Source organism: Amycolatopsis sp. NPDC104863 (assembly GCF_055582965.1).
Genome location: NZ_JBVJOW010000001.1, coordinates 1,342,250 through 1,398,217 on the forward strand (window position 1 = coordinate 1,342,250; position 55,968 = coordinate 1,398,217).

The window sequence follows — 55,968 nt, forward strand, 5'->3', positions numbered from 1 at the left end:
GGCGCGACCAACGTTAACCTGTACCTGGGCACGACCAAGGTCGGCACGGCGAACGTCGGGGCGCTGGCCGCCGGCGCGTCGACGACGGTGTCGGCGAACATCGGCACCCAGAACGCCGGCAGCTACCAGCTGACGGCGAAGGTCGACGAGGCCAACACCGTCATCGAGCAGAACGAGGACAACAACTCCTTCACCGGTTCGACGGCACTCGTCGTCAGCCCGGTGCAGAGCTCCGACCTCGTCGCCGCGACCGGCTGGTCGCCGAACAACCCGTCCGCGGGCAACACCGTCACGTTCACCACGACCCTGCGCAACCAGGGCACCGTGGCGAGCGCGGGCGGCGCCCACGCGATCACGGTGACGATCACCGACCAGAACGGCACGGTGGTCAAGACGCTCAGCGGCAGCTACACCGGCGCCATCGCCGCCGGAGCCACCGCGTCGCCGGTGACCGTCGGGACGTGGACCGCGGGCAACGGCAAGTACACCGTGACGACGGTCGTCGCGAACGACGCCAACGAGCTGCCGGTCAAGCAGGCCAACAACACCAGCACGCAGGCGCTGTTCGTCGGCCGGGGCGCGAACATGCCCTACGACATGTACGAGGCCGAGGACGGCGTCGTCGCGGGCGGCGCGTCCGTGGTCGGCCCGAACCGGACGATCGGCGACCTCGCGGGCGAGGCGTCGGGCCGCAAGGCCGTGACGCTGAACTCGACCGGCTCCTCGGTGGAGTTCACCACGCGGGCGTCGACGAACACCCTGGTCACCCGGTTCTCCATCCCGGACTCCGCGGGTGGCGGCGGCATCAACTCGACGCTGAACGTCTACGTCGACGGCACGTTCCTCAAGGCCATCGACCTGACCTCGCACTACGCGTGGCTCTACGGCGCCGAAACCGGCCCGGGCAACTCGCCGGGCACCGGGCCGCGGCACATCTACGACGAGGCGTCGATGCTGCTGGGCACGACCGTGCCCGCCGGGCACAAGATCAAGCTGCAGAAGGACGCGGCCAACAGCACGAACTACGCGATCGACTTCGTGAACTTCGAGCAGGCCACCGCGGTCGCGAACCCCGACCCGGCGCACTTCGCGGTGCCCACCGGGTTCACGCAGCAGGACGTGCAGGCGGCGCTGGACAAGGCCCGGCAGGACACGACGCTCACCGGCGTCTACCTGCCGGCCGGGAACTACTCGCTGCAGAGCAAGCTGAACGTCTACGGCAAGGCCGTCACGGTCACCGGCGCCGGGCCGTGGTTCACGAAGTTCTCCGCGCCGTCCGGCCAGGAGAACAGCGACATCGGCATCGACATCCAGTCGACCGCGAACGGGTCGACGGTCAGCGGGTTCGCCGTGTTCGGGAACTACACCTCCCGGATCGACGGCCCCGGCAAGGTGTTCAACCTGAGCAGCGTCTCGAACCTGACGATCGACAACATCTGGGTCGAGCACCAGGTGGTCATGGTCTGGGGCACGAACGTGGACAACACCACGATCAAGAACTCCCGGATCCGCGACACCTTCGCCGACGGTGTCAACCTCACGAACGGGAGCACCGGCAACCACGTCACCAACAACGAGGCCCGGTCCACCGGGGACGACAGCTTCGCGCTGTTCGCCGCCACGGACATCAACCAGGGCAACCAGTACGACAACGTGTTCGAGAACCTGACCGCGCTCACCCCGTGGCGCGCGGCCGGGCTGGCGGTCTACGGCGGGTACAACAACACCTTCCGCAACCTCTACATCGCGGACACGCTGACGTACTCGGCGATCACGATCAGCTCGCTCGACTTCGGCTACCCGTTCCTCGGGTTCGGGCCGCAGCCGACGACGGTCCAGAACGCCTCGCTCGTCCGGGACGGTGGCCACTTCTGGGGCCAGCAGACGTTCCCGGCGATCTGGATGTTCTCCGCGTCCAAGGAGTTCCGCGGGATCCGGGTGTCCGATGTGGACATCCAGAGCCCGACCTACGCCGGCATCATGTTCCAGACGAACTACGTCGGCGGGCAGCCGCAGAACAGCGTCCAGGACACGGTGCTGACGAACGTGTCGATCACCGGGGCACACCGCAGCGGTGACGCCTTCGACGCGAAGTCGGGGATCGGCATCTGGGCCAACGAGCTGCCGGAACCGGGTCAGGGCCCGGCCGTCGGGTCGGCGACCTTCACCGGGCTCACGCTGAGCGACAACGCCGAGGACATCCGCAACCGCACGACCACGTTCACCATCAACCGCAACTGACCGAAAGACCGTCGAGGCCACCTCGCGGGCGTCCGTCGCCCGTAAGGTGGCCTCGACGGCGTTCGACGGGTGGAGGTGGGTCTGGTGCGGATCCTGGTCACCGGTGGCACCGGGCAGCTCGGCCGGGTGGTCACCGAGCGGCTGCGCGCGGCGGGTGAAGAGGTCCGCGTCCTCAGCCGGCGGCCCGGGCCGGACGTCGTGCCCGGCGACCTGCGGACCGGCCGCGGCGTCGACAGCGCACTGGCCGGCGTCGACACCGTCGTCCACTGCGCCACCGACTTCCGGCACGAGACGGCGCTCGCGCGGACGCTGGTGGAGGCCGCGCGCTGGACCGGCGGGCCGCACCTGGTCTACGTCTCGATCGTCGGCGTCGACCGCGTCCCGCTGAGTTACTACCGGAGCAAGCTCGAGACCGAGGAGCTGATCGCCGCGTCCGGCCTGCCGTACACGATCCAGCGGGCTACCCAGTTCCACGCGCTGGTCCGGACGCTGTTCGCGGGCGCGTCCCGGCTGCCGGTGCTGCCCGTGCCGCGGGTGCGGTTCCAGCCGGTGGACGTCCGCGACGTCGCGCCGCGCCTGGCGGACCTGGCCACCGCCGATCCGGCGGGCCGCGTCGACGACTTCGGCGGCCCCGAGATCCTCGCGGCGGCCGAGCTGGCCCAGGCGGTCGCCGAGGCGAGCGGACGGCGCCGGAAGATCGTCTCGGTGAAGGTGCCGGGGGAGACGTTCCGGGCGTACGCCGACGGCGGGCACCTCGCGCCGCACCACCTGGACGGCTCGATCACCTTCGCGCAGTACCTCGCCGAGCAGGCCGACGCCGGGGTGCTGGGGTACCGGAAGCGCTAGCTCGGCACCCAGTTGCCGTGGAAGCCGACCGGCACCCGGTCCGGCAGGGGGATCGCGGCGACCGTCTCCAGCGTCTCGGCGTCGAGCAGCGTGAGCTCACTGCGCTCGGTCGCCGCGTCGTGGACGAAGCCGGCCAGGACACCGTCGTCCTCGGCGGCGTCTTCGGAGCGTGGCACGAAGACGAACTCGGCCGGCGAACGCCCGGCGCCGAAGGACCGCACCTGGGTCGAGCCGGTCCAGAAGTCGTGTTTGTACAGTGCTTCCGCCGGGTTCGCGCCGGTCGTCACCGCCGGCGCGTAGCCGTAGCGGTGCGGGCGGCCGACCACCCGCTCGTCGACGCGCGGGAACTCCTGGCCCCGGTCGTCGAGGCGTTCTTCGACGACCTTGCCGGTGGTGAGGTCGACCGTCCACCGGTCCAGCGTCGGCACACCTTCGTCGGGGCCGCGCAGCTGCCGGTCGAACATCTTCGGGTGCCGGACGACGTCGAGCACCACGCTGTCGCCGTCGTCGTAGGCGTTGAGCGGGTGGAAGACGTAACAGGGTTCGACGTCGAACCACCGGACGTCGCCGTTGCCGCCCTCCCGGGGCATCACGCCGATCCGCGCCGGGTACGCCGGGTTCCAGTGGTAGGGGAGGCCGCCGTTGGCGGTGATCTTCGAGGCCAGCCGGGCGGTGATCGGGTCGGGGATCCGCACCCGGCCGATCACCGCGGAGAGCACGAGCCGGGTGGTGGCGCGCAGGATCGGTGACGGGATCGAGGCGGTGGCCATCCCGGCGTCGAAGGTCACGGGCAGGTCGTAGAAGACGACGTGCCGTTCGGTCAGGGAGAAGTCGTGCATCATCGGTGCGCCGGTGACCTCGACGGGCACCTCGCGCCGGACCCGCCCGGCGGTGTCGACCACGGTGTAGGTGACCTTGTTCCCGCCGGTCAGCGAGTAGGAGACGGCGTGCAGCTCGCCGGTGCGCGGGTCGCGCTTCGGGTGGGCGGTGTAACCCCCGCTCAGGGTGCCGTCGAAGTCGCAGCGGCCGACGGTGTCGAGTTCGTCGGTCAGCTCCCAGAGGGTGGCGCCGGCCTCCATCAGGGCGAGGGTCTTGCCGGCGTGGCCGATGACGTTGGTGTTCGCGCTGAGGCCGTGCGGGGTGGTGCGCGGCCGGCCGCCGTCGAGGATCGCGTCGATCGAGGGGTTGCGGACCCAGCGGTTGCGGTACCACTCGGCCTTGCCGTCGCGCAGGCGGACGCCGTGGACCATGCCGTCGCCCATGAACCAGTGGTAGGCGGCGGGGTCCACTTCGGACAGCGGGTTGGGCCCGTTGCGCAGGTAGCGGCCGTCGAGGAAGTCCGGGATCGTCCCGGTCACCTCGAGGCCGGTGAGCGTGTGCTCCTGGCTGATCGGGGCGAAGTTCCCGTCGAGGAAGGGGTTGGTCGGCACCGGTGGTGGCCTTTCGTCGCGACTGCGAGCCCGGTCGTGCACACAACGCTACAACCTCGCCGAGGCCGTCGTATATCTCGTGTTATCGGATTAATTACGAAGAATCTTGACCTCGGGTTCGGATAGGTCATATGTTTGGCGGGCTGCACGCCGGTCCCCGCCTTCAACGCCGAACGGATCCGACATGTCTGACCTTCCCCTCCCGCCGTCCCGCCGGTCGTTCCTCAAGCTCGGGGGCGCGGTGGGCGCCGGGATCGCCCTCGGGGGCGTTCGTCCCTTTGTTGCCAGCGCAGACGTCGTGCGCCCGGCCGTCGAGGACCTGGTTCCCGATAGCCGCGCGACCACGCTGTGGTACCCCACGCCCGCGGCCGAAGACAAGATCATCGAGCAGGGCCTGCCGATCGGCAATGGTCGGATCGGTGCCCTCGTCGGCGGTGACCCGGCCGCCGACTTCCTCTACCTCGCCGACGCCTCGCTCTGGACCGGCGGCGCCAACAACGTTCTCGAAGACGACGGCCAGTTCCCCTACGAGCGCGAGAAGTTCGGCACGCTGGGCCTGCTGGCCAAGGTGCGGATCGCCGTGCCCGCGCACACCGGCGTCACGGACTACCGCCGCACGCTCGACCTGAGCAACGGCCTGCTCACGGTGTCCTACACCCATCAGGGCACGCGCTACCGCCGCGAGATCTACACCAGCCACCCCGACGACGTGGTGGTCGTCCGGCTGAGCGGTGGTCCGATGACCGGCACGGTCGCGCTGGAGCCGACCCGCGGGGAGACCCTGACCGGCGCGGCCTTCGCGGCCACCTTCGCGAACGGGCTGAAGTACGCCGCCGTGGCCGGGGCGTCCGGCCGCGGGGGAAAGGTGACGCCGCAGGGGAACACCGTCGTGTTCACCGGCTGCCGTGAGGTGCTCATCGTCGTCACCGGCGGGACCAGCTACGTGCCGGACGCGGCCCGGAAGTTCCTCGACGCGAACGCCGACCCGCTGCGCGTCGCGAGGGGGAAGGTGGCCCAGGCGCTGGCCGCGGGCGGTGACGGCCTGCGCGCCACGCACGTCGCCGACTACCGGCGGCTGTACGACCGGATGTCGGTCGACCTGGGGCAGTCGCCGCCGGCCAAGCGCGCGCTCGACTCGTGGTCGCGGCTGGTGGCCCGGCACGACGACCCGGCCACGCCGGACCCGGAGCTGGAGGCGAGCTACCTGCAGTTCGGGCGGTACCTGACGATCACCGGCTCGCGCGACGGCCTGCCGATGGGCCTGCAGGGCCTGTGGCAGAACAACAACACGCCCGACTGGATGAGCGACTACCACACTGACATCAACCTCCAGATGAACTACTGGCTGGCGGACCGGGCGGCGCTGCCCGGGAGCTTCACTGCCCTCGCCGACTACTGCCTCGCGCAGCTTCCCGTGTGGACGGACAGCACGAAACGCCTGTTCAACGACCCGAGGAACCGCTTCCGCAACACCAGCGGGAAGATCGGCGGCTGGGCGATCGCGTTCTCGACCAACATCTACGGCGGCTCCGGCTGGTGGTGGCACCCCGGCGGCAACGCCTGGCTGTGCAACTCGCTCTGGGACCACTACGCGTTCACCCAGGACAAGCGGTACCTCGCCCGGATCTACCCGCTGCTCAAGGGCGCGTGCGAGTTCTGGGAGTCGCGGCTGGTGACGATGGCCGTGGACGGCGTCGAGGTGCTCGTCGACGACCACGACTGGTCACCCGAGCACGGCCCGCAGGACACCCGCGGCAACACCTACTCCCAGGAGATCGTCTGGGACCTGTTCGAGCACTACCGCGACGCGGTCGCGGTGCTGGGCCGGGACCGCGCGTACGGCGACCGGATCGCCGGGCTGCAGAAGAAGCTGTACCTGCCGAAGGTGAGCCCGTCGAGCGGCTGGCTCGAGGAGTGGATGTCGCCGGACAACCTCGGCGAGACCACGCACCGGCACCTGTCGCCGCTGATCGGCTTCTTCCCCGGCGACCGGATCGCGGCCGACACCTCGCCGCCCGAGCTGCTGGGCGGCGTGCGCGAGCTGCTGATCGCCCGCGGGATGGACAGCTTCGGCTGGGCGTGCGCGTGGCGGTCGGCCTGCTGGGCGCGGCTGAAGGACGCCGACCGCGCGTACCAGCTGCTGCTCACGGTCATGCGGCCGTCGGTGGCCAACGGGAACGGCACCGCGCCGAACTTCTTCGACATGTACAGCCAGGGCAGCTACACGATCTTCCAGATCGACGCGAACCTCGGCGCGCCCGCGGCGATGGTGGAGATGCTGGTCTACTCGCGCCCGGGCGTGCTGGAGCTGCTGCCGGCGCTGCCCTCGGCGTGGGCGCGCTCGGGCCGGGTGACCGGGATCGGCGCGCGCGGCGGGTTCGAAGTCGACCTTTCCTGGCGTGACGGCAAGGTCACCCGCGCGGTGGTCCGGAGCGTCGGCGGGACCCGGACCGAGGTGCGCGCCGGCGCCTGGAAGCGGACGATCTCGCTGCGGCCGGGCGGGTCGATCACGATCACGCCAAGTTGAGGTCCTGTCTCCGGAAGTGATGTAGTGTTCAACTACCCCTTCCGAAGTCTGGAGTCCTCGTGAACATCGCCCTGTGGGTCGCCGCGGGTTTCCAAGCCGCGCTGTACGTCTTCGCCGGCGGCATGAAGTTCTTGACGCCGCGGGAGAAGCTGCTGGAGAACCCCAACATGGGGTGGACGGCGGACTTCTCCGGGCCGGTGGTGAAGGCCATCGGCGGCATCGAGGTTCTCGCGGCGATCGGCCTGGTCCTGCCGTGGGCGCTCGACATCGCGCCGGTGCTGACGCCGCTGGCGGCGACCTGGCTGGCGATCGTCCAGATCGGTGCGATCATCGTCCACGGGCGCCGCAAGGAGACCAAGGCGCTGCCGATGAACGTCGTGCTGCTGGTGCTGGCGGTGTTCGTCGCCGTGGGCCGGTTCGCCGGCTGAGCTTCCCCTCGGAGGATCGATGACACTTCCGGCCTTCACCGACCACGGCGGGTCCGGCCCGGTGGTCGTGCTGCTGCACAGCTTCCTGATGGACGGCCGGATGTTCGCCCCGCAGCTGGCGGCGTTCGACGGCTTCCGCTGCGTCACCGTCGACGAGCGCGGCCACGGCGGCACCCCCGCGACCGGGCCGTTCGACTACTGGGACGTCGCCCGGGACGTCCTGGCGGTGCTCGACGAGCTGGACGTCCCGCGCGCGGCCGTCGTCGGGACGAGCCAGGGCGGGTTCGTCGCGCTGCGGATGGCGCTGCTGGCGCCTTCGCGGGTGTCGTCGATCGCGGTGCTCGGCACGTCGGCCGCGGCGGAGGATCCCGCGGTCGCGACCGGGTACCGGGCGGTGCTCGACGCGTGGGTCAGCGGGAGCGCGCCGCCGCCGGTGCTCGACGGCGTCGCCCAGATCTGCTTCGGCCCCTTCCCGGCGGAGGAGTGGAAGAAGCGCTGGGCGACGGTGGCGCCGGACCAGCTCACGCTGACCATGAACGCCCTCGTCGACCGTGACAGCGTGCTCGCGCGGGTCGGCGAGATCTCCTGCCCGGCCCTGGTCCTGCACGGCTCGGCCGACCTCGCCTACCCGGTCGAGCGGGCCGAGGAGCTTGCGGGCGCGCTGCCCGCGGCCGAGCCCCTGGTCGTCGTCGAGGACGGCGCCCACTTCCTGAGCTTCACGCACGCCGATGCGGTGAACCCGCCGCTCACGCGGTTCCTCACCGCGCACGCGTAATACCCTGGGGGTCTCAGGGAGGTCGGAGTGGACGTCGATCTGCGCAAGCTTCGGTACTTCGTCGCGGTCGCCGAAGAGCTGCACTTCGGGCGGGCCGCCGCGCGGCTGCACATCGCGCAGCCGGTGCTGTCGCGGCAGATCCGGGCGCTGGAAGGCGAGCTGCACGCTCAGCTGTTCCGGCGGGACAAGCGGTCCACCGCGCTGACCGACGCCGGCCGTCAGCTGCTGGACGACGCGCGTCCGCTGCTGGCCTCGGCCGAAGCCCTGCGGCGCCGGGTGGCGACGGCCGCGCGCGGCACGGCGTTCACCGTGGCGTTCATGCCGGGCATCACCGTCACCGACGCCGTCCGGGAGCTGACGGCCCGGCATCCCGACCTCTCGGTTTCGCTGCTGCGCACGACCTGGGAGGACCAGACCGAAGTGCTGCACGACGGCCGCGCCGACGTCAGCGTGGTCCGGCTGCCGGTGGACCGGCGCGGGTTGAGCGTCCGGCCGCTGTTCGAGGAGCCGCGCGTGGCGGTGCTGCGGACCGACCACCGGCTGGCCGGGAAGGAGTCGGTGCTCGTGGGCGACCTCGCCGGCGATCACCTGCTCAACCACCCGGACGCGGTCCCGGAGTGGCGGGACGTCGCGGTCGAGCTGCGCGAGGGGACGGGCGTGGCGGCGCCGTCGTTCCGGAGTGTGGAGGAGAAGCTCGAGCACGTGGCGGCGGGGCAGGGGATCGCCGTCATCCCGCTGTCCACTTCGGAGTACTACACCCGGCCCGACGTCGCGCACGTGCCGGTCGAGGACCTGCCGCCGAACGAGGTGTGCCTGGCGTGGCTCGCGAGCCGGCGCTCGCGGATCGTGGCCGAGTTCGCGGAGATCATCGGTTGCGCGGGCGAGGGCCGGCGATCAGAGTGACGGCATGACTCGCTGGGCGACGTTCGACTGCTTCGGCACGCTGGTGGACTGGCGCCACGGCATCTCGACCGGGCTCGAGCTGCTGTTCCCCGGCCGGGGCGCGGAGCTGCTCGAGGTCTACAACGGGATCGAGCCGCGGGTGCAGGCCGAGACGCCGGTGCGGCGCTACCGCGAGGTGCTGGCGGAGTCCCTGCGGCGGACCGCCGCCGAGGCCGGGCTCGACCTGGTGCCCGACGACGCGTCGGTGCTCGCGACCGGACTGCCGTACTGGCCGGTCTTCCCGGACACCCGCCCGGCGCTGGCCGCGCTGCGGGCGGCGGGTTGGCGGCTCGCCCTGCTGACCAACTGCGACCGCGACCTCATCGGCGAAACCCAGCGACGGCTCGCCGTCCCGGTCGACGCGATCGTGACCGCCGAAGACGTCGGCGGGTACAAGCCGGGGCACGCCCACTTCGAGCGGTTCGCCTCGTCGTTCGACGCGTCGCGGCAGAACTGGGTGCACGTCGCGCAGAGCCACTTCCACGACATGGTCCCGGCGGCGGCGCTCGGCATCCGGCGGGTGTGGGTCAACCGCCACGCCGACCCGCACGACCCGGCCGTCGCCGACGCGGTGCTGCCCGGTCTGGACAACCTGGTGGCGACAGTGGAGCGAGTCCACGCGGCTTGACGCCCCGGGTCAGCCACCCGTCACCGGGGTTTGGTGCCGCAGCCCGATCCGGTGCCCGGTGAACAACCCCGCCCACAGCGTCGCCCATGGCCGGGATGCCGGGCGCGGCCGGCGCGCCGCCGGGGCCGGCCCGGCGCGGTACTCCATCTCCACCAGCACCCAGTCGTGGATCCAGTCGCCTCGCATGGCACTCCTTCTTGCTTCCGCTGAGGAGTCCCACGGTCGTCCTGAGGGCACCGGGCCGGCATCGGGCGAACACGCACTCCGCGCGCCGCCATCCCTTACCCGCGCAGCTCCCTCAGTGCGTCGAGGTGCCGGGGTTCCCAGCCGAGCTCGCGGCGCGCGCGGGCCGGCGCCAGCTGCTGGTCCAGCGCGAACGCCTCCGCGATCGGGCCCATCCGCTCGACGGCCTCGGCGAGCGTGAGCCGCAGGACGTCGCCGGTAAGGGCTTCGACGACGTCGGCGAGCGGGACGTTCTGGCCACTCACCCCCGCGTAGACCGACTTCGCCGGCGCCTGCAGCGCCAGCACGTACAGCTCGGCGACGTCCTCGGCGTGGACCATGGCCCAGTGGTTCGAGCCGTCGCCGATGAGCGGCACCGAGCCGGTCTCGCGGCCGGGCGCGGCGAAGAACGTCTCGATGAGCCCGCCGCCCAGGCCGTAGACGATGCCGGGCATCACCAGCACCGGGTTGCCGCCGTGGGTCAGGACGCGCTCCTCGTTGGCCGCGCGCCACGCCGTGATGGCCGGCGGGTTCTGCGGTGCGTCCTCGGCCACGACACCTTTGGTGTCGCCGTAGACCCAGACGCCGCCGGTGTGCACGTACGGGCCGCGGTCGCCGATGCCCTCCTGCAGGGCGTCCGCGGCGGCGCGGTCGACCGCTGCGGTGTTGTCGCCGTAGTGCTGGCCGAGGTGGATGACACCGTCGGCCGCGGCGGCCGACTCGCGCAGGACGGCCGTGTCGGTGAGCCCGCCCGGCACCGGCCGGGCACCCAGCTCGACGAGTGTGCGCGCGGAGGCGTCGCTGCGGGCGAGCGCGCTCACCTCGTGCCCGTCCCGCACGAGCGCCCGGACGGTGGGGCGGCCGACGTAGCCGGAGCCGCCGGTGAGGAAGACCTTCATCGTGGACCTTTCGTGGTCGTGGTGGTTCCCTTCCGACTCTCGGCCGCCGGAAGGCCCGCGTCCAAGACCCTTTCCGCTCGCTGTGATACCCCCAGAGCATTACGCTGGGCCGGGTGACCGCGACGACCTACCTGTTCGTGCCCGGCGACCGCCCCGACCGTTTTGCCAAGGCCGCGGCCAGCGGCGCCGACGTCGTGCTCTTGGACCTCGAGGACGCCGTCGCCCCGGCCGACAAGGACGCAGCGCGCACCGCGGTCGACGCCTGGCTGGCCGACGGTGGCGCGGCGATGGTCCGGATCAACGCGCCGGGCACGCCCTGGTTCGAGGCCGACGCCGCTCTGGTGGCCGCGCGCGGGGTGCCGGTGATGGTCCCGAAGGCCGAGGTGGCCGGGGTGCTGGCCGGGTTCCGCGAGGTGATCGCTCTTGTCGAGACCGCGCGAGGTGTCGAAAGCGCCGGTGAGCTCGCCGCTGTCCCGTCGGTGACTCGGCTGGCGTTCGGCAGTGTCGACCTGGCCGCGGAGCTCGGTGTCGCGCCGGAGGATCCCGAGCCGTTCGCTTACTCGCGCTCGCGGCTGGTCGTCGTCTCGGCGGCGGCCGGGCTGGCGCCCCCGCTGGACGGCGTCACGACCGACCTGCACAACGACGAACGCCTCGCGGCCGACGTCCGGTACGCGCGCCGGATGGGTTTCGGCGGGAAGCTGTGCGTACACCCGCGCCAGGTGGAGATGGTGCGAGCGGGGTTCGCACCGACCGAAGCCGAGCGCGAATGGGCCCGCCGTGTTGTGACGGCTGGTGACTCGGTGTCCACTGTGGACGGCAAGATGGTGGACAAGCCGGTGCTGGCCCGGGCTCGCCGCCTTCTGGGGGAGTGACGCGTGCAGGTGGCGCTGCGGCAACTTCGGTCCGGCGACGACACCCCGCGCCAAGCGCGGCCCCGCGAGCACAAGATCGCCCTACGCCACTCGGCCCGCTGACGCCTCAGACCGCGCGGGCAATCGCGATGTTCCCGGCCAACCGTTCCCCGGCCTCGTAGATCATGTACTCGCGCCCCTGGTAGGTGCCGAAGCTCGGCGCCGCCGAACGGCCGTTGTCCGGGGCGCCCGTCAAGGGAGTGTGGAACGTCCCGAGGTGGGTGCGCTTCGAGAAGTCGTTGCCGACCTCGGTGATCATCAGCTTGCCGCCGTGGGCGAGGTCGGTGTTGTAGACGACGTACGTGCTGTTGTTGCGGTACAGCAGGTGCGGGCCGCCGATGTCGTTCGCGCCGACGTCGGTGTGGCGCACGAGCGGGGTCTGCGAGAACGTCCAGTTCAGCGCGTCGGGTGACCAGCCCCAGCCGATGTCGCGGTGGTTGGTGGTGTTGTTGAGCATGAACACCATGACGTAGCGGGCGTTCTTCGCCGGCAGGTCCTGGCGGAACACCCGCGCGTAGGACGTCTCGGTGGTGCCCGCGGGCTGCAGCCTCGTCGACAGGACCTCCTTCTCGTAGCTGAAGTGGATGCCGTCGGCCGAACTGGCGAGCCGGGTGACGGTGTTCTCGCCGTGGAAGTACAGGTAGATCCGCTTGACGTCGTCGTTCCACAGCGCGTGCGGCGACGACACGTGGCTGACCGAGTACTCACCCGGCCAGGAGTTCTTGATGATCGGGTTGCCCGCGTACTCGGTGAACTCCTGGTCGAGGGAGTCCGCGTAGGCCAGGCAGATCCCGCCCGGGGCGTCGTGCGGCGCGTAGTAGAGGTAGTACGCGCCGAGCGCGTTCGGGATGCGGCCGGCGGTGCCGCGGATGCAGGGGAAGATCAGCTCACCGGTCGGGTTGTAGCGCAGCTTGCTCTTCACGAGCGCGAGCCGCTGGTACCGGTAGTCCGGGAAGCCGGCGGGGGCCGCGGCGGCCGTCACGGGCAGGAGCGCGCTCGCGCCGAGGGCGGCGGTGCCGGCCAGCAGGCCGCGGCGGGTGAGGGTCATGGCGGCTCCTTCGTCGGTGAAGTGTGCGGCGACGGTGCCACGGTCCCGGCGGCGAGGTCAATGGAGTAATACGTATTAGTACGGTCGGGACAGGTTTGCTGGAGTTTCGGGCAAAACGGTTGACGACCCCGGGGAGGCCTTGCACGCTGAATCGGATCAGCTGACCCCGGCGACCCCGAGCGAGGTACCCGATGGGCAGGCCCCGGCAGGCCGACATCGCGCGCGTCGCCGGCGTTTCGCAGGCGACGGTCTCGGTGGTGCTGGGCGGGAACCGCACCGGGGTCCGGCTGTCGGAGCGGACGCGGCTGCGGGTGCTGGAAGCCGCCGAACGGCTGGGGTACGTGCCCGACCCGGTGGCGAAACGGCTGGCGTCGTCGCGCAACAACCTCCTCGGCGTCTACACCTTCACCCCGGCGTTCCCGGTGGACGTCGCCGACTCCTACTACCCGATCCTGGCCGGCGTCGAGGCCGAGGCGGCCGCGCTCGGCAAGGACCTGATCATGTTCACCGGCTCGAGCGCGGTGCCCGACCGGATCCGCCGCACCCGCCTGGCGGACGGCTGCCTGTTCCTCGGCCGGCACGTGCCCGTGGACGCGATCGGCGACCTGCTCGCGAGCGGGTTCCCGATCGTCTACATCGGACGCCGCACCGAGCTCGGCGGCCGGATCCCGCACGTGGGCGCGGACTACGTGTCCGCCTCGGCCGAGGTGCTCACCCGGCTGGCGCGCGCGGGCCACCGGCGGGTCCGCTACCTGCGCGAGCCGGACGACGCGCCGTCGTCGGGGGACCGGGAACGCGGGGTGCGGGCGGCGGCCGCCGGCACCGGGCTGAACCTGCCGGGCCTGGTGGTCCGCACCGAAGGCGCCGACCTCGGCGCGGCCGCGGTCCGCCGCTGGCTCGACGACGGCGTGACAGCCCTGGTGGTGGAGGAAACCGACACGGGCGCGGTCTTCCACGCGACCCAGCGGGCCCTGCGCGAGGCGGGGATCCGGGTACCCGCCGACGTCTCGCTGGCGGTTCTGGGACGGCCGCCGGCCGGGACGCCCGGCCCGGAGATCAGCGGGTTCGAGGTGCCGCGGCGAGCGCTGGGCCGCGCGGCGGTCCGGCTGCTCGCGTCCCTGGTCGAGCCGGGCACGGCCGAGCCGCCGCCGCACCGGTTGCTGACCTGCCCGCCGGTGCCGGGGGAGACGATCGCGACGGTCGCCTAGCGGCCGACGCAGTCCGCCAAGGTCGTCAGCAGCCACTTTCCCCGGTCGTCGACGTCCTCGGACTGCAGCTCGCTAGTGGTGAACGAGAACCCGAGCCCCTCGGTCGGCCACGCGCCGTGGCGGCCGCCGCCCGCGCCGGAATGGCCGAACGCCTCGGCCACCGGGCCGTACGTGCCCAGCGGGTCCGCCAGCTCGTACCCGAGGCCGAAGCGGACCGGGCGGTCGTTGAGCACGTCCTGTCCCGACGACCACGTGCGGGTCGCGGCGGAGAGGACGGGCTCGGGCACCAGGCCCGCGCAGATCCGGTCGTAGAGGCGGGCCATCCCCGCCGCGGTGCCGGTTGCGCCGCCCGCCGCGAGCTCGGCGCGGCGGTACTCGACGGAGTTGATCGTGTCCGGCTCCAGGAGCCCGCGGTACATCCGCGTCACGACCTTCCGGCGTTCTGGGTCGTGCAGGAACGTGCTGATCCGGTAGTCGGGCGAGCGCGTCAGCGGCGCGACGCGGTGGTCTTCGGCCGCGGGCGTGCCGAGGTGGACGTCGAAGCCCGCCAGCAGCGAGCGCACGACCGCGCCCGCGTTCTGCCCCGTCACCCGGCGGACCAGCTCGGAGCAGAGGTACCCGTACGTCGCCGCGTGGTAGGCGACCCGCGAGCCGGGTGTCCACAACGGACGCTGCGCGGCGAGCGCGACGGCGTTCGCGTGGTTGTCCAGAAAGGACACGTCCGCCTCGACGTACGGCAGTCCCACCGTGTGCGAGAGGACGTGGGACACGCGCGCGTCGCCGGCCGAGAACTCCGGCCAGTACGCCGCGACCCGCTCCGCCGGGTCGAGCAGCCCGCGTGCCGTCAGCAGCGCCATCACGGTGGCCACCACCCCCTTGGTGCCGGAGAACAGCACGACCAGGGTGTCCCGCGTCCAGCCCGGCCCGCCCCACAGCTCGACGAGGACTTCGCCGCGGCGGACGACGCTGAACGCCGCGCCGCCGGCCGTCCGGTCGAGGACGGCGGCGAACGCGTCCCGCACCGGCTCGAACCCCGGCGCGACCGTGCCGTTCACAGGCGCGGCGTCGCGGCCAGCAGCTCCCGCGTGTAAGCGTGGGACGGCGCGTCCAGCACCGTCCGCACCGGACCTTCCTCGACGATGGACCCGCCCTGCAGTACGGCGATCCGGTCCGCGACCTCGCCGGCCAGCGCGATGTTGTGGGTGACGAACAGCATCGCCATGCCGAGCTCCCGGCGCAGCTCGCCGAGCAGCTCGACGATCGTGGCCTGCACCGAGACGTCCAAAGCGGACGTCACCTCGTCGCAGACCAGCACGTCCGGGGTGGTCACCAGCGCCCGGGCGATCGCCGCGCGTTGCCGCTCGCCGCCGCTGAGCTGGTCCGGCAGCCGGTCGGCCAGCGCCCGGCCGAGCCGGACCCGGTCGAGCATCTCCGCGACCCGCTCCCGGCGTTGCGTGCGGGACAGCGACGTCAGCCGGGTCAGCGGCACCTCGATGGACTGCGCGACGGTCTTGCGGGGGTTGAGCGAGGAGAACGGGCTCTGGAACACGTACTGGATCCGCCGGCGCTGGTCGTCCGACCGCTGCCGCGTCGAGACGGCCAGCCCGGTGCCGGCCAGCGAGACCGTCCCGGTGTAGGCGCCGGTGAGGCCCGCGATGCACTGCGACAGCGTCGTCTTGCCGGAGCCGGACTCGCCGAGCAGCAGCACGCACTCGCCGCGCGCGACCGAGACGTCGACCCCGCGCAGGACGACGTTCTGTCCATACGCGACGGACACGCCCTTCGCCGCGAGCACCGGCTCGGCGGCGGGCGGGGGCGGCGAGGTCGCGTCCGGGTCCGGCACGGCGTCCAGCAGCCGCCGGGTGTAGGCGTGGGACGGGCTCCGCAGCACCGACGAAGCCGGGCCGCACTCGACGAGGCTCCCGTGGTACATCACCGCGACCCGGTCGGCGATCTCGGCGACCACCGCGAGGTCGTGCGTGATGTAGAGCGCGGCGACCCCGTGTCCGGCGGTCAGCGTCCGGACCGTCTTCAGCACCAGGGCCTGGGTGACGACGTCGAGGCCGGTCGTCGGCTCGTCGAGCACGACGACGGCCGGGCGGCACGCGAACGCCATCGCGATGCCGACCCGTTGCTGCTGCCCGCCGGAGAGCTGGTGCGGGTAGCGCCGCCGGTACGCCGGGTCCACCGGCAGCCCGACCTCCGCCAGGACCTCGCCGACGCGGTCGTCGACCGAGCCCGGGTAGCCGTGGGTCTCCAGCACCTCGGCGATCTGCAGTCCGATCCGCAGCGCCGGGTTGAGCGAGAGCGCGGGGTCCTGCGGGATGTAGGCGACGGTGCTGCCGCGCAGCCGCCGCCGGGCGGCGCCGTCCAGGGAAAGGACGTCGACCGGGTCGCCGCCGTGCGGGCACACGGTGATCCGGCCGCCGGACACGGCGAGCCCGCGCCGGAAGTGGCCGAGCGCGGCCAGCCCGGCGGTCGTCTTGCCGGACCCGGACTCCCCGACGAGCGCGAGCACTTCGCCGGGGGCGACGGCGAAGGAGACGTCGTCCAGCACGGCCGCTCCGGCCACAGTGGACACGGCGAGCCCGGTGACTTCCAGTGCGGCGGTCATGCGCGCGCCTCCCGCTTCCGGCCGGCGGCGGCCGAGGCCAGCGCGTCGGCCACCAGGTTGGTCCCCACGGTCAGCGCGGCGATCGCCAGCACCGGCAGCAGCACGCCCCAGGGCTGGACGACCAGCGCGATCCGGTTCTCGTTGATCATCAGGCCCCAGTCGGCCGACGGCGGCTGGATGCCCAGGCCGAGGAACGACAGCGACGCGATGTAGCCGATCGAGTAGGTCAGCCGCAGCCCGATCTCCACCATCAGCGGGCCGGTGATGTTCGGCAGGATCTCCCGCAGCAGGATCCGCGACCGCGGCACGGCGTACATCTCCGCGGCGCGGATGTAGTCGTGGCCGCGGACGGCGACAGTGGCCTGCCGGGCGACCCGCGCGGTGCGGGGCGCGTGCGTCAGGCCGATGACCAGCACCAGCAGCCAGCCTTCCGGCCCGATCACCGCGATCGCCAGCAGTGCGATCACCAGCTGCGGGAACGACAGCAGGACGTCGTTGCCGCGCATGAGCAGGCTGTCGAGCCGCCCGCCGCCGTACCCGGCGACCATGCCGAGCAGGGCGCCCAGCACGATGCCGAGCGCGGTCGCGAGCACCGCGTAGAGCAGCAGCGTCGTGCCGCCGCCGAGGAAGCGGGTCAGCACGTCACGGCCGAGGCCGTCGGTGCCGGCGAGCCCGTCGGGCTTGAACGGCTTCCCGGCGAAGTCCGTGGTCGTGTGCCCGGTGAGCACCGGCCCGAGCCAGGGCCCGAGCAGCGCGATCAGCACCACCACCAGCGTGAGCCCCGCGCCGATCTTGGCCTTGGGGAAGGCCCACGCGGTGCGGAAGAGCCCGGCCGGGCGCACCGGCGGGACGGCCGGGCCGACGGCGGCGGGGAGTTCGACGGCGGTCATCGGCCTGCCTCCGTGCGCAGTTTCGGGTTGGCGAGGATGCCGACGACGTCGGCCAGCAGGTTCACCACGATGTAGACCGCGGCGATGAGCAGCGTGACCGCCTGCACGACGGCGACGTCCCGCTTGCCGACCGCGTCGATCAGCGCCTGGCCGATACCGGGGTAGCGGAAGAGGAACTCGACGACCACCACACCGCCCGCGAGCCACGCCAGCTGCAGCGCGACGACCTGCGCGACCGGCCCGATCGCGTGCGGCAGCGCGTGCCGCACCAGGACGGTCCGCTCGCGGACACCCTTGAGCCGGGCCATCTCGACGTACCCGCTGTCGAGGACCTCGTTCATCGTCGCCCGCATCATCCGGGTGATGTAGGGCGTCACGACCAGCACGAGCGTGAGCACCGGCAGGACGAGCTGGGCGGGCTGGTCCCACACCGCCTCGCCGGGCGCGGTGATCGTCACCGACGGGAAGACCTTGAAGACCGTCGTGGAGAGCAACACGACCAGCGCGACCCCGATGACGAACTCGGGCAGCGCGGCGATCACCAGGCTCACCCCGGAGATCACCTGGTCGGCGGCGCGGTCGCGGCGGATCGCGCTCCACGTGCCCAGAGCCAGCCCGAGCGGCGTGGCCAGCACCGCGGCGACGACCAGCAGCACGAGCGACGCCGAGATCCGCTCGCCCAGCAGCGCCGTGACCGGGCCCTGGGTCGAGGTCGACGTGCCGAGGTCACCGGTGAACAGCCCGCCGAGCCAGTCGAGGTAACGCTGCCACACCGGCAGGTCGAGGTGCAGCTGGTGCTGCAGCGCGGCGACGCGTTCGGGGGTGGCCTGCTGGCCGAGGATGGCCCGCGCGGGGTCGCCGGGCAGCAGCAACGTCGCGACGAAGACCAGCAGGGACACCACCCAGAGCACGAGGACGCTGACGAGCAGCCGGCGCAGGATCAGCCGTGTCATCTCACGCCTCCTTGCCCGCGGGAGAGCCAGGCAGCGCGGAACCGGTACCCGCTCAGCGAGATCCCGGTGCGGTCGGGAACCAGCCCGGCGACGTACTTCTGGTGCGCGTCGACCTGGTTGACGAAGCCCCAGACGATCAGCCCGCCGCGTTCGTACTCGATCTTCTGCGCCTTCCGGAGCAGGTCGGCGCGGGCGGCCGGGTCCACTGTGGACCCGGCTTCGGTGACGAGGCTGATGAACTCCGGGTCCTGCCAGTGGGACTCGTTGTACGGCGACTTCGGCAGCGAGCCGTTCGCGACCTGCGGGAGGTAGTTGCGGGTGTACCAAAAGTCCTGCGCGAAGTCCCACGACAGGTAGTTCTCGCCGTAGAAAGTCGTGGTGTCGAGCTTGCGGATCCTGACGTTGACGCCCGCGGCCTTCGCCTGCTGCTGGAACACCTGCGCCGCCTCGACCGCGCCCGCCTGGATGGGCGCGGTGACCAGCTCGACGTCCAAAGTGGAGTGCCCGGCTTCGGCGAGGAGCCGCTTGGCCTGTTCGATGTCCTGCTTGCGCTGGGGGAGCTCCTTGGCGTACGCGGGGTCGAACGGCGCGTAGAGGTCGTTGCCGAGCCTGCCCTGTCCACTGAGGACCTGGTTGATCATCTGCTCCCGGTCCACGACCAGCCGCATGGCCTGGCGCACCCGGACGTCGTCGAACGGCGGCCGGTCGACGCGCATGGTGAACGGCAGCCAGGTGCCGGTCTCCGAGGTGAGCACGGCGATCCGCGGGTCGCTGCCCAGGACGTCGACGAGCGCCACCGGCACCTGGTCGATGGCGTCCACCTGGGACGACAGGAGCGCGTTGATGCGGGCGTCGTCGTCGGCGAAGTTGATCAGGGTCAGCTCGTCGAGGTAGGGCTGCCCGGGCCGCCAGTAGTGCTCGTTGCGGGTGAACGTGCTCTGCAGCCCGGCGGTGAACGAGCCCGCCTTGAACGGGCCGGTCCCGATCGGGCGCTTCAGGTCGAAGTCCGCCGGGACGATGCCGAGCGAGTACTGGCCGAGCAGGTCGTCGAAGCCGGCGTTCGGGGTGTTCAGCCGGAACTCGACGGCCCGGTCGCCGCTCGGGACGACCTCGGCCAGCATGGTGAGCCCGGCGGCCCCGCTCTTGGGGTCCTTCGGGTCGGTGATCCGCTTGAAGGTGGCGACGACGTCGGCCGGCGTCACCGGGCGGCCGTCGTGGAAGCGGACGCCGTCGCGCAGCACCGCCGTCCACGTCCGGGCGTCCGGTGACGCCGTCAGCGACTGCGCGACCAGGAGCTCCAGCCGGTAGTCGTGGTCGCGGTTCAGCAGCGGCTCGTACAGGTTGATCACCCGCGCGATGTCCGGGTTGGTCGCCGGGGTGTGCGGGTCCAGGGTGTCGGACGCGCCACCGCCGGTGACGCCGACGCGCAGCCGGCCGCCGGCTCGGGGCGGCCCGGTCGGCACCGGCGCGGCGTACGTCGCGCCGCAGCCGGCGGCCAGCAGCGCCACGCCGGTGACGGCGAGGAAGCTTCGTCGGGTGAGAGGCCTACATCGCTCTTCCATGGTGGGGACTTCCGGTGGGAGCGGGTGGTTCGGGTCAGGTGATGGCGCGCCCCGCGTACTCCGGGACCGGGCTCACGTGGTGCTGCAGCCGCTCCGCGACCTCGGCGGGGAGCGGCGACGCTCTCGAGTCCGTGACGTGGATGGCGAGGATCTCCTCGGTGGCGACGAGGTCACCCGCGACCCGCATCTCGTGGCAGAGGCGGACCTTCTTCGCGCCGAGGCCGACCACCCTGGTGGTCACGTCCAGCTCGGCGTCCGGCCCGACTTCGCGCAGGTAGCGGACGTGGGCCTCCACCGTGTACAGCGAGGACCCGCTGCGCTCGGGGCCGAGGCCGACGACGTCCATCAGGTGCGTGGTCGCGTCGCCGAAGACGAGGACGTAGTACGGCTCGGAGAGGTGGCCGTTGTAGTCGATCCACTCCGGACGGACTTTGTCGCGATAGGACAGTTCAGCCATCACGGGCCTCCTCGACGGCGCGCTGGACGGCGATGATCGCGCGGTCGCGTTCGGCGATCAGGTCCGCGATCGTGCGCTGGCCGGCCTCCTCCTCGCAGCCGTCGACCACGGCGTCCCGCAGCTCCCGCGTCAGCTCCGGCGCTTCGAGACGGGTCCACGGCGCCTTGAGCGATGGGCCGAAGTGGTCGAGCATGTGCGCCATCCCGCCTTCGCCGCCCGCGAGGTGGAAGGTGAGCATCGGCCCCTGGACCGGCCAGCGCAGGCCCGGTCCGGCGGTGATGGCGGTGTCGATCTGCTCGACGGTGGCCTCGCCGTGGTCGACCATGTGCAGGGCTTCGCGCCACAGCGCCTCCTGCAGCCGGTTCGCGATGAAGCCCGGGACCTCGCGGTCCATGGTGATCACAGTTTTGCCCACGCGCCGGTAGAACTCGGCGGCATGCTCGACGGCCCAGGCGTCGGTCCGCTCGCCGCCGACGACCTCGACCAGCGGGATCAGGTACGGCGGGTTGAACGGGTGCCCGACGACCAGGCGGCCCGGGGTCACGGCGTCGGCCTGCATCTCGGTCATGCCGTACCCGGACGTCGAGGACGCGACGACGATCCCGGCCGGGGTGACGGCGTCGATCTCGGCGAGCAGCTTCCGCTTGAGCGGGAGGTCCTCGGGCGCGCTCTCCTGGACGAAGACCGCGTCCGCGACGGCTTCGGCGAGGGTGGCCGTGACCACGAGGTTGTCCCGGCTCGCGCCCTCGGCGAGGCCGAGCGAGGTGAGCGCCGGCCAGGCGGCGTCGACCAGCCGTCGCAGCTTCGCCTCGGCGTCCGGCGCCGGGTCCCAGGCGCGGACGTGGAAGCCCTGGGCGAGGAAGTGCGCGACCCAACCCCCGCCGATCACGCCGGCGCCGACACACGCGACCGTCTCAGGCATGGACACGCTCCTTCAGGCCGAGGATCTCGCGGGCGCGGGAAGCGCTTACCACGGTGGCGCCGAGGTCCTGGACGATCCCGACCGCGCGCTCCACGAGCTGGCCGTTGGTCGCCTTGACCCCCTTGGCCAGGTAGAGGTTGTCCTCCAGCCCGACCCGGACGTGCCCGCCGAGCAGCACCGACTGCGCGACCCACGGCATCTGGTCACGCCCGATGGCGAACGACGCCCACTGCGCTTTCTCCGGAAGCAGGTTGACCATGGCCTGCAGCAACCCGGGGTCGACGGGCGCGCCGTAGGGGATGCCCATGCAGAGCTGGAAGAGCGGGGGAGCGTCGATCAGGCCCTCTTCGACCATTTTGGACGCGAACCACAGGTGCCCGGTGTCGAAGATCTCCAGCTCGGGTTTGACACCCAGCTCCTGGATCCGCTTGGCCCCGGCGCGCAGCATGTCCGGAGTGGACACGTAGAGCTGGCTGCCCTCACCGAAGTTGAGCGACCCGCAGTCGAGGGTGCAGATGTCCGGCAGCAGCTCTTCGACGTGCGGCAGCCGGTCCAGCGCGTTGACGAGGTCGGTGCCGTCGACCGGCTTGAGCGGGTCTTCCTGGTCAATGACGAGGTCACCGCCCATGCCGGCGGTCAGGTTGACGACAACGTCCACACAGGACTCTTTCACCAGCCGCACGACTTCGCGGTACAGCGAGACGTCCCGCGACGGCGAACCGGTCTCGGGGTCCCGGACGTGGATGTGCACAACGGCGGCCCCGGCGTTCGCGGCCTCGACGGCGCTCGCGGCGATCTGCGCGGGCGTGACGGGCACGTGCGGGCTCCGGCCGACGGTGTCCCCGGCCCCGGTGAGGGCGCAGGTGACGATGACCTCGTGGTTCATCAGGCTCCTTGGACGATCGAGCTTTCGATGAAGTCGTGCAGGTGTTCTCGCATGGTTTCGGCGGTGCTGCCGGGGCGGCCGGTCAGCACCTGGATGCCGAGGCCGTCGATCAGCGCCGTGAGCCGGGTGGTCGCGAAGTCCGGGTCGGTCACCGCGAAGACCCCCTGCTCGCAGCCGGAGCGGATGGTCATCGCGATCGTGCGTTCCCAGCGGCTGATCGAGTCGTGGTAGAGCGACCGGAACGACGGGTCGAGCGAGACCTCGTTCCACACCTGCAGCCACACCGACCACTCGGCGCGCAGGACGCCGTCGGTCGGCAGCTGCAGCTCGACCAGGCGGTGCAGCCGCTCGTGGGCGTCGGAGATCGAATGCAGCTCCGCGACCTGGCGGTCGAAGGCGAGCTTCACGTTGCGGCGCAACGCTTCGTTGAGGACCTCGGTCTTGCTCGGGAAGTGGTAGTGGATGGTGGCGGTGCTCGTGCCGCACGCCTGCGCGATGTCGGCGATGCGCACCTTGTGGTAACCGCGTTCGGCGATCAGCGTCCAGGCCGTCTCCAGGATGCGGCGGCGTGGTTCGGACTGGGCGAGGTGGTCGGGGTCGTCGCTCGCGAGGCGGGTCGCCGGCGCGGGCACCGCGGTGACGGTGAGCGCGTCGTCGCTGCCGTTGAGCAGCCAGTTGACCGTGACGCCGCAGTGCTCGGCGACGCGGACCAGTTCGTGCGGCGAGAACCGGCGGGTGCCGTTCAGCGCCTTGGACAGCTTCGTCTCGTCGAGCCCGATCGCGGCGGCGAACTCCCGCTGGGCCCCCGGCACGGCCTTGACCAGGCCGCGGACCCGGTCCCGCACCTCGGCGGATTCGTCCATGCCCCGAGACGGTAACCCCGAGTTGCGAGAATCGCAATCCTTGACTGATGAGTCAGTCGAAGCGCAATATCACTGGTCCCGGAGGTGATCGCCGATGATCGACGCACCGCTCTGCCTGTTCCGGACCCGTGTGCCGCCGGAGTGGGTCGACTACAACGGCCACATGAGCGAGTCCCGCTACCTCGAAGCGGTCGGGGACAACTCCGACGCCTTCTTCCGGCTGATCGGCGTCGACGACGCCTACCGCGCGGCGGGCCGCTCGCTGTATACGGTCGAGACGCACCTGCGTCACCTCGGTGAGGCCGCCGAGGGTGACCGGCTGCGCTGCACGCTGCAGCTGCTCGACCACGACACCAAACGCATCCACTTCTTCCACCGCATCCTCGCCGAGGCGGACGACCGGCTGCTGGCGACCGCCGAACAGCTGCTGGTGCACGTCGACATCGCCGCCGCCCGGGCGACGCCCCTTCCCGTTGCGGTCGGCGAAAAGCTCGCCGACATCGCCCGCGCGCACGAGCCGCTGGGACCACCCGACGGCGTCGGCCGGTCGATCGGGATCCGGCGGTGAGCGTCCGCGCCGAGGCCGCCGACGGCGTCCTGCTGGTCACGCTCGACCGGCCGAAGGCGAACGCGATCGACGTCCCGACGAGCCGCGCGCTGTACGAAGCGTTCGCCCGGCTGCGAGACGACGACACGCTGCGCGTGGGGATCGTGACCGGCGCGGGGGAGCGGTTCTTCTCGGCGGGCTGGGACCTGAAGGCGGAGGAAGCCGTCGACGCCGACCACGGTGACGGCGGCTTCGCCGGGCTGACGGAGTTCTTCGACCTCGGCAAACCGGTGATCGCCGCGGTCAACGGCCTCGCCCTCGGCGGCGGGTTCGAGCTGGCCCTCGCCGCCGACCTGGTCGTCGCGGCGGAGCACGCCGAGTTCGCGCTGCCCGAGTGCCGCCTGGGCCTGGTGCCCGACTCCGGCGGTGTGCTGCGCCTGCCGCGGCGGCTGCCCGAGGTGCTCGCGAACGAGCTGCTGTTCACCGGTGACCGGCTGACCGCGGCCGAAGCCGCACGCTGGGGCCTGGTCAACCGCGTGGTCCCGGGTGACGCGGTGGTCGACGTCGCCCGCGAGCTGGCGGCCCGGATCGCGGAGTCCGCGCCGCTGGCCGTCGCGGCGGTCAAGGAGATCGGCCGCGCGACCGCCGGACTGTCCATTCCGGACGCCTTCGCGCGCATGCGGTCGGGGTTGCCCGCGTACCAGCGGGTGCTGCGTTCGGACGACGCCCGGGAAGGCCCGCGGGCCTTCGCCGAACGCCGTCGTCCACAGTGGACCGGACGCTAGCGCGGCACCACCGCGAACCGCCGCAGCTCCAGGGCCGGGTTCTTCGCCCGCACCTCGGTGATCCGGTCCGGAGAGACTTCGCCGACGGCGACACCGGTCTGCTCGCCGAGCGAGGTGACCACCACGCCCATCGGGTCGACGAGCAGGCTGGTGCCCGACCCGGTCGGCGCGGCCTGGCCCGCGGCGGCGACGTAGAGCGTGTTCTCGATCGCGCGCGCCCGCACCAGCGTGCTCCAGTGGTACTCCTTGAGCGGCCCGGGCACCCACTCCGCCGGCAGCAGCACGACCTGCGCGCCCGCGTCCGCCAGCCGGCGCGTGACCTCGGGGAACCGCAGGTCGTAACACGTCTGGAGACCGAAGCGGACGCCGTCGACCTCGAACGTCTCCGGCTCGGTGATCTCGCCCGCCCGCACGACGTCGGACTCGCGGAAGCCGAAAGCGTCGTACAGGTGGATCTTGCGGTACAGGGCGGCGACCGCGCCGTCCGGACCGGCGGCGACGAGGGTGTTGGAGATCCGGTCCCCGTCGAGGCGTTCGTTCATCCCGGCCACGACCGCGACGTCGCGGTCCTTCGCCAGGGCACGCAGGCCCGTGACGAACTCGCCGTCGAGGTCTTCGGCGGACTCGACGAACCGGCGGTCCATCGCGGGGACTGTGAACATCGTGTACTCGGGCAGCAGCACCAGCCGGGCGCCGCGGTCCACGGCGTCGCCGACGAGGCTCGTCACGGTCGCGAGGTTGGCGGCCTTGTCGTCTCCGGGCGCGAACTGCGCCAGAGCCACGTTCGTCATCGGACGTCCTTCCTGGGAACGGCGGGCATGCGGTCCAGCTTGCCCAGCACCACGGTGTAACAGAAGATCCCGGCGAGCAGCACCACACCGGTGACGAGGAACGCGCCGGCGAACGAGCCGGTCAGGTCGACGACGGCGCCGGTGACGATCGGCGCGGCGATGCCGATCATGTTGGCGACGAAGTTGACCAGCCCGCCGAGCGTGCCCGAACAGCCTTCCGGCGCGATGACGGCGACGATGCTGGACCCGGCCGGCACCGACACGGCGAGCCCGGCGGCCCCGATCGACAGGAACACCAGCGCCGTCGCGACCGAGCCGGCATAGGCGGCGCCGGCGACCGACAGCGAGACGAGCATGCTGACGACGAGCACGATCCGCCGGGCCTTCGTCTCGTCGCCGCTGCGGGCGATCAGCCGGTCGAGCACGATGCCGCCGACGAGGAACTGCGCGAGCACCGCGACCAGCCACGGGATCATCGTGTAGAACCCGCCGGCCAGCAGCTTCACGCCGAACTGCTTCTCGAGGTAACCGGGGAGCCAGGTCAGCAGCACGTAGTAGGCGTAGGTGTAGGACGCGTACCCGAGCGCGAGCCCCCAGGTCTTGCGGCGGCGCAGCAGGTGCCCCAGCCCGGTGAGGGAGCTCGGCGTCGGCGCGTCTTCGTCGTCCGCGCCGCCTTCGCGCAGGTACGCGAACTCCTCGGGTGAGAGCCGGCCGCGGGCCAGTGCCTGCTTCGGTGTCAGGTACAGCAGCCACCAGACCAGCAGGTAGCCGAGGCTGAGGACGCCGGTGAAGAGGAACGCCGCGTGCCAGCTGAACGCCGTCACGAGGAACGCCATCACCGGGATCCCGAGGACGTTGGAGATCTTGGCGCAGCCGTCGAAGATCGCGGTGGCGCGGCCCCGCTCCGAGCGCGGGAACCACTGCCCGATCGCCTTCCAGCCCGCCGGGATCGTCGGCGCCTCGCCGAACCCGAGGATCAGCCGCGACGCCATCAGCAGGCCGAGCCCGCCCGACGCGGCGGTCAGGAACGACGCGACGGCCCACAGCAGCGCGGCCGTGCGGTTGACCCAGCGGACGCCGATCCGGTCGATGATCGCGCCGATCGGCAGCTGCAGCACCGCGTAGGTCCAGAGGAACGCCGAAGCGACCACGCCGAGCTGGGCCGCGCTGAGGTGGAACTCGCGCATCATCTCGGGCCCGGCGATGGAGAGGTTGACGCGGTCGACGTAGTTGACGAACGACCCGACGCCGAGCACCCCGGCGATCGTCCAGCGGGTGCGGCCCGCCGTGCGGGTCCGGGTTCGTTCGGCCGTCGTCATTGCGCCTGCTTCGCGAGCGTCGTGGTCTCTTCGAACGCGGCGGTGAGCCCGGCGGCGAGCGCGCCGTGCTGCATGGTCAGCGCGAGCTGGCCGGCGCCGTACGCGAGGGCGAACTCCTTCTCCTCGTGGCTCCACGCGGGCAGCACCCACGGCTTCCCGGCGGCGCGGGCGGCGTCGGCGATGCGCTTCAGGTCGGCGAAGTCGCCGGGCTCGCGCGTGTAGGCGCCTCGCTCGCGGCGCAGCGACAGGTCGGACGGCCCGACGAACACTCCGTCGACGGTGTCCAGCGCCAGGATCTCGGTGATGTCCTCGATCGCGCCGGCGTCCTCGATCATCGGCAGGCAGCGGGTGCCGCGGTCCTGCGCGGTGACCCACTCGTCGGAGAAGCCGCGATAGCCCGTGGTGCGCCCGCCGGCGAAGCTGCGGTCGCCCAGCGGCGGGAACTTCGCGAAGGCCGTGACGGCTTTGGCGTGGGCCGCGTTTTCGACGTGCGGGATGACCACGGCGTCGGCCCCGAAGTCCAGGGCCTGCTGGATCGGGCCGCGCTCGGGGCCGAGCACCTTGGCGAGGACGTCGAGCCCGAGCGCGCGCAGGAAGGGGACGAACCGCTCGAGGTCGGCCAGGTCGAACGCGCCGTGCTCGATGTCGAGGACGGCGGCGCCGTAGCCGATGCCGCGGGCGATTTCGGCGGCCGCGAACGACGGGTCGGAGAGCCAGACGGCGTAGCGCCGGTCGGCGGGGACTGGGGACATCGGGGAACCTCCTGCGCACGGACGACGGTAGCTCCGGTCGTTGTGTGCACCGTGTATACACGATGGATATCTGTCGGTCCAGACGCTAAGCTGACCCCGACGAGGGGAGCAGCATGACCACGAGCGTGCCGGCCGGCCCGGCCCGGGACCGCGTCTACGCCTGGCTGCGCGACGGGATCATCGCCGGTGAGCTCGAAGGCGGCCGGTTCCTGGACGAGCACTGGGTCTCCGGCGAGACCGGAGTCTCTCGGACCCCGGTCCGCGAGGCGTTCCACCGCCTGGAGGCCGAGCGGTTCATCAGCCTCCTGCCGCGCAAGGGCGCCCAGGTCCGCACGGTGACCGCGCGCGAGCTCGAGGAGGTCTACCAGAGCCGCCGGCTGATCGAAGGGCACGCGATCTCGGCGGTCTGCGCCGCCCGCGCCGGGGCGCCCGCGGAGATGGCCGGCCTGATCGAGGAGATGGACGACGCCGGGAAGGCCCGTGACTGGTTCGCCGTGTCCGGCCTGGACCGCGCGTTCCACCGCGCGATCGTGAACGCGGCGGGCAACAGCGTGCTGACCGAGTTGTACGACACACTCCGGTCGCGTCAGCAGCGGGTCGCCGTGCGGGCGCTGGAGGCCCGGCCGGAACGGCTGCCGGTGATCGACGCCGAGCACCGCGCGCTGGTCGCCGCCCTCGACGCGCACGACGCCGAAGAGGCGCTGCGGATCCTCAACCAGCACCTGCGCCCGGTGTCCGAAGTGGTCTCGGCCCTCGAGCGCGGCTGATCCCGCAGCCAGCGGCGCCGGTCCCGCGGGTGATAGGAATGGCCGGTGACCGAACCGAACCTGATCGAAGCCGCCGCGGCCGAGGCCGTCACGCTGACCAGCGAGCTCATCCGCATCGACACGACCAACACCGGCGACCCCGACACCCTGGTCGGCGAGCGGGCGGCGGCCGAGTACGTCGCGGAGAAGCTGACCGACGCCGGCTACGAGATCACCTACGTCGAGTCGGGCGGCAAGAACCGGCACAACGTCATCGTCCGGCTCGAGGGCGCCGACCGGTCCCGGGGCGGCCTGCTGATCCACGGCCACCTCGACGCCGTCCCCGCCGACCCGTCCGAATGGTCGGTGCACCCGTTCTCCGGCGCGGTCCAGGACGACTACGTCTGGGGCCGCGGCGCCGTCGACATGAAGGACATGTGCGGGATGGCGCTCGCGCTGGCCCGCCACTACAAGATGAACAACGTCGTCCCGCCGCGCGACCTGGTGTTCGCGTTCCTGGCCGACGAAGAGGCGGGCGGGAAGTACGGCGCGCAGTGGCTGGTGGAGAACCGGCCGGAGCTGTTCGAGGGGGTCACCGAGGCGATCAGCGAGGTCGGCGGGTTCTCGATCACGCTCAAGGACGACGTCCGCGCGTACCTGATCGAGACGGCGGAAAAGGGCATCCGCTGGATGAAGCTGCGGGTGCGCGGCACCGCCGGGCACGGGTCGATGATCCACCGCGACAACGCCGTGACGAAGCTCGCCGAGGCCGTCGCGAAGCTCGGCAACCACCGGTTCCCGCTGGTGCTGACCGACTCCGTGAAGGAGTTCCTCGCCGGTGTCACCGAGATCACCGGCTGGGACTTCCCCGAGGACGACCTCGAGGGCTCGGTCGCCAAGCTGGGCAACATCTCCCGGATGATCGGCGCGACCCTGCGCGACACCGCCAACCCGACGATGCTCACCGCCGGGTACAAGTCGAACGTCATCCCGTCGGTCGCCGAGGCCGCCGTGGACTGCCGGATCCTGCCGGGCCGCCTGGAGGCGTTCGACCGCGAGCTCGACGAGCTGCTCGGCCCGGACATCGAGAAGGAGTGGATGGAGCTCCCGCCGGTCGAGACGACGTTCGACGGCGCGCTCGTCGACGCCATGACCGCCGCCGTGCTGGCCGAAGACCCGGGCGCGAAGACGTTGCCGTACATGCTTTCCGGTGGCACCGACGCGAAGTCCTTTCAGGACCTCGGGATCCGCAACTTCGGCTTCGCGCCGCTGAAGCTGCCCGCGGACCTCGACTTCTCGGCGCTCTTCCACGGCGTCGACGAGCGGGTCCCGGTCGAGGCGCTGAAGTTCGGCACCCGGGTGCTGGACCGGTTCCTGCGCACGTCCTGATGACGCAGTTCGCGCTCGCCGACGGCACGCCCCTGCAGATCATCCGCAGGGGCGACCCGGTCGCGCCGGTGACCGTGGTGTTCGTCCACGGCTATGCGCTGGACCAGCGCAGCTGGGGCCGGATCGCGCCGCTGGTGCCGGACGCCGCCGACGGGCCGGTGGCCGTGCTGACCTACGACCAGCGCGGCCACGGCGGGTCCGGGCGGGCGCGCCGCGGCACGGCGACCATGGCACGGCTCGGGGACGACCTCGCCGAGCTGCTGGCCGGCGAGGTCCCGGCCGGGCGGGTGGTGCTGGTGGGCCACGACATGGGCGGGCTCGCGATCATGTCGCTGTCCCAGCGGCACCCGGAGCTGTTCGCCGCGCGCGTGTCGGGCCTGGTGCTGCTCGCGACGTCGTCGGGGACCCTGGCGACGGAGGTGTCGGCGGCCTGGCCGAACGCGCTGGGCAAGCTGGCCCGCGACCTCGAGGCGGTGCTCGGGTCGAAGCTCTTCGGGGTGGTCCGCGAGCACACGAGCCGGGCGGTCAGCGCGGGCCTGCGGTGGTGGCTCTTCGGCGACGATCCGGACCCCGACCTGGTCGAGCTGACGGTCAAGATGATCCGCGGCAACTGGCCGCACACGGTGTCGCTGTTCCGCCCGGCACTGGACGCGTACGCGCGCGAGGCGGCGTTGTCGCAGGTCAGTGGCCTGCCGGTGACGGCGATCGTGGGGGAGCGCGACCGGATCGTCCGCGCGTCCGACGTCGAGCAGTGGGTCGGCGGGCTGGATGCGGGGACGGCGGTCGTGCTGCCGGGGGTGGGGCACGTCGTGCCGCTGGAGGCGGCCGCGCAGGTGCTGCCGCGGGTCGTCGCGATGGTCAACGCCGCTCATCGGCAGGAGTGAGTTCGATCCAGGGGAGGGGCGCGATGGGTTTCCGTACCGGACCGGTCGTCCGGGTGGCGGCGGCCGCCGACGTGGCGGCGATCTGCCGGTTCGGTGCGACGCACGTCCGGCCGCACTACACCCCGCTGATCGGCGCGGCCGCCGCCGGCGAGCAGGTCCGCGTCTGGTGGAACGAGACGCACGTCGGCGCGGCCGTGGCTCAGGGCCTGGTGGTCGTCGCCGACGACGGCGGGCACCTCGTCGGGGTGGGCCAGCGCGGCCGGGGTGCGGCCGGTCCGGTGGTCTACAAGCTCTACGTCCATCCCGGCCGGCGCGGCGGCGGGCTGGGGCCACGGCTGCTCGAAGCCCTCACCGCACAGCTGCCGGCGGAGGACGGGCGGCTGTGGATCGAGCACTTCGCGGCCAACGAGCGCGCCGGAGCGTTCTACGAGCGTGAGGGTTTCGCCGTGGACCGGGTCGAACCGAGCCCGACGGGCGACCCCGCGCGCGACGTCGTCTGGCGGTCGCGGCCACTTCGCCGACAAGACGAGAGTTCTTGACAACTTCTCTATTCGGAAGCGATGCTGGACCCATGTTTTCCGTGGCGGTGATCGAAGACGCGGCGGCGGCCGAGGTGTCGCTCGACCCGATCCGGGCCCGGCTGCTCGCCGAACTGGCGCAGCCGGCCTCGGCGACCATGCTGGCGGCGCGGGTCGAGCTGCCGCGGCAGAAGGTCAACTACCACCTGCGCGCGCTGGAGAAGCACGGCCTGGTGGAGCTGGTCGAGGAGCGGCGCAAGGGCAACGTCACCGAGCGGATGATGCGCGCGACGGCGTCGTCGTACGTCATCTCGCCGGCCGCGCTGGCCGCGGTGCAGCCGGATCCGGCCCAGTCGCCGGACCGGCTCTCCGCTCGGTGGCTGCTGGCCGTCGCCGGCCGGCTGGTGCGTGACGTCGGCCTGCTGCTCACCGGGGCGGCGAAGGCCCAGCAGCGTGTCGCGACCTTCGCGCTCGACGGTGAGGTCCGGTTCGCCTCCGCCGCCGACCGGGCGGCGTTCGCCGAGGAGCTCGCCACCGCCGTCACGACCCTGGTCGGCAAGTACCACGACGAGACGGCCGAGAAGGGCCGCCCGCACCGGGTGGTCGTCGCCGTGCACCCGAGCGTCCCGGAGGAGTCCTGAGATGGGGCACGAGTTCGAGCTGACCGAAGCCGCCGAGGTCGACGCCTCGCCGGAAGAGCTGTGGGACGCCATCGCGACGGGCCCGGGCATCGACTCGTGGTTCATGGGCCGCAACGAGGTCGAGGGCGGCACCGGCGGTGTGGTCCGCGGCGCCTTCGGCGGATACCAGCCGGAGTACCGGATCCGGGAGTGGGACCCGCTCGAGAAGCTCGTCTACGGCAGCGACCCCGCGCCGGACGGGCGGAAGATCGGCTACGAGTTCCTCATCGAGGGCCGCGACGGCGGGAGCTCGGTGATCCGCTGCGTCACCAGCGGCTTCCTGCCCGGCGACGACTGGGAGGACGAGTTCGAGGCGATGACCGGGGGCGGCGCGATGTTCTTCCGCACGCTGGTCGAGTACGTCACGCACTTCGCCGGCCGCACGGCGGTGCCGCTGACCGTGTTCGGTCCGCCGGTGGGGGACTGGGACGACGCCTGGACCCGGCTCGGCGCCGCGCTCGGTCTTCCCGCGCGGCCTGCCGAAGGCGACCGCGTGCGGCTCTCGCTCGACGGCCGGGCGCCGCAGGAGGGCGTGGTCTACGCCGTGAACGAGCAGAACGCGGGTGTGCGTACCGCGGACGCGATGTACCGCTTCCTGCGCGGGTTCCACGGCCCGATGATCGCTTCGCACCACGTCTTCGCCCCGGGCGCGGACGCGGTGACCGAGGAGAAGGCCTGGAGCGCCTGGCTGGACCGCGTGTTCGGCTGACGGCCTAGGTCGGCAGGCCGCCGGGCAGGCTTTCGGAGGTCTTCTTGCGGCGCAACCAGACCCGGCGCGTGCCGTCGGCGTACAACCGCACGTTCCGCAGCTCCCAGCCCGCGAACTCCGCGTGGATGGAGAGCTGGATCATCGCCGCGCGCCGCGACACACCCGGGGGGAGGTGCAGGCGGCGGTACTCCCAATCCCCTTCGACCACCGCCTCGCTGACCGTCGTCATGGCTGGATCACCTGGGTCCCTTCTCCGGCGGCCGAGCCGATGACCACCCGGCCGCTGGTTTCGTCCACCCCGACCGAGTCCGGCTGGCGCACGGTGGGAAACCGGTACTTCTCCACGGGCTCGCCCCCGCGGACGTCGAACCCGACCACCTCGTTGCGCTCGGTCAGCGTCACCCAGGCCAGGCTCCGCTTCGCGTCGTAGGCGATCCCGTACGCGCCGCCCGGCACCGGGTAGCGCTGCCGCATGATCAGCGGCGACGCCGAGAACGCGATCAGCGCGCCGTCGCGCACGTCGGTCACCAGCACCCGCCCGTAGGAGTCGGCCACGGCGTTCGCGGCGCCGTCACCGGCGCGCAGACCCTCGTTGACCTTCCCGGCGGCCACGTCCACCGAGAACACCGCCGTCCGCAGCCGGTCCAGCACGACCACCCCGCGGCCGGTGTCGACCACGTCGTCGGCGCTGTAGAGCTGCCCGCCGATCGACCGCGCCGGACCCGCCGCCGGCAGCACCTGGATGTCCTTCGCCGGCCCCATCGCGACCAGCCGGTCGGCGCCGTAGACGATGCTCGACGCCGGCTGCCCGCCCGTCTTCGTCTCGGTCAGCTTCCGGTCCGGCAGGCTCAGCTGCTGCACCACACCCCGCGCCGGTTCCGCGATCTCGACCCGCCCCGGCGTCACGGTCAGCCGCTCGGCCTTGCTGTATAACGGCATATTCACCGGGGCGGACGCGAGCGCGTTGAGGTTGTACAGCTGCAGCGACGGCGGCTGGGAAAGCGCGACGACGAGGGTCGAGGTCTTAGGGTCGACGGCCACGGCCGAGACCGCGCCACCCGGCAGGACCTGGCCGGCCGGCTTCACGGTGACCGCGGGGGAGACCGCCGGGCGCGCGGCCGTCGGGTTCGCGACGATCTGGAGCTCGTCGCTGTCCGGCTTGGCCGACGAGCAGCCCGAGAGCACCAGGACACCGGCGAGCGGGATCACGACCCACGACACGGCGGCGAACCGACGCACGTTGCTGCCTCCAGGTGTCCCTCGACGGGCGGTCTTCACCAGCATCCTCCACGATGGTCTTGCCGTCACGTGCATGTCACCCAACAGACACCTAATGCGGCCAGCGCTCCGGGTAACCGACGCCGATCGCGCTGACGTCGTCGAGCGCGGAGCGGATGGCGGGCGGGAGGGTGATCTCCTCCGCCGTCAGCGAACCGGTGAGCTGACCGGTGTCGCGGGCGCCGACGATCGGGGCGACGACGCCCGGCCGGTCGCGGACCCAGGCCAGCGCGACGGCGAGCGGGGACGTGCCGAGCCCGTCGGCCGCGGTGGCGACGGCCTGCACGATCCGGGCGGCCCGGTCGGTGCGGTGGTGCTCGACGTACCCGGCGAGCATCCCGGCCGACGCGCCGCGGGAGTCGGACGGGGTGCCGGTGCGGTACTTGCCGGTCAGCACCCCGCGGCCGAGCGGCGCCCAGGGCAGCAGGCCGACCCCGTGGTGTTCGGCGGCGGGCACGACCTCGCGGTCCACACCGCGTTCCAGCAGGGAGTACTCCATCTGCGTGGAGACGATCGGGGCGACGGCCGCGGTGGTCGCGGCGGCGGTCGCCAGCTGCCAGCCCGAGTAGTTGGAGACGCCGACGTAGCGGACCTTGCCGCTGGTCACGGCGTACTCGAGGGCGGCGAGTGTCTCGGCGAGGGGCACGCAGCCGTCCCAGGCGTGCAGCTGCCAGAGGTCGATGTGGTCGGTGCCGAGCCGCTTGAGCGAGCCGTCGAGGGCGGTGAGCAGCGCGCCGCGGGAGGCGCCGCCGCCGAAGGGGCCGTCGGTGCGCCGGGCGACGGCCTTGGTCGCGACGATGACGTCGTCGCGCGGCACGAGGTCGCCCAGGAGCGAGCCGAGCACCCGCTCGCTCTCGCCTTCGCAGTAGATGTCGGCGGTGTCCACCAGGGTGCCGCCGGCGTCGACGAAGGCGACCAGCTGGCTGGCCGCTTCTTCCGCGTCGGTGTCGCCACCCCAGGACAGGGTGCCGAGCGCCATCCTCGAGACCCGCAGTCCCGAGCGGCCGAGCAGTCGCTTTTCCACGACCGCCGAGCCTAGTGGGCGGCACTGCCAGTTCCTGACCAAGGTGAGTCGTGTCGTGGTCGAGGGCCCCCGTTAGGGTTCGGCCCCGTGCGACTCGGACTCAATCTCGGCTACTGGGGAGCGGGGAACGACCCCGCGAACCTGGCCCTGGCGAAACAGGCGGACGACCTCGGGTACGCGGTCGTGTGGGCCGCGGAGGCCTACGGCTCGGACGCGGTGACGGTGCTCACGTGGATCGCGGCGCAGACGGCGCGGATCGACGTCGGCGCCGCGGTGCTGCAGATCCCGGCCCGGACCCCGGCGATGACCGCCATGACGGCGGCGACCCTCGACACGCTGTCGGGCGGCCGGTTCCGGCTGGGCCTCGGGGTGTCGGGCCCGCAGGTCTCGGAGGGCTGGCACGGCGTGCGCTTCACCTCGCCGCTGGGCCGCACCCGGGAGTACACCGAGATCGTGCGCAAGGCGCTGCGGCGCGAGCGGCTGGCCCACGAGGGTGAGCACTTCACCCTGCCGCTGCCGGACGGCCCGGGCAAGGCGCTGCGGCTGACCGTCCGCCCGGCCCGCAAGCACATCCCGCTCTACCTGGCCGCGATCGGCCCGAAGAACCTGGAGCTGACCGGCGAGCTCGCCGACGGCTGGCTGCCGGTGTTCTTCTCGCCGGCGCACGCGGGGGAGCAGCTCGCGCACCTGCGGGCCGGCGCCGAGCGCGCCGGGCGGTCGCTGGAGGGCTTCGACGTCGTCCCGACCGTGCCGCTGGTCCCCGGTGACGACTGGCGGGCCTGTGCGGACGCCGTCCGCGGGTACGCGGCGCTCTACCTCGGCGGCATGGGCAGCCGGGAGAAGAACTTCTACAACCAGCTGGCCTGCCGGATGGGCTTCGAAGCCGAGGCGGCCGAAGTGCAGGAAAAGTACCTGGCCGGCGACCGGGCGGGGGCGATGGCGGCGGTGCCGCTGGAGTTCCTCGACGCGACGTCGCTGCTGGGTCCCGAGGAACGGATCGCGGAGAAGATGACCCAATTCGCCGAGGCCGGCGTGACGACCCTGTCGGTGTCGCCGTTCACCCCGGACCCGGCCGCCGCGCTGCGCACGGCCGCCGACGCGATCGAGAAGGCGGGGGTGGCCTGACGTGGGCTGGTTCGAAGCACTGGTCCTGGGCCTGGTCCAGGGCCTCACGGAGTTCCTGCCGATCTCCTCGAGCGCGCACCTGCGGATCGTCGCGGCGCTCGTCGGCTGGGACGACCCGGGCGCGGCGTTCACCGCGGTCACCCAGATCGGCACCGAGCTCGCGGTGATCATCTACTTCGGGAAGAAGATCGGGCGGATCCTGCAGGCCTGGTTCTTCTCGCTGTACAAGCCGGACTGGCGCCGCGACCCGGACGCCCGGCTGGGCTGGCTGATCATCATCGGCTCGCTGCCGATCGTGGTGCTCGGCCTGCTGCTGCAGGACCAGATCGACAGCGCGTTCCGCGACCTGCGGATCACCGCGAGCGTGCTCATCGTGTTCGGCCTGATCCTGCTGGTCGCCGACCGGATCGGGAAGCAGGAGCGGACACTGGACCATCTGACCGTGCCGCACGGCCTCGGGTTCGGCTTCGCCCAGGCGCTCGCGCTGATCCCGGGTGTCTCCCGCTCGGGCGGCACGACCAGCGCGGGCCTGCTGCTGGGCTACACCCGCGCCGAGGCCGCCGAGTACTCGTTCCTGCTGGCGCTGCCGGCGGTGTTCGGGTCGGGGGTGTACAAGCTCAAGGACATCGGCTCGGGCAACGTGCCGGCGCAGTGGGGCCCGACAATCCTCGCCACGCTCGTCGCCTTCGGGGTCGGGTACGCCGTGATCGCCTGGCTGATGTCCTACATCAAGAAGCGCAGCTTCGTGCCGTTCGTGGTGTACCGGCTCGTGCTCGGCGTGCTGCTGTTCGTGCTCATCTTCACCGGCGTCCTGGACCCGAACGCGGGTCCGGTCGGCCACTGACCACCCGGGGCGCCGGTCACCCGCGCGGATGATCGGCGCCCCCGTAGTGTGGTGGCCGTGAGTACGGTCATTCTGCTGAGGCACGGCAAGTCGACGGCCAACGGCTCCGGGGTCCTGGCCGGGCGGTCCCCGAAGGTCAACCTCGACGACACCGGCCGTGCCCAGGCCGAGAAGCTGGTCGAGCGGATCGAAGGCGTCCCGCTGGCGGGGCTCGTCGTGTCGCCGATGCTGCGGTGCAAGCAGACGGTCGGCCCGCTGGCCGCCGCGCGCGGGCTCGAGAAGGTCGTCGAACCGGGGCTGTCCGAAGTGGACTACGGCGACTGGACCGGCAAGGAGCTCAAGCACCTCGCGAAGGAGCCGCTCTGGCGGGTCGTGCAGGCGCACGCCTCGGCCGCGGTGTTCCCGGGCGGGGAGGGGCTCGCCCAGATGCAGGCGCGCTCGGTGGCCGCCGTCCGCGCCCACGACCGGCGGATCGCCGCCGAGCACGGCGACCACGCGGTCTGGCTGCTGTGCAGCCACGGCGACGTCATCAAGTCCATCCTCGCCGACGCGCTCGGCCAGCACCTCGACGCCTTCCAGCGGATCGTCGTCGACCCGTCGTCGATCTCGGTCGTGCGCTACACCGAGACGCGGCCGTTCGTGCTCCGCGTCAACGACCACAGCGCCGACCTGAGCGGCATCGTGCCGCCGGAACCGAAGCCGGCGAAACGGGGTAAAAAGGCCACCAAGGACGCCGGGACCAGCGACGCCGTCGTCGGCGGTACCACCGGCCGGTGAGCTTGGCCACCTCCGGAAAGCGCTGACATCGGCACCGGGGTGACCCGTAGGGTGGTGGGACCGAGTGTTTCTCCCCGACCAGGAGCCTGCCCCGATGATTTCGCCGGACAACCCGTTCGCCGCACCCAGCGAACTGCCCTACGCCCTGCCGCCCTTCGACCGGATCGCGGACGAGCACTACCGGCCCGCGTTCGAAGCGGGGCTGGCCGAGCACGCGGCGGAGATCGAGGCGATCGCGGCGCAGGACGCCGAGCCGACGTTCGACAACACCATCGTGGCGCTGGAACGCTCCGGCGAGCTGCTCGGCCGGGTGGCGAGCGTGTTCTACAACCTGTCCGGCTCCAACAGCACCGACGAGATCCAGGCGATCCAGGCGGAGTTCGCGCCGAAGCTGGCGGCCCACCACGACGCGATCCACCTGGACCCCCGGCTGTTCGCCCGCATCGACACCCTGCACGCGCGGCGCGCCGAGCTCGGCCTGGACGAGGAGTCGCTGCGGCTGCTGGAGCGCCAGCACACCGACTTCAGCCGTGCGGGCGCCGGGCTCGGCGAGGCCGAGCAGGCCCGCCTGCGCGCGCTCAACGAGCAGCTTTCGACGTTGCAGACCCGGTTCCAGCAGAACCTGCTCAAGGACACCAACACCCTGGCCGTCGTGATCGCCGGCCGCGCGGAGCTGGCCGGCTTCGGTGACGGCGCGATCGCCACCGCGGCCGAGGCGGCGGCCGCCCGCGGGGAAGCCGGCAAGTACGTGCTCAGCCTGACGCTGCCGACGAGCCAGGCGTCCCCGCTGGAAACCCTGCGCGACCGCGACGTCCGCGCGCGGATCCACACCGCGTCGATGGCGCGGGGCAACGGCGGCAACGAGTTCGACAACAACACCGTCGTCGCGGAGATCGTGCGGCTGCGCGCCGAACGCGCCGCGCTGCTCGGCTACCCGAACCACGCGGCGTACGTCATCGCGGACGAGACGGCCAAGACCGCGGAAGCCGCCGCCGGGCTCCTGGAGCGGCTGGCGCCGGCGGCGGTCGCGAACGCGCGGACCGAAGCCGCGGAACTGCAGCAGCTGCTCGAAGCCGACGTGCCGGGCGCGTCGCTGCGGCCCTCGGACTGGCCCTACTACGCCGCCCAGGTCCGGCGTGAACGCTTCGACGTCGACACCGAGGCCCTGCGGCCGTACTTCGAGGCCGACCGCGTCTACCTCGACGGCGTCTTCTTCGCCGCCACCAAGCTGTACGGGCTCACCTTCACCGAACGGCACGACCTGCCGAAGTACCACCCGGAGGTCCGGACCTTCGAGGTCTTCGACACCGACGGCACCCCGCTCGGGCTGTACCTGCTCGACCTCTACACCCGCGACGCCAAGCGCGGCGGCGCCTGGATGAACACCTTCGTCGACCAGTCCGAGCTGCTCGGCCGCAAGACGGTCGTGGTGAACGTCCTCAACGTCGGCAAGCCACCGGCGGGGGAGCCGACCCTGCTGACCTTCGACGAGGTCGTCACCGCGTTCCACGAGTTCGGCCACGCCCTGCACGCCCTCGTCTCGGCCGTTCGCTACCCGACGTTCTCCGGCACCAACGTGCCCCGCGACTTCGTCGAATACCCGTCCCAGGTCAACGAGATGTGGATGCTGTGGCCGGAGGTGCTGGCCAACTACGCCAAGCACCACGAGACCGGCGAGGCGCTGCCCGCCGAGCAGGTCGAGAAGCTCCTCGCGGCCCAGCAGTACGGCGAAGGCTTCTCCACCACCGAATACCTGGCGGCGTCGCTGCTCGACCAGGCCTGGCACCGCCTCGGCGTCGACGACCGCGTCGAAGACGTCCAGCGGTTCGAAACCGACGCGCTGGTGAAGGCCGGCGTCGCGGTGGAAGCCATCCCGCCGCGCTACCGCACCACCTACTTCGCGCACATCTTCAGCGGCGGCTACAGCGCCGGGTACTACTCCTACATCTGGAGCGAAGTCCTCGACGCCGACACCGTCCAGTGGTTCCGGGAGAGCGGGGGACTGACCCGCGAGAACGGCGACCACTTCCGCCGCACCCTCCTCGGCCGCGGCGGATCCCTCGACCCGATGGACGCCTTCCGGGCCTTCCGCGGCCGCGACCCCGAGATCGAACCCCTCCTCAAGCGCCGAGGACTCAACGGAGTCTGAGCACTCTTCAACTGTATAACGCCCTATACCCTGGGGCCGGTTTCAAGAAAAATCCGGCCCCAGAACCGTTGATACAAAAACCGCAACGAAAAGCGGGGCCGCTCGGGCAGTATCGCCTTCCCCCGCAGCCGCACGTCCGCGACCTTCGCCGGGCCCGCCGGAGAGCTAGCTTTTGGCTGGCATGGATTCGGCTACACCCGGGGAGGGAAAATGATGGGCAAGATGCGTCGGGCGTCGGTCGTCCTGGCGATGGTCGCCGCGGCGATGGGCAGCCTGTTCGTCGTGCCGGCGTCGGCGGGGACGCAGACCGCGGAAGCGACCTGTACGGGCGCGGGTTCCTGCTGGTTCACGTGGGGTCGCATCACGGCGGGCGACTGCACGATGGACCAGGCGAAGTGGACCCTGAACCGCAACGGCAGCGCGACGTTCGAGGCGGTGATCGTCAGCAGCGACAGCAACGACGCGTGGCTGATGTGGCCGGTCGCGGTGGACAGCTCCGGTTTTGTGCTCGGCCCGATCGTGCACGGTGGTGACCCGAAGTTCGTGCGGGGCACCGTGAAGAACACGTGGACGTGGTGGTTCGACGCGGGGTCGTTCGACGCCGGGTTCTTCGACCGGATCAACAGCATGCGGCTGACCAGCCACTGCTGACGGGGACCGGGTGGGCGGCTCTTCGGGGCCGCCCACCCCGGGTCAGGCGGTGATGGCCTGTTCGCCGGTGACGATGTGGTCGACGAACCCGTAGGCGAGGGCTTCGTCGGCGTCGAACCAGCGGTCGCGGTCGGCGTCGGTGGTGATCCGTTCGACGCTCTGGCCGGTCTGGCGGGCGGTGATTTCGGCGATGCGGCGTTTCATCTTGCCGAACACCTCGGCCTGGATGGCGATGTCGGTGGCGGCGCCGCTGATGCCGGCGGAGGGCTGGTGCATGACGATGCGGGTGTTGGGGAGCAGGTAGCGCTTTCCGGGGGTGCCGGAGGAGAGCAGGAACTGGCCCATGGAGGCGACGAAGCCGAGGCCCCAGGTGGAGACGTCGGGTTTGACGAGCTGCATGGTGTCGTAGATGGCCATGCCCGCGGTGACGGAGCCGCCGGGTGAGTTGAGGTAGAAGGTGATGTCCTTCGCGGGGTCGTCGGCGGCCAGCAGGAGGAGCTGGGCGATGATCCGGTTGGCGGTCTCGTCGGTGACTTCGGAGCCGAGGAAGATGATGCGGTCGCGCAGGAGCTGTTCGTAGACCGAGTCGTTGAGGGTCTGGCCGGGTGCCTGCATGTCGGGTACGGCGAGAAGGGTCATGGGGCCGACCGTAGGGTGCTGGGGGTGTGGTGGTGATCGTCGTTCGCTGTGGGCGTGCGAGTTTCGCTCCGGGCGATCGCCGGGATGGGGATGCGAATGCCGTCGGTCGAAGAGTTTCCGGTGCCGGGTGCGGGTCCGTACGGGGTCGTGGCCGGGGCGGACGGGGCGTTGTGGTTCACGCTGGTCCACAGCGGACAGATCGGCCGGTTCGCGGCCGGGGAGGTGTCGGTGTACCAGCTGGCGCCGGAGACGACGGGGCCGACGGTGATCACGGCGGGTCCGGATGGTGCGTTGTGGTTCACGGAGTACCAGGGGAGCCGGATCGGGCGGATCACGACCGGTGGTGTGGTTTCGGCGTTCGAGGTGCCGACGCCGTACGGGATCACGGCGGGTCCGGACGGGGCGTTGTGGTTCACCGAGATCAACGCCGATCGGGTCGGCCGGATCACGGTGGACGGAGACGTGACGGAGTTTCCGCTGCCGGTGTCGGGTGCGTTTCCGTCGATGATCACGACGGGTTCCGATGGGGCGTTGTGGTGCACGCTGAACCAGGCGAACGCGATCGGGCGGGTCACGACGGACGGTGAGGTTTCGGTGTATCCGGTGCCGACGGAGGCGGCGGCGCCGGTGGGGATCACGGCGGGTCCGGACGGGGCGTTGTGGTTCGTGGAGATCGGTGCGGGTCAGGTGGGCCGGATCGGTGTTGACGGTGTGGTGACCGAGTTCCCGTTGCCGGACCGTGCTTCGCGGCCGCACGCGATCGTCGCGGGTGGGGACGGCGCGTTGTGGGTGACGTTGTGGGGTGCGAACCGGGTCGCGCGGGTGACGGTGGAGGGCGAGGTCGCGGAGCTGGAGCTGCCGACGCCGGGGTCGGAGCCGCACGGGATCGCGGTGGGGCCGGACGGTGCGGTGTGGACGGCGCTGGAGGTCGGGAAGCTCGCGCGGATCCGGTACTGACACTGACGTGAAAAGGGGCCGCCGTCCTGAGTGGACGGCGGCCCCTTTTCACATCACGGCTCAGATGAGGCCGAGCTTCTGCACGGTGTCGCGCTCTTCGACGAGCTCGGCGACGGAGGCGTCGATGCGGGCGCGGGAGAAGTCGTCGATCTCGAGGCCCTGGACGATCTCGTACTTGCCGTTCTTGGCGGTGACGGGGAAGGACGAGATGATGCCTTCGGCGACGCCGTAGGAGCCGTCGGAGACGACGCCGGCGGAGGTCCAGTCGCCTTCGGGGGTGCCGTTGACCCAGGTGTAGACGTGGTCGATGGCGGCGGAGGCGGCCGAGGCGGCGGAGGAGAGGCCGCGGGCTTCGATGATGGCGGCGCCGCGCTTGGCGACGGTGGGGATGAAGTCGCTCTCGAGCCAGGCCTGGTCGACCTCGACGCTCTTGCCGCCGACCTCGGCGTGCTGGACCGAGGGGTACTGGGTGGCGGAGTGGTTGCCCCAGATGGCGAGCTTCTTGAGCTCGGTGACGGGGACGCCGAGCTTCTTGGAGAGCTGGGCGAGCGCGCGGTTGTGGTCGAGGCGGGTCATCGCGGTGAAGCGGTCGGCGGGCACGTCGGGGGCGTGCGAGCGGGCGATGAGGGCGTTGGTGTTGGCGGGGTTGCCGACGACGAGGACCTTGATGTCGTCGGCGGCGCCGGCGTTGATGGCCTCACCCTGGGGCTTGAAGATGCCGCCGTTGGCCTCGAGGAGGTCGCCGCGCTCCATGCCCTTGCTGCGGGGACGGGCGCCGACGAGGAGGGCGATGTTGGTGCCTTCGAAGGCCTGCTTGGGGTCGTCGAAGATGTCGGTGCCGGCCAGGAGCGGGAACGCGCCGTCGTCGAGCTCCATGGCGGTGCCCTCGGCCGCCTTGACCGCCTGCGGGATCTCCAGGAGCCGCAGCTTCACCGGGACGTCCTGGCCGAGGAGCTGACCGGACGCGATGCGGAAGAGCAGCGCGTAGCCGATCTGTCCGGCGGCGCCGGTGACGGTCACGTTGACAGGGGCTTGGGTCATTACGGTTCTCCAGCTTGAGACGACTTTGGCTAGTGCGTGTGAGCCTATCTCTCCTCGTGGTGGCCGGACGGGTGCGTCCAGTCACTCTCGCTGGATCGATCAGGGTCCGGCCGGGTCGTCGGTGACGTTGGCGGCGAGGCGGTGGAGGAGGTCGGCGAGCTGGGCGGTTTCGGCGTCGGAGAGGCCTTTTCGCATGCGCTGGTCGTGGGCGATGGCGGCGGTGGCGAGGCGGTGGAAGAGGTGTTCGCCGGTTTCGGTGAGTTCGACGAGGTGGACGCGGCGGTTGGTGGGGTCGCGGCGGCGGGTGACGAGGCCGGTGGTTTCCATGCCGTTGAGGTGGTGGGTGAGGGTGGCGCCCTGGATGCCGACGGCGTCGGCGAGTTCGCGTTGGTTGGCGACGGGGTGGGTTTTGAGGGAGATGAGGATCTGCCAGATGGGCTGGGAGCCGCCGGCGGCGGCGAGGGCGTGGTCGAAGGCTCGGCCGGCGGTTTTGGCGGTGCGGGCGAGGACGACGCCGATGGGGGCGGTGGTGGGTGGTGGCACGGGGTGAACCGTACCGCAGAAGCAGAGGGATCTAAGTGTTTGACATCTAATGGTTAGAGATCTAACGTTGTGCTCATCGAACGGAAGGGGAGCACGATGAGCACCGAAGAGCAGGTCCGCGAGTTCGGCCGGGTCTGGGCCGCGGCCGAGGAGCGCGGCGACACCGCCGTGCTGGCCGGCCTGGTCGCCGACGGGTTCCGCCTGGTCGGGCCGCTGGGGTTCGTCCTGGATCGCGACCAGTGGCTGGCGCGCTACGGCGGCGGTGACCTGGTCACCGAGAAGCTGTCCTGGACCGATGTCGAGGTTCACGACTTCGGCGGCACGGCGGTCGCGATCGGCGTGCACGAGCAGGTCGCGAAGCACCAGGGGAACCCGGTGAACGGCCGGTTCCGCGCGACGCACGTGCTGGTCCGCGCCGACGGGGCGTGGCGGCTGGCCGGCATCCACCTGAGCCCGATCGGCGGCCCGCCGCCGTTCGCGCCGGCGCCGGGAGCCGGGCGATGAGCGTTGAACTGAATCACACGATCGTGTGTGTCACCGATCGGGAGAAGTCGGCGGCGTTCCTGGCCGGGATCCTCGGCCTGGAGCCGGGCCCGGTCGACGGGCCGTTCGTGCCGGTCCGGCTCGCGAACGGCGTGACGCTGGACTACCTGCGCGTCGAGGCGGTTACCGGCCAGCACTACGCGTTCCTGGTCGGCGAGGACGACTTCGACGCGGCGATGGCGCGCATCGAAGCGGGTGGCGTCACGTACTGGGCGGACCCGTTCCACGAGCGGGCCGGCGAGGTCAACAGCCTGAACGGCGGCCGCGGGGTCTACTTCGAGGATCCCGACGGCCACAACATGGAACTGCTCACGAGGGGGTAGTGGTGAAGCTGAGCATCGGGGTCACGGACTTCTCGTGGCCGGACAAGCTGACCGGCGAGCTCGCGGGGGTCGCCGAGGCGGCCGAGGACGCCGGGCTGGACACCCTCTGGGTCGCAGATCACCTGCTGCAGGCCGACCCGCACAGCACCCCGGACTCGGCGATGCTCGAGGCGTACACGACGCTGGGGTTCCTCGCCGCGCGGACCAGCCGGATCGCGCTGGGGACGATGGTGTCGGCGGTGACGTTCCGGCCGCCGGCGCTGCTGGTCAAGGCCGTCACGACGCTGGACGTCCTCTCCGGCGGGCGGGCGCGGTTCGGGATCGGCACCGGGCACCACGACGGGGAGGCGCGGGCGATGGGCCTGCCGTTCCCGCCGGTGGGTGAGCGGTTCGAGCGGATGGAGGAGACCATCCGGCTGGCGGTGCGGATGTGGGCGGGGGACACCTCGCCGTTCGAGGGTGCGCACTACCGGCTCGACCGTCCGATCGGGATCCCGCTGCCGGTGCGGCGGCCGCGGGTGCTGATCGGCGGCGCCGGTGAGCGGAAGACGCTGCGGCTCGTGGCCCGCTACGCCGACGCGTGCAACGTGTTCGACATCCCGGACGGCGGCAAGACGGTGCGCCACAAGCTGTCGGTGCTGCGGCGCCACTGCGACGAGGTGGGGCGGCCGTACGGGGAGATCGAGAAGACGATCAGCACGCGGTTGTCGCCGGGTGAGTCGGCGGAGTCGTTCGCGCGGCGGTGCGCGGAGTTCGCGAGCTGGGGGATCGAGCACGCGGTCGTGATCACGGCGGGTCCGTGGCCGGTGGCCGGAATCCGGACGCTGGGGCGGGCCGCGGCCTTACTGGACTGACCGGACGACGCGGGGGTGATCGCCGCGGTGGCCGGGCGGTCCGGCGGCACGAAATCGTTTTCCGGACGATTTATCCGTGCCCCGGTGAATGGGAAGAACGGAATTTGTCGGAATGTGAGCAATGCCGCGTGGTGGGACGACTACGGCGCGTTGCTCCGTTCAGCGGGGTTTGCTTCCATGATCCTTTCGCTACCATGGTCGCGCCCCCGTCCCCAATTCGCAGGTATTGGGAAGGATTCCGATGCTTTCTGCGGTCGTTGCTGCCGTCATGGCGCTGTCCTCTGTGGTCACCCCCCATTCGTGGAACACTCCTCCGCCGCCCGACAAAATCGTCATCGACGTCGTGAACGCCAATGGCACCGGCTGCCCGGCGGGCACGTCGGCCGTGGCGGTTTCGCAGGACAACACGGCGTTCACCGTGACCTACAGCGCCTACACGGCGCTGGTCGGGGTGGGCGCCGGTCCGCTGGACGCCAGGAAGAACTGCCAGATCGGCCTGCGGGTGCACGTCCCGCAGGGGTTCACCTACGGAATCGCGCAGGCCGACTACCGCGGATTCGCCCACCTGGAACGGGGCTCGACCGGCCTGGAAAGGGCCAACTACTATTTCCAGGGGAATTCCCCGACGGCGTACATCCAGCATCCGCTGGCGGGTGCGTTCGAGGACGACTGGCATTTCACGGATTCGACCGAGGTCGGCGCGATCGTGTTCAAGCCGTGCGGCGAGGAACGCAATCTGAACATCAACACGGAATTGCGGGCCGCGGCCGGGTCGTCGGATCCGAAGAAGACGACGAGCTACGTCACGATGGACTCGACCGACGGCAGCATCACGACGACGTACCACTTCGCGTGGTTGTCCTGTCCGTGACCGGGAAACGGTGAACCCCGGGGCGGCGCGGCTCGGCAGCGCGCCGCCCCGGCGGTCATGGCTTGACCGCGGCCCGGGGGTCGGTCGCCTGGAGCCCGAAGACCCGGCCGAGGGAGACGAGCGCCTCGTCGAGGTGGCTGAGGCTGGAGAGGACGGCACGGGTTTCGGCCTGCTCGACGCGGTCGGAGACCGGGGTGCCGTCGTCGCGCACGAGCGTGCCGGGTGTGGGGCCACCCGGCGCTTCGAGCGTTTTGCGGACGACGTCGATGTTGGCCAGCAGCCGGCCGGTGAACTGGCGCAGGCGGTCGGCGTCGGCGCCGGCGCCGGCGAGCTGCCCGGGCTGGGCGCGGGCGGCGACGTGGCGGGCCCGGAAGGCGATGGTCTCCAGGGTGGTGAGCACGTGCCAGCCGTAGTCGCGGCGGGCGCTGCGCAGGTTGACCGGGTGGGTGAGCGGCTCGATGGTGGTCCGGACTTGTTCGACGGCGCGGTCGAGGTCGCGGGAGAGCTCGATGATGTTGACGTTCTCTTCGCCGGCGAGCAGGCCGCTGGTGTGCTCGAGGAACTCCGCCAGCTCGTCGAGGACCTCGGTGATGTCGTCGAGCATGACCGCGCGGGTGCGGACCGGGACGATGACGACCGCGGCGAGGATGCCCGCGGCGGCGCCGACCGCGGTTTCGGCGACGCGGATCCACAGCACTTCGAGGCTGAAGGTGCCGAGCAGGCTGTAGAGCAGGCCGAGCATGCTGGTGACGAAGAACGCCATCACCACCTGGGAGATCCGGGCGCTGTAGACCATCCCGAACACGCAGACCAGGATCAGCGCGAGCGTGGCGGGGGTGCTGCCGCCGACGAGGAGGGCGAGCAGGACCCCGCCGACGATGCCGATCAGGGTGCCGCCGAGGCGGCGGACGCCCTTGACGAAGGTGGCGCCGGCGCTGGAGGCGCCGATGAACACCACGAACACCGTGAGCACGGCCCAGTACCAGCGCTGGTGGGAGACGAGTTCACCGCCGAGCACCGCGAGCCCGCCGCCGACGACGGCCTGGATGGCGCTGCGGGTCTGGTTGTCGTAGGCGAACTTCGGCGCCGGTTCGTCGTCCTCGGTGTCCTCGATCGAGTCCGGAGTGGACTCCGGCGCCGCGGCGCGCTGGGCGCGGTCGTCGGCCAGGGCGAGCTCGGCCAGCGCCTTGCGGACGCCGTCGCCGGGCGCGGCGTGTTCGTCGATGCGGCTGCCTTCGACGAGCATGCGGCTGTACTCGCCGGTCTGGCTGATCAGCGGCAGCTCGCGCGGGTCGCGTTCCATCAGGGCGCGGAACCGCGCGAGCCGGGCGATGAGGTCGTCGCGGACGTCCGCGGTCAGCTCGTCGGAGCAGGTGCGCTGGACGGTGATCACCAGCCACTGCACGGCGAGCTCGACCTCGATGGCACGCCGGCGCAGGACGTCGGCGGCGCGGGCGTCGACGACGTCGGGGGCGGCGTCTTCGATGAGCAGGACGCATTCGTGGAGGCGGCTGGTCGCCGAGCGCAGCTGCTTGCGGGTGCGCTCGCCGCCCCCGACGGCCAGGTGCGCCTCGGTGGCGCGGACGACGGCGGCGAGGCGGGCGCGGAAGGCCCGGCGCACCCGCAGGAACTCGGCCTCGGCGTTGTGCCGCAGCAGGACGAACCGGACGACGGCGTTGGCCAGCACCCCGACCCCGAGCGCCATCAGCAGCTGCGGGACCTGCCCGAGGTGGGCCTGCAGGAACATCGGGAAGAAGAACAGGAAGAAGCCGATCGAGCCGAGCGCGGTGCCGCGCGGGCCGAAGCGCTGGGCGTAGACGGCGACGAAGATCAGCAGGACGAACACGACGCTGTCCATCGGCGGCAGGGCCGAGCCGAGGCTGGCGACGGTGATCGACGCGGCGCCGGTGAGGAACGCCAGGCCGAGGGTGACGGCCTGGCCGCCGGGGGTGGCGTCGTTGACGGTGAACGCCGTCATCATCGCGGCGATGGCGCCGACGAGCATGACGGTGAGCGGCACGTGCGCGGGCAGCAGCGCGCCGACGGCGAGGACGATGCCGAGGACGGCGGAGCCGGCCAGCCGCAGCCGGACCAGGCCGGGGTCGGCCGCCGCGAGCCGGTCGAGCGCGGCGGTGCGGAAGCGGTTCATCGGGCGAGCAGCTCCCACTGGGCGAGGGTGGCGCGGCGGCCGCGGCTCGCGGTGACCCGCAGCCGGTAATGGCGGTGAGCGGCCGGCTCGGCGAGCACGAACGGCCGGGTCTGGCGGCGCCACCGGAACAGCTCGTCGTGGCGTTCGTCCAGGGTGGTCCACTCGGTGCCGTCGTCGGAGCCTTCGAGCACCCACGCGCGGGGGTCGCCGCCGCGGTCGCCGGAGGTGAGTGTGTACATCGTGACTTCGCGGGGGTCGCCGTCGACGGTGAACTCGATCGCCGGGGTGGCGCCGCGGAAGGTGACCTGGGTGCGGGTGGTGTCGTCGAAAAGCGCGCCGACGTTCTTGGCGTCCTCGCTGGTGGCGGTGCCGGTGAGGTCGGAGACGGGGTCGGGCTGTTCGGCGGGCGGCGGCGGGGCGCCCCACTCGCCCGGCTCGGTGCTGAGGTCGAAGACCAGCTCGGCGCCGCCGGCGAGGGTGGCGTGAGCGATGCTGGTGGCGTCGTGCGGCCGGCCGTCGACGGTGAGGCCGCGGACGTAGACGGTCTCGTCGGTGTTGCCGGGCGCGTGGACGACCAGCTTCTTGCCCTCGCCCAGGTGCACGGTCGCCTTCTCGAACAGCGGCGAGCCGATCGCGTAGCGGGGGCTGCCGACGGCCAGCGGGTAGAAACCCAGCGCGCTGAAGACGTACCACGCGGACATCTCGCCGTTGTCCTCGTCGCCGGGGTAGCCCTGGCCGATCTCGCTGCCGAGGTAGAGGCGCCGCAGCACCTCACGCACGACCCGCTGGGCCTTAGCGGGCGCGCCGGCGAGGTTGTAGATGTACGGGATGTGGTGCGAGGGCTGGTTGGAGTGGCCGTACTGGCCCATGCGGACGTCGCGGGCTTCGGTCATCTCGTGGATCAGGCCGCCGTACGCGCCGGGCCGCTGACCGGTCTCCGGGGTCGCGAAGAACTCGTCGAGCTTCGCTTCGAGGCCTTCGTTGCCGCCGTGGAGCGCGGCGAGACCGGGGCCGTCGTGGGGTGCGGTGAAGGCGGTGTTCCAGGCGTTGGTCTCGACGAAGTCGCCGCCCCACGCGGCCGGGTCGTACCCCTCGGGGGCGAACTTGCGGCTGCCGTCGCGCTTGCGGCCCTGGAAGAAGCCGATCTTCGGGTCGAAGTGGTGCACGTAGTGCTTCGCCCGCTCCCGGAAGTAGGCGGCGTAGTCGGCGTACCTCCGCGCCCGCGGGCCGTCGCTTTCCCGGGACAGCGCCTCGGACAGGTTGGCGAGGCCGAAGTCGTTGACACAGCCTTCCAGCGCCCAGGAGAGTCCTTCGTGGACGGACGTCGGCGTGTACCCGAGGAAGAGCGACTCCGCCAGTCCCTTGCGGCCGACCGACCGGTGCGGCGGGGTCACGGTGGCGTTCTTCAGCCCGGCGTCGTAGGCGGCCTCGACGTCGAAGTCGCGGACGCCCTTGAGGTAGGCGTCGGCGAACGCGACGTCCGAGCTGGTGCCGGTCATCAGGTCCGCGTACCCCGGCGACGACCACCGCGAGATCCAGCCGCCTTCGCGGTACTGCTGGACGAACCCGTCGATCATCCGGCCGCAGTGCGCCGGGTCCAGCAGCGCGTACGCGGGCCAGGTTGTCCGGTAGGTGTCCCAGAAGCCGTTGTTGACGTACATCTCGCCGTCGACGACCTTCGCCCCGGTGCGCCGGCGGGTGCTCGGCCACCGCCGCCGCACGACCGGGCTGGCGTGCCGGATCCCCTTCGGTGTGTTCTCGTGCGCGACGTTCGGGTAGAGGAACAGCCGGTAGAGGTTCGAGTAGAGCGCGGTCAGCTGGTCTTCGGTCGCACCTTCCACCTCGACGCGGCCCAGCTGCTCCTGCCACAGCTCCCGCGCCTGGGCCCGCACCTGCTCGAACGTCGTCCCCTCGGGGATCTCCAGCTCCAGGTTCCGCTTCGCCTGCGCCAGGCTGATCAGCGACGTCGCGATCCGCAGCGTGACGTCCGGGCCGTCGAACTCGAAGTAACCCGCGGTGCGCCGCCACGGCCGGCGGATCTTCCTCCCGCGGGTGGCCGGGGCGTCGGTCTTGGCGTAGACGAACATCCGGCGCGCGCCCGCCGAGAGGCGGCTGCGGACCCAGGTGTGGCCGGTGACCACCCCGGTGTCGGCGTTGAGCCGCAGGCCGCCGCGGTTGCCGGCGTTGTCGAACAGCAGCCAGCCGTGCTTGTCCGGGAAGGTGCACCGCAGGATCGCGGCGTGCGACGTCGGCGCGAGGTCGGCGGTCACCCCGTTGGCGAACCGGACGCCGTAGTGGTGCGGCGAGTCCGTCTCGTCGTCGTGGGAGAAGGCCAGCGCGCGCTTGCGGCGGTCCAGCTCCACCGGGCCGACCCCGGGCAGGACGTGGAAGGTGTGCCGGTCGCCCATCCACGGGCTCGGCTGGTGGCTCAGCGCCAGCGCCTGCAGCGCCGGGCGGTTCTCCGCGTTGTTGTGGCGGTGGTAGGAGTAGATCCAGTTGGTGACCCGGGCGTCGGTGACCGGGGTCCAGAAGTTGAACCCGTGCGGCACCGCCGTTGCCGGGAAATTGTTGCCCCGGGAGTAGTCGCTGCTGGAGTGCGAGCCGCGGGTGGTGCGGACGAAGTCGGCGGGCTCGCGCGGCGGCTCGGCGCGCTCCCCGATCCGGACGTCGTCGACCCAGCCGGTGATCTCGCCCTCCGGCGACGCGGTGCGCAGCACGACCCGGCTGATCCGGCGCCCGGCGAACGCCCCCAGCGGGCGGCGCACCAGGTTCCACTGGTCCACCCACAGCGTCTTCGCCTCACCCTGCTCCTCCGGGGTGAACCCGGCCGTGGCGCCGTCGGCGAACTCGACGTCGAGGCTCACCCAGGTGGCGTGGTACGCCGGGATCTCGCCGTCGGCCTGCGGGAAGACCACATAGGACAGCTCGGTGCGTCCGGTGACGGGCACGTCCAGCTCGAACAGGACACTGCGCGGCCGCGCGTCGTAGCGCAGAGCCTTCACCCCGGTGAAGCCGACGCCGGTCTTGGCCGTGGGGGAGCGGCCGGGGCCGCTGTCGACCCGCAGGGCCGGGTCCGCCGGCTGCGGGTCACCGGTTTCGAAGGAGGAGAAGAACACGGCGTCGGGCATGCGCTCACCGTATCCGCCGAACGGCGTAGCCCGCGGGATGACGTCAGGACGTCCAGGGCAGCGCGTCGCCGGCGCCGAGCCCGGCCGGGTCCGCCGGCAGGCGGACACCCTTGCGCAGCCACGACTCCTCGCGGTAGCGGCCGGTCTCGCGGTGCCACTGGTAGTCCCCGGCCAGCCAGTCCCGCAGGCCCTGCACGTGCCGCGCCACCGCGGCGGCCGTGGCCGGATCGGCCCGGCGCGCGGCGAGCAGCTCCGGCACCTCGATGCTGCCCAGCCGCTCGAACAGCTCGAGCCGGGCCTCCAGCAGCTCCCGGGTCCGGCGCATCGCGTCCGGCAGGCCGGTGCCGAGGAAGGCCGCGGTGACCACCACGCCGTTGGAGACGTCCTGCTCGTACTCGGTTTCGCGCCGGTAGGACACCAGGTCGTTGTGCAGGTCGACGACGTCGGCGAACGCCTCGCCGAGCCGCCGCACCGGCGAGGTCTCCCGGAGGTCGGCGGGGATCTCGATGCCGAGGACCAGCTCGTTGAGCTGCGCCGCCCACAGCGCCCCGCCCGCCCGGCGCCGCATGGCCAGGTAGTCGACCGGCTCGGGCACCCGCCCGGTCACCAGGTTCGCGACCTCCCACAACGCGTCGTCGAACAGGTTCGGCACCTGCGCCGCCAGCCGCTCGCACCAGGAGGCTTCGGCCCGGGTGCGCCGCCACAGGTCCGCCAGGCCCCGCTCCGCCGGGTTGTCCGGCGCCCGCGCGCCGGGCAGGCGCATCTCTCCGAGCCGGGTGAGGAACCGCTGCGCGCCCGGCAGGTCACGGGGTCGTTTGAAGCGCTCCATGACGAGGTCGCCGAGGTACCAGCTCCAGGTGTGCCAGCACGCGCACAGGTCGAGCCGGGCGCCGCGGGCGTCCGGGTGCACCCGCGCGGTGAACAGCCCGAGGTCGAAGTCGGCGAGGTCCTGGGCGTCCCAGACCTCCGCCCACGGGTCGCCCGAGCCGAGCAGGCCGACCTCGCGGGCCCACGCCGCGGAGTGGGCCCGGGCGGCGTCGACGTCGGGACTGCACCGGGCGGGGTACGGCGGCAGGAGCTGCATGGTCCCCGATCCTCGCGCGGGCGCCGGTGCCCCGGCATCCACCGCAGGCGTGACACGGCTACCCGAACGCGTGACGGCCGCCTACTGCCGGTGGGTGCTCGCCCCACGAACGCGGGAAGGCCCTCCCCGCCGCGGCGGGGAGGGCCTTCACCAGGGACCTACCGGACTAGATCTTCGCGCACTGCCCGGCGGCGGGGCCGCGGACGGTGTTCGGGAGGTCGTAGTCCGTCGGGGCGGGCGAGTTGGCCACGCACGCCAGCGGGCCGCCGACGCTGCTCGAGGTGAGCACCGCCCCGTGGTTGCCGGTCAGCGCGACCGGGCCGGCGACGTCGGTCAGCTCGATCGACGTCGTGCCGGTCGTGCCGGTGATCGCCACCGGGCCGCCCACCTTCGTGCGGTTGAGCACCACCTGGGCGGCGCCGGTCGCGGCGAGCGGGCCCTTGATCTGGCCGCCGCGCACGATCAGGGTCGCGCCCTTGCCCACGGTGACCGGGCCGGACACCGTCGCGTCCTGCAGGCACACCGTGCCGCTCGAGACGGTGAGCGGGCCGGAGGAAGCGCCCGTGATCGTCTTCGTGCAGGTGGCGTCCGGCTGGCCCAGCAGCTCGAACTCGGCCAGCTGCGCCGGGGCGCCGGTGCTGGTCGCGGTCACTTCGAGCTTGTAGTAGGCGAAGTGCGCCGGGTTGGCCACCTTGAACGCGCGGGTCTGCTGCCGCCAGCTGAACGTCTGGTTCGTCTGCTGGTCGGCCACCGCCCACGTCTTGCCGTCGTAGGAGCCCTTCAGCGTCCAGCTCTTCGGGTCACCCGCACCGGTCTGGGACGTCAGCGTGTAGTGGCTGACGGCCTCGTCGGTGTTGTTCAGCTGGTACTGCACGGCCCCGGTGACGGCGGCCTGCGTGCGCGAGGTGTTGTCCAGCAACGCACCCGCGTTCGAACCGTCCGAAGTGGACAGCGTGCCCTTGCCGGCGCCGGTCTCGTCGTGCAGCGGCGTCGGGACGGCGTCACCGGTGGTGATCGACGTCGGGGCGTCGTTCGGGCCGGTGCCCCACTTCGACGGGTTCGGGCCCATGTCGAAGTCGATGACCCCGCCGCGGGAGATGACGTCCTGCGGCAGCGACGTCGAGGAGTACGCCTTGCCGTTGACCTTCACACCCTGGACGTAGACGTTCTTCGCGCTGTTCTTCGGCGCGTTGATCACCAGGTTCTTGCCGCCGGCCAGGTGGATCGTCGCCTTCTTGAACAGCGGCGACCCGATCGCGTAGTTCGGGCTGCCCATCTGCAGCGGGTAGAAGCCCAGCGAGCTGAAGATGTACCACGCGGACATCTCGCCGTTGTCCTCGTCGCCCGCGTAGCCCTGGCCGATCTCGGCGCCGTTGTAGAGCCGCGACAGGGCCTCACGGACCTTCGCCTGCGTCTTCGCCGGCTGACCCGCGTAGTCGTACATGTAGAGCAGGTGGTGCGCCGGCTGGTTGGAGTGGCCGTACTGGCCCATCCGCACGTCCCGCGCCTCCCGCATCTCGTGGATCACGCCCCCGTAGGAACCCGGGTAGTTGGCGGTCTCCTGGTCGGCGAAGAACTGGTCCAGCTTGGTCGCCAGGCCCGCCTGGCCGCCGTAGAGGTTGGCCAGGCCCTTGCCGTCCTGCGGCACGGTGAACGCCATGCCCCAGCCGTCGGTCTCGGTGTAGTCCCCGCCCCACGAGCGCGGGTCGTACTGGTCCTTGGTCTTGGTGAACTTGCCGTTCGCGTCCTTGCCCTGGAAGAACCCGGTGCTCGGGTCGAACAGGTTCACGTACTGCTGGGCGCGGCTGGTGAAGTACGTGTAGTTCTCCTGGTACTCCGCCTTGCGCGGGTCGTTCGGCGCGGCTTCGTCGGCCAGCTTCTTCGACAGGTTGGCGATGCCGAAGTCGTTGACGTAGCCCTCGATCGCCCACGAGAAGCCCTCGCTGGCGGTGTTGGGCGTGTAACCGAGGAAGATGCCCTGGTCCAGGCCCTTGCGGCCGACCGCCGAGTTCGGCGGGGTGACCGTGGCGTTCTTCACCGCCGCGTCGTAAGCCGACTTCACGTCGAAGTTGCGAACGCCCTTGAGGTAGGCGTCGGCGAACGCGACGTCGGAGCTCGTGCCGGTCATCAGGTCCGCGTAGCCGGGGGAGGACCAGCGCGCGATCCAGCCGCCGTCGCGGTACTGCTGCACGAACCCGTCGACCATCTTCCCGGCCATGTCCGGCGTGAGCAGCGAGTACGCCGGCCAGGTCGTGCGGTAGGTGTCCCAGAAGCCGTTGTTGACGTACATCTGGCCGTCGACCACCTTCGACCCGGTCTGGGTCACGGTGTCGGCGCCGGTCTTGGGCGACACGGGGCTCGCGTACTTGTACGCGGGCTTGTCGGCGGTGCCGGTGTTCTCGAACTGCGAGTTCGGGTAGAGGAACAGCCGGTAGAGGTTCGAGTAGAGCGTCGTGAGCTGGTCCTTGGACGCGCCCTCGACCTCGATCACCTTCAGCTGGTCGTCCCACGCCTTCTGCGCGGCGTCGCGCACCGAGTCGAACGTCGCCGCGGGGGCGATCTCCTGGGCGAGGTTCTTCTTCGCCTGGTCGACGCTGATCAGCGACGTCGCGATCTTCATGTTCACCGTCTTGTCGGCGCCCGCGTCGAACCGCAGGTACCCGGTGACGTTGTCGCGGCCCTGACCGGTCAGCTTGCCCCCGGCGGTGACGGGCTTGTCGAACGTCGCATAGACGAACATCCGGCCCGCACCGGCGTACACGTTGGTCTCGGTGTAGCCCGAGAGCGTGCCGGTGGCGGGGTCGAGCGTGAGCCCGGCCGAGTTGTTGACGCTGTCGAAGATCAGGCTCGAGTCCGCGCCCGGGAACGAGAACTTCATCATCGCCGCGTGGTCGGTCGGCGCGATCTCGGTCTTGATCCCGTTCTGGAACTGCACCCCGTAGTAGTGCGCCCGCGCGACCTCGTCACTGTGCTTGAAGGCCAGCGCCCGCGCGTCGCGGTTGGCGTCGGGCACCCCGGCGGCCGCGGACGGCATCACCTGGAACGCCTGCCGGTCACCCATCCACGGGCTCGGCTCGTGGCTCACGCTGAACGCCTGCAGCTGCGGGAGGTTCTGCGCGTTGTTCTGGGTGCTGTAGTTGTAGAGCCAGCTGCCCGAGCCGGCGTCGGTGACCGGGGTCCAGAAGTTGAACCCGTGCGGGACCGCCGTGGCCGGGAAGTTGTTGCCCCGGGAGAACGTGCTGTTGGCCATCGTGCCCCGCGTGGTGACCACGTTGTCGCTCGGGCGGGTGCTCGCCGGCGGCGTCGGGGTCGCCGACACCTTCACGTCGTCCAGCCAGCCCTGCAGCGAGCCCGGGCCGTTCGGGTTGTCGTAGCCGACCAGGATCCGGTCGATGGTCTTGCCGTTGGCGACCTGCCCGATCGCCGAGCGCACCAGGTTCCACTGGTTGGCGTAGAGCACCTTCGAGGCGCCCTGGCCCTCCGGGGTCAGCGGGAAGCCGTACTGGTCGGTCGCGCCGAGGTTGCGCAGGTACGTGCCGTCGGTGAAGGCCAGGTCGATCGCGACGTTCGTGCTCGGGTACTTCAGGTCACCGGTGATGAACTGCGGCTGCACCTT

At 71.5% G+C, this 55,968-nt stretch carries 53 protein-coding genes (2 of these 53 only partly in view); 27 read left to right on the forward strand and 26 right to left on the reverse strand.

What is annotated here, in order from left to right; all coding sequences use genetic code 11:
• Both ACZ63J_RS05850 and ACZ63J_RS05855 read left to right on the forward strand, forming a co-directional pair.
• Window positions 1-2,241, forward strand: the 3' portion of a protein-coding gene (locus ACZ63J_RS05850) for a CARDB domain-containing protein (protein ID WP_465406847.1). The gene continues 1,353 nt to the left of window position 1, outside the view; the window shows 2,241 of its 3,594 coding nt (coding positions 1,354-3,594); its start codon lies off the left edge, out of view; its stop codon occupies window positions 2,239-2,241.
• A gap of 84 nt (window positions 2,242-2,325) precedes the next feature.
• Window positions 2,326-3,087: an SDR family oxidoreductase gene (locus tag ACZ63J_RS05855; RefSeq protein WP_465406845.1), complete on the forward strand. Its 762-nt coding sequence runs from the start codon at window positions 2,326-2,328 to the stop codon at window positions 3,085-3,087.
• Here ACZ63J_RS05855 and ACZ63J_RS05860 read toward each other — a convergent pair.
• The gene (locus tag ACZ63J_RS05860) at window positions 3,084-4,517 is read right to left on the reverse strand and encodes a carotenoid oxygenase family protein (RefSeq protein WP_465406844.1); all 1,434 of its coding nucleotides are present in this window, start codon (window positions 4,515-4,517) and stop codon (window positions 3,084-3,086) included. The genes ACZ63J_RS05855 and ACZ63J_RS05860 overlap by 4 nt on opposite strands.
• Window positions 4,518-4,701: 184 nt before the next feature.
• Here ACZ63J_RS05860 and ACZ63J_RS05865 point away from each other — a divergent pair, with 184 nt between their 5' ends.
• The 5 genes from ACZ63J_RS05865 to ACZ63J_RS05885 are packed head-to-tail and all read left to right on the forward strand — an operon-like array spanning window position 4,702 to window position 9,817.
• Window positions 4,702-7,044, forward strand: coding sequence for a glycosyl hydrolase family 95 catalytic domain-containing protein (locus ACZ63J_RS05865; RefSeq protein ID WP_465406842.1), 2,343 nt, complete (start codon window positions 4,702-4,704; stop codon window positions 7,042-7,044).
• 59 nt (window positions 7,045-7,103) lie between these two features.
• Window positions 7,104-7,472: a DoxX family protein gene (locus tag ACZ63J_RS05870; RefSeq protein WP_465406840.1), complete on the forward strand. Its 369-nt coding sequence runs from the start codon at window positions 7,104-7,106 to the stop codon at window positions 7,470-7,472.
• A gap of 19 nt (window positions 7,473-7,491) precedes the next feature.
• Window positions 7,492-8,247, forward strand: coding sequence for an alpha/beta fold hydrolase (locus tag ACZ63J_RS05875; RefSeq protein WP_465406838.1), 756 nt, complete (start codon window positions 7,492-7,494; stop codon window positions 8,245-8,247).
• Between the two features lie 27 nt (window positions 8,248-8,274).
• On the forward strand, window positions 8,275-9,150 hold the full coding sequence (locus tag ACZ63J_RS05880; protein WP_465406836.1) for a LysR family transcriptional regulator: 876 nt from the start codon (window positions 8,275-8,277) through the stop codon (window positions 9,148-9,150).
• Between the two features lie 4 nt (window positions 9,151-9,154).
• A complete protein-coding gene (locus tag ACZ63J_RS05885; protein ID WP_465406834.1) occupies window positions 9,155-9,817 on the forward strand; it encodes an HAD family hydrolase in 663 nt (220 codons plus the stop codon).
• Between the two features lie 9 nt (window positions 9,818-9,826).
• Here the strand turns inward: ACZ63J_RS05885 and ACZ63J_RS05890 are convergent, their stop codons facing one another.
• Complete coding sequence (locus ACZ63J_RS05890; RefSeq protein WP_465406832.1) at window positions 9,827-10,003, reverse strand: hypothetical protein; 177 nt, start codon at window positions 10,001-10,003, stop codon at window positions 9,827-9,829.
• Between the two features lie 95 nt (window positions 10,004-10,098).
• Window positions 10,099-10,938, reverse strand: coding sequence for an NAD-dependent epimerase/dehydratase family protein (locus ACZ63J_RS05895; protein ID WP_465406831.1), 840 nt, complete (start codon window positions 10,936-10,938; stop codon window positions 10,099-10,101).
• Between the two features lie 113 nt (window positions 10,939-11,051).
• Here ACZ63J_RS05895 and ACZ63J_RS05900 point away from each other — a divergent pair, with 113 nt between their 5' ends.
• Complete coding sequence (locus ACZ63J_RS05900) at window positions 11,052-11,810, forward strand: HpcH/HpaI aldolase/citrate lyase family protein (RefSeq protein WP_465406829.1); 759 nt, start codon at window positions 11,052-11,054, stop codon at window positions 11,808-11,810.
• A 106-nt stretch (window positions 11,811-11,916) separates the two neighbouring features.
• Here ACZ63J_RS05900 and ACZ63J_RS05905 read toward each other — a convergent pair whose 3' ends face one another.
• Complete coding sequence (locus ACZ63J_RS05905; protein ID WP_465406827.1) at window positions 11,917-12,897, reverse strand: hypothetical protein; 981 nt, start codon at window positions 12,895-12,897, stop codon at window positions 11,917-11,919.
• A gap of 191 nt (window positions 12,898-13,088) precedes the next feature.
• Between ACZ63J_RS05905 and ACZ63J_RS05910 the strand changes: the two genes are divergently transcribed.
• On the forward strand, window positions 13,089-14,105 hold the full coding sequence (locus ACZ63J_RS05910; RefSeq protein WP_465406826.1) for a LacI family DNA-binding transcriptional regulator: 1,017 nt from the start codon (window positions 13,089-13,091) through the stop codon (window positions 14,103-14,105).
• Here the strand turns inward: ACZ63J_RS05910 and ACZ63J_RS05915 are convergent.
• The 9 genes from ACZ63J_RS05915 to ACZ63J_RS05955 are packed head-to-tail and all read right to left on the reverse strand — an operon-like array spanning window position 14,102 to window position 23,252.
• Window positions 14,102-15,160: a serine hydrolase domain-containing protein gene (locus ACZ63J_RS05915; RefSeq protein WP_465406824.1), complete on the reverse strand. Its 1,059-nt coding sequence runs from the start codon at window positions 15,158-15,160 to the stop codon at window positions 14,102-14,104. The two genes, ACZ63J_RS05910 and ACZ63J_RS05915, sit on opposite strands and share 4 nt — an antisense overlap.
• Window positions 15,157-16,719: an ATP-binding cassette domain-containing protein gene (locus ACZ63J_RS05920; RefSeq protein WP_465406823.1), complete on the reverse strand. Its 1,563-nt coding sequence runs from the start codon at window positions 16,717-16,719 to the stop codon at window positions 15,157-15,159. Before ACZ63J_RS05920 ends, ACZ63J_RS05915 begins: the two co-directional genes overlap by 4 nt.
• Window positions 16,716-17,609: an ABC transporter permease gene (locus tag ACZ63J_RS05925; protein WP_465406822.1), complete on the reverse strand. Its 894-nt coding sequence runs from the start codon at window positions 17,607-17,609 to the stop codon at window positions 16,716-16,718. The genes ACZ63J_RS05920 and ACZ63J_RS05925 overlap by 4 nt, the downstream gene beginning before the upstream one ends.
• Window positions 17,606-18,562, reverse strand: coding sequence for an ABC transporter permease (locus tag ACZ63J_RS05930; RefSeq protein WP_465406820.1), 957 nt, complete (start codon window positions 18,560-18,562; stop codon window positions 17,606-17,608). Before ACZ63J_RS05930 ends, ACZ63J_RS05925 begins: the two co-directional genes overlap by 4 nt.
• A complete protein-coding gene (locus ACZ63J_RS05935) occupies window positions 18,559-20,124 on the reverse strand; it encodes an ABC transporter substrate-binding protein (protein WP_465406818.1) in 1,566 nt (521 codons plus the stop codon). The genes ACZ63J_RS05930 and ACZ63J_RS05935 overlap by 4 nt, the downstream gene beginning before the upstream one ends.
• A 34-nt stretch (window positions 20,125-20,158) precedes the next feature.
• Window positions 20,159-20,581 (reverse strand): thioesterase family protein, encoded by a 423-nt coding sequence (locus ACZ63J_RS05940; RefSeq protein ID WP_465406816.1) that lies wholly within the window; start codon window positions 20,579-20,581, stop codon window positions 20,159-20,161.
• The gene (locus tag ACZ63J_RS05945) at window positions 20,574-21,503 is read right to left on the reverse strand and encodes a 3-hydroxyacyl-CoA dehydrogenase NAD-binding domain-containing protein (RefSeq protein WP_465406815.1); all 930 of its coding nucleotides are present in this window, start codon (window positions 21,501-21,503) and stop codon (window positions 20,574-20,576) included. The genes ACZ63J_RS05940 and ACZ63J_RS05945 overlap by 8 nt, the downstream gene beginning before the upstream one ends.
• Window positions 21,496-22,389, reverse strand: coding sequence for a beta-keto acid cleavage family enzyme (locus tag ACZ63J_RS05950; protein WP_465406814.1), 894 nt, complete (start codon window positions 22,387-22,389; stop codon window positions 21,496-21,498). The genes ACZ63J_RS05945 and ACZ63J_RS05950 overlap by 8 nt, the downstream gene beginning before the upstream one ends.
• Window positions 22,389-23,252: a TetR/AcrR family transcriptional regulator gene (locus ACZ63J_RS05955; RefSeq protein WP_465406812.1), complete on the reverse strand. Its 864-nt coding sequence runs from the start codon at window positions 23,250-23,252 to the stop codon at window positions 22,389-22,391. Before ACZ63J_RS05955 ends, ACZ63J_RS05950 begins: the two co-directional genes overlap by 1 nt.
• Window positions 23,253-23,346: 94 nt before the next feature.
• Here ACZ63J_RS05955 and ACZ63J_RS05960 point away from each other — a divergent pair, with 94 nt between their 5' ends.
• Together ACZ63J_RS05960 and ACZ63J_RS05965 are read left to right on the forward strand one after the other, a co-directional pair.
• The gene (locus ACZ63J_RS05960; RefSeq protein ID WP_465406810.1) at window positions 23,347-23,820 is read left to right on the forward strand and encodes a thioesterase family protein; all 474 of its coding nucleotides are present in this window, start codon (window positions 23,347-23,349) and stop codon (window positions 23,818-23,820) included.
• Window positions 23,817-24,584, forward strand: coding sequence for an enoyl-CoA hydratase-related protein (locus tag ACZ63J_RS05965; protein WP_465406809.1), 768 nt, complete (start codon window positions 23,817-23,819; stop codon window positions 24,582-24,584). Before ACZ63J_RS05960 ends, ACZ63J_RS05965 begins: the two co-directional genes overlap by 4 nt.
• Here the strand turns inward: ACZ63J_RS05965 and ACZ63J_RS05970 are convergent.
• The 3 genes from ACZ63J_RS05970 to ACZ63J_RS05980 are packed head-to-tail and all read right to left on the reverse strand — an operon-like array spanning window position 24,581 to window position 27,446.
• The gene (locus tag ACZ63J_RS05970; RefSeq protein ID WP_465406807.1) at window positions 24,581-25,375 is read right to left on the reverse strand and encodes a carbon-nitrogen hydrolase family protein; all 795 of its coding nucleotides are present in this window, start codon (window positions 25,373-25,375) and stop codon (window positions 24,581-24,583) included. The two genes, ACZ63J_RS05965 and ACZ63J_RS05970, sit on opposite strands and share 4 nt — an antisense overlap.
• Window positions 25,372-26,694 carry an MFS transporter gene (locus tag ACZ63J_RS05975; RefSeq protein ID WP_465406805.1) on the reverse strand — a complete coding sequence of 441 codons (1,323 nt, stop codon included), beginning with the start codon at window positions 26,692-26,694 and terminating at the stop codon, window positions 25,372-25,374. The genes ACZ63J_RS05970 and ACZ63J_RS05975 overlap by 4 nt, the downstream gene beginning before the upstream one ends.
• Window positions 26,691-27,446, reverse strand: a complete 756-nt coding sequence (locus ACZ63J_RS05980) for an HpcH/HpaI aldolase family protein (protein ID WP_465406803.1) — start codon at window positions 27,444-27,446, stop codon at window positions 26,691-26,693. Before ACZ63J_RS05980 ends, ACZ63J_RS05975 begins: the two co-directional genes overlap by 4 nt.
• A 113-nt stretch (window positions 27,447-27,559) precedes the next feature.
• On the opposite strand from ACZ63J_RS05980, the gene ACZ63J_RS05985 reads away from it, so the two are divergent.
• From ACZ63J_RS05985 to ACZ63J_RS06010, 6 genes are read left to right on the forward strand one after another with little or no spacing between them, the layout of a single operon-like run.
• On the forward strand, window positions 27,560-28,213 hold the full coding sequence (locus tag ACZ63J_RS05985; protein WP_465406801.1) for a GntR family transcriptional regulator: 654 nt from the start codon (window positions 27,560-27,562) through the stop codon (window positions 28,211-28,213).
• Window positions 28,214-28,258: 45 nt separating this feature from the next.
• Entirely contained in the window at window positions 28,259-29,581 is a 1,323-nt protein-coding gene (locus ACZ63J_RS05990; protein WP_465340636.1) for a M20/M25/M40 family metallo-hydrolase, read from the forward strand.
• Window positions 29,581-30,465 carry an alpha/beta fold hydrolase gene (locus ACZ63J_RS05995; protein WP_465406799.1) on the forward strand — a complete coding sequence of 295 codons (885 nt, stop codon included), beginning with the start codon at window positions 29,581-29,583 and terminating at the stop codon, window positions 30,463-30,465. The genes ACZ63J_RS05990 and ACZ63J_RS05995 overlap by 1 nt, the downstream gene beginning before the upstream one ends.
• Before the next feature lie 23 nt (window positions 30,466-30,488).
• A complete protein-coding gene (locus ACZ63J_RS06000) occupies window positions 30,489-31,004 on the forward strand; it encodes a GNAT family N-acetyltransferase (protein ID WP_465406798.1) in 516 nt (171 codons plus the stop codon).
• Window positions 31,005-31,036: 32 nt separating this feature from the next.
• Window positions 31,037-31,624: an ArsR/SmtB family transcription factor gene (locus ACZ63J_RS06005; RefSeq protein WP_465340638.1), complete on the forward strand. Its 588-nt coding sequence runs from the start codon at window positions 31,037-31,039 to the stop codon at window positions 31,622-31,624.
• A 1-nt stretch (window position 31,625) separates the two neighbouring features.
• Window positions 31,626-32,372: an SRPBCC family protein gene (locus tag ACZ63J_RS06010; RefSeq protein WP_465406796.1), complete on the forward strand. Its 747-nt coding sequence runs from the start codon at window positions 31,626-31,628 to the stop codon at window positions 32,370-32,372.
• Between the two features lie 4 nt (window positions 32,373-32,376).
• Here ACZ63J_RS06010 and ACZ63J_RS06015 read toward each other — a convergent pair whose 3' ends face one another.
• The 3 genes from ACZ63J_RS06015 to ACZ63J_RS06025 all read right to left on the reverse strand — a co-directional run bounded on the left by ACZ63J_RS06015 (window position 32,377) and on the right by ACZ63J_RS06025 (window position 34,674).
• Window positions 32,377-32,601, reverse strand: a complete 225-nt coding sequence (locus ACZ63J_RS06015; RefSeq protein WP_465340640.1) for a DUF5703 family protein — start codon at window positions 32,599-32,601, stop codon at window positions 32,377-32,379.
• Window positions 32,598-33,611, reverse strand: coding sequence for a YncE family protein (locus tag ACZ63J_RS06020; RefSeq protein ID WP_465406794.1), 1,014 nt, complete (start codon window positions 33,609-33,611; stop codon window positions 32,598-32,600). The genes ACZ63J_RS06015 and ACZ63J_RS06020 overlap by 4 nt, the downstream gene beginning before the upstream one ends.
• Before the next feature lie 91 nt (window positions 33,612-33,702).
• Entirely contained in the window at window positions 33,703-34,674 is a 972-nt protein-coding gene (locus tag ACZ63J_RS06025) for an aldo/keto reductase (protein WP_465304824.1), read from the reverse strand.
• 87 nt (window positions 34,675-34,761) lie between these two features.
• On the opposite strand from ACZ63J_RS06025, the gene ACZ63J_RS06030 reads away from it, so the two are divergent.
• From ACZ63J_RS06030 to ACZ63J_RS06050, 5 genes are all read left to right on the forward strand, one after another.
• Complete coding sequence (locus tag ACZ63J_RS06030) at window positions 34,762-35,799, forward strand: LLM class F420-dependent oxidoreductase (protein WP_465406792.1); 1,038 nt, start codon at window positions 34,762-34,764, stop codon at window positions 35,797-35,799.
• Window position 35,800: 1 nt separating this feature from the next.
• Window positions 35,801-36,643 (forward strand): undecaprenyl-diphosphate phosphatase, encoded by an 843-nt coding sequence (locus tag ACZ63J_RS06035; protein ID WP_465406790.1) that lies wholly within the window; start codon window positions 35,801-35,803, stop codon window positions 36,641-36,643.
• A 57-nt stretch (window positions 36,644-36,700) separates the two neighbouring features.
• Window positions 36,701-37,420 (forward strand): histidine phosphatase family protein, encoded by a 720-nt coding sequence (locus ACZ63J_RS06040; protein WP_465406788.1) that lies wholly within the window; start codon window positions 36,701-36,703, stop codon window positions 37,418-37,420.
• 94 nt (window positions 37,421-37,514) lie between these two features.
• On the forward strand, window positions 37,515-39,569 hold the full coding sequence (locus tag ACZ63J_RS06045; protein ID WP_465406786.1) for a M3 family metallopeptidase: 2,055 nt from the start codon (window positions 37,515-37,517) through the stop codon (window positions 39,567-39,569).
• Between the two features lie 213 nt (window positions 39,570-39,782).
• Window positions 39,783-40,220: a DUF6294 family protein gene (locus tag ACZ63J_RS06050; protein ID WP_465406784.1), complete on the forward strand. Its 438-nt coding sequence runs from the start codon at window positions 39,783-39,785 to the stop codon at window positions 40,218-40,220.
• 42 nt (window positions 40,221-40,262) lie between these two features.
• Here ACZ63J_RS06050 and ACZ63J_RS06055 read toward each other — a convergent pair whose 3' ends face one another.
• Window positions 40,263-40,859 (reverse strand): ClpP family protease, encoded by a 597-nt coding sequence (locus tag ACZ63J_RS06055; RefSeq protein ID WP_465304836.1) that lies wholly within the window; start codon window positions 40,857-40,859, stop codon window positions 40,263-40,265.
• Window positions 40,860-40,943: 84 nt separating this feature from the next.
• Between ACZ63J_RS06055 and ACZ63J_RS06060 the strand changes: the two genes are divergently transcribed.
• Window positions 40,944-41,816, forward strand: a complete 873-nt coding sequence (locus ACZ63J_RS06060; RefSeq protein ID WP_465408855.1) for a Vgb family protein — start codon at window positions 40,944-40,946, stop codon at window positions 41,814-41,816.
• A gap of 60 nt (window positions 41,817-41,876) precedes the next feature.
• Here ACZ63J_RS06060 and ACZ63J_RS06065 read toward each other — a convergent pair whose 3' ends face one another.
• A complete protein-coding gene (locus ACZ63J_RS06065; RefSeq protein WP_465304838.1) occupies window positions 41,877-42,857 on the reverse strand; it encodes a malate dehydrogenase in 981 nt (326 codons plus the stop codon).
• A 99-nt stretch (window positions 42,858-42,956) separates the two neighbouring features.
• Window positions 42,957-43,400: a MarR family winged helix-turn-helix transcriptional regulator gene (locus tag ACZ63J_RS06070; protein WP_465408853.1), complete on the reverse strand. Its 444-nt coding sequence runs from the start codon at window positions 43,398-43,400 to the stop codon at window positions 42,957-42,959.
• A gap of 96 nt (window positions 43,401-43,496) precedes the next feature.
• On the opposite strand from ACZ63J_RS06070, the gene ACZ63J_RS06075 reads away from it, so the two are divergent.
• From ACZ63J_RS06075 to ACZ63J_RS06090, 4 genes are all read left to right on the forward strand, one after another.
• Window positions 43,497-43,904: a nuclear transport factor 2 family protein gene (locus tag ACZ63J_RS06075; protein ID WP_465408851.1), complete on the forward strand. Its 408-nt coding sequence runs from the start codon at window positions 43,497-43,499 to the stop codon at window positions 43,902-43,904.
• Window positions 43,901-44,266 (forward strand): VOC family protein, encoded by a 366-nt coding sequence (locus tag ACZ63J_RS06080; protein ID WP_465408849.1) that lies wholly within the window; start codon window positions 43,901-43,903, stop codon window positions 44,264-44,266. The genes ACZ63J_RS06075 and ACZ63J_RS06080 overlap by 4 nt, the downstream gene beginning before the upstream one ends.
• 2 nt (window positions 44,267-44,268) lie before the next feature.
• Entirely contained in the window at window positions 44,269-45,120 is an 852-nt protein-coding gene (locus ACZ63J_RS06085) for a TIGR03560 family F420-dependent LLM class oxidoreductase (protein ID WP_465439335.1), read from the forward strand.
• A gap of 241 nt (window positions 45,121-45,361) precedes the next feature.
• On the forward strand, window positions 45,362-45,991 hold the full coding sequence (locus ACZ63J_RS06090; RefSeq protein ID WP_465408845.1) for a DUF4360 domain-containing protein: 630 nt from the start codon (window positions 45,362-45,364) through the stop codon (window positions 45,989-45,991).
• A 55-nt stretch (window positions 45,992-46,046) separates the two neighbouring features.
• Here the strand turns inward: ACZ63J_RS06090 and ACZ63J_RS06095 are convergent, their stop codons facing one another.
• The 4 genes from ACZ63J_RS06095 to ACZ63J_RS06110 form a co-directional block, all read right to left on the reverse strand.
• On the reverse strand, window positions 46,047-48,140 hold the full coding sequence (locus tag ACZ63J_RS06095; RefSeq protein WP_465408844.1) for an FUSC family protein: 2,094 nt from the start codon (window positions 48,138-48,140) through the stop codon (window positions 46,047-46,049).
• Window positions 48,137-51,268, reverse strand: a complete 3,132-nt coding sequence (locus ACZ63J_RS06100) for a GH92 family glycosyl hydrolase (protein WP_465408842.1) — start codon at window positions 51,266-51,268, stop codon at window positions 48,137-48,139. Before ACZ63J_RS06100 ends, ACZ63J_RS06095 begins: the two co-directional genes overlap by 4 nt.
• A 43-nt stretch (window positions 51,269-51,311) precedes the next feature.
• Entirely contained in the window at window positions 51,312-52,352 is a 1,041-nt protein-coding gene (locus ACZ63J_RS06105) for a terpene synthase family protein (RefSeq protein ID WP_465408840.1), read from the reverse strand.
• Between the two features lie 166 nt (window positions 52,353-52,518).
• Window positions 52,519-55,968: the 3' portion of a GH92 family glycosyl hydrolase gene (locus ACZ63J_RS06110; protein ID WP_465408838.1), read on the reverse strand. Its footprint extends 858 nt past the window's final position; 3,450 of the gene's 4,308 nt are visible here — the last part of the coding sequence; its start codon lies off the right edge, out of view; its stop codon occupies window positions 52,519-52,521.

Coding starts and splice junctions, on each gene's coding strand:
- ACZ63J_RS05865 (WP_465406842.1), top strand. CDS start 4,702: ATGTCTGACCTTCCCCTCCCGCCGTCCCGCCGGTCGTTCCTCAAGCTC.
- ACZ63J_RS05875 (WP_465406838.1), top strand. CDS start 7,492: ATGACACTTCCGGCCTTCACCGACCACGGCGGGTCCGGCCCGGTGGTC.
- ACZ63J_RS05885 (WP_465406834.1), top strand. CDS start 9,155: ATGACTCGCTGGGCGACGTTCGACTGCTTCGGCACGCTGGTGGACTGG.
- ACZ63J_RS05890 (WP_465406832.1), bottom strand. CDS start 10,003: ATGCGAGGCGACTGGATCCACGACTGGGTGCTGGTGGAGATGGAGTAC.
- ACZ63J_RS05895 (WP_465406831.1), bottom strand. CDS start 10,938: ATGAAGGTCTTCCTCACCGGCGGCTCCGGCTACGTCGGCCGCCCCACC.
- ACZ63J_RS05905 (WP_465406827.1), bottom strand. CDS start 12,897: ATGACCCTCACCCGCCGCGGCCTGCTGGCCGGCACCGCCGCCCTCGGC.
- ACZ63J_RS05910 (WP_465406826.1), top strand. CDS start 13,089: ATGGGCAGGCCCCGGCAGGCCGACATCGCGCGCGTCGCCGGCGTTTCG.
- ACZ63J_RS05920 (WP_465406823.1), bottom strand. CDS start 16,719: ATGACCGCCGCACTGGAAGTCACCGGGCTCGCCGTGTCCACTGTGGCC.
- ACZ63J_RS05925 (WP_465406822.1), bottom strand. CDS start 17,609: ATGACCGCCGTCGAACTCCCCGCCGCCGTCGGCCCGGCCGTCCCGCCG.
- ACZ63J_RS05930 (WP_465406820.1), bottom strand. CDS start 18,562: ATGACACGGCTGATCCTGCGCCGGCTGCTCGTCAGCGTCCTCGTGCTC.
- ACZ63J_RS05935 (WP_465406818.1), bottom strand. CDS start 20,124: ATGGAAGAGCGATGTAGGCCTCTCACCCGACGAAGCTTCCTCGCCGTC.
- ACZ63J_RS05940 (WP_465406816.1), bottom strand. CDS start 20,581: ATGGCTGAACTGTCCTATCGCGACAAAGTCCGTCCGGAGTGGATCGAC.
- ACZ63J_RS05945 (WP_465406815.1), bottom strand. CDS start 21,503: ATGCCTGAGACGGTCGCGTGTGTCGGCGCCGGCGTGATCGGCGGGGGT.
- ACZ63J_RS05950 (WP_465406814.1), bottom strand. CDS start 22,389: ATGAACCACGAGGTCATCGTCACCTGCGCCCTCACCGGGGCCGGGGAC.
- ACZ63J_RS05955 (WP_465406812.1), bottom strand. CDS start 23,252: ATGGACGAATCCGCCGAGGTGCGGGACCGGGTCCGCGGCCTGGTCAAG.
- ACZ63J_RS05960 (WP_465406810.1), top strand. CDS start 23,347: ATGATCGACGCACCGCTCTGCCTGTTCCGGACCCGTGTGCCGCCGGAG.
- ACZ63J_RS05970 (WP_465406807.1), bottom strand. CDS start 25,375: ATGACGAACGTGGCTCTGGCGCAGTTCGCGCCCGGAGACGACAAGGCC.
- ACZ63J_RS05975 (WP_465406805.1), bottom strand. CDS start 26,694: ATGACGACGGCCGAACGAACCCGGACCCGCACGGCGGGCCGCACCCGC.
- ACZ63J_RS05980 (WP_465406803.1), bottom strand. CDS start 27,446: ATGTCCCCAGTCCCCGCCGACCGGCGCTACGCCGTCTGGCTCTCCGAC.
- ACZ63J_RS05985 (WP_465406801.1), top strand. CDS start 27,560: ATGACCACGAGCGTGCCGGCCGGCCCGGCCCGGGACCGCGTCTACGCC.
- ACZ63J_RS05995 (WP_465406799.1), top strand. CDS start 29,581: ATGACGCAGTTCGCGCTCGCCGACGGCACGCCCCTGCAGATCATCCGC.
- ACZ63J_RS06000 (WP_465406798.1), top strand. CDS start 30,489: ATGGGTTTCCGTACCGGACCGGTCGTCCGGGTGGCGGCGGCCGCCGAC.
- ACZ63J_RS06005 (WP_465340638.1), top strand. CDS start 31,037: ATGTTTTCCGTGGCGGTGATCGAAGACGCGGCGGCGGCCGAGGTGTCG.
- ACZ63J_RS06010 (WP_465406796.1), top strand. CDS start 31,626: ATGGGGCACGAGTTCGAGCTGACCGAAGCCGCCGAGGTCGACGCCTCG.
- ACZ63J_RS06015 (WP_465340640.1), bottom strand. CDS start 32,601: ATGACGACGGTCAGCGAGGCGGTGGTCGAAGGGGATTGGGAGTACCGC.
- ACZ63J_RS06045 (WP_465406786.1), top strand. CDS start 37,515: ATGATTTCGCCGGACAACCCGTTCGCCGCACCCAGCGAACTGCCCTAC.
- ACZ63J_RS06050 (WP_465406784.1), top strand. CDS start 39,783: ATGGGCAAGATGCGTCGGGCGTCGGTCGTCCTGGCGATGGTCGCCGCG.
- ACZ63J_RS06055 (WP_465304836.1), bottom strand. CDS start 40,859: ATGACCCTTCTCGCCGTACCCGACATGCAGGCACCCGGCCAGACCCTC.
- ACZ63J_RS06060 (WP_465408855.1), top strand. CDS start 40,944: ATGGGGATGCGAATGCCGTCGGTCGAAGAGTTTCCGGTGCCGGGTGCG.
- ACZ63J_RS06065 (WP_465304838.1), bottom strand. CDS start 42,857: ATGACCCAAGCCCCTGTCAACGTGACCGTCACCGGCGCCGCCGGACAG.
- ACZ63J_RS06075 (WP_465408851.1), top strand. CDS start 43,497: ATGAGCACCGAAGAGCAGGTCCGCGAGTTCGGCCGGGTCTGGGCCGCG.
- ACZ63J_RS06080 (WP_465408849.1), top strand. CDS start 43,901: ATGAGCGTTGAACTGAATCACACGATCGTGTGTGTCACCGATCGGGAG.
- ACZ63J_RS06090 (WP_465408845.1), top strand. CDS start 45,362: ATGCTTTCTGCGGTCGTTGCTGCCGTCATGGCGCTGTCCTCTGTGGTC.
- ACZ63J_RS06095 (WP_465408844.1), bottom strand. CDS start 48,140: ATGAACCGCTTCCGCACCGCCGCGCTCGACCGGCTCGCGGCGGCCGAC.
- ACZ63J_RS06100 (WP_465408842.1), bottom strand. CDS start 51,268: ATGCCCGACGCCGTGTTCTTCTCCTCCTTCGAAACCGGTGACCCGCAG.
- ACZ63J_RS06105 (WP_465408840.1), bottom strand. CDS start 52,352: ATGCAGCTCCTGCCGCCGTACCCCGCCCGGTGCAGTCCCGACGTCGAC.